Raw genomic sequence first — 45,988 nt, 5'->3', positions numbered from 1 at the left:
CGTCTTGGCCAAAACAACGGTATTCAGTTGACCCACAAGCAACAGCAGGTGATGCATTTTCTGGCCTCGGGTCTTTCCAACAAGGAAATTGCCCGCAAGCTTGACTTGTCACCAGAAACAATAAAAACGCACCTGCGCGAAATCTTCACGCGTACCGATGAATTATTTTTTTGAAGCGATACGCTGAAATAATTAATTTGACAAATTAATTCAGTTTTACTGTATACTTATACAGTAATTACTTCACTGAATTTACTTTGTGAAAGACCTTCCTTTTCTTCGCACTATTTCCCAGTTTGTCCCACAGCGCTTTTACATCAACGCAGTGGGCAAATTGCAGTCCGAACCACCTTCTATTAAAGGGTTCTACCCAGACTTCCCATTCCTCTATCTTTCTTCGGGCAAGCCTTGGAGTCTCGGAAACTCGTACTTGGTGAAATACGCAGAGGACAAAGTGGGGGTGTCTGCTTACAACTCAGAGACCATTTATTCCAACGCTCGAAGCTTGTTGGATTACGCAGCGTTCCTAGAAGAAGAGTCGCTTGACCCGCTGGAGATGCCTGTGGATAAGTTCGACAGGCCAACCTACCTTTATCGTGCAGACCTGATTCGACGTTGCAAAAATGGAGAAATTAAGGCTTCAACAGCACAGAAGCGAATGAGTTGCGTCATCAACTTTTACAGAGGGTTGAGCAACTGGGATTTGATAGACGATGTGATGTTTGAACGGACACACACGGCAAGAACTGCATTCATACAAATCACCAACAATGAAGGTTTTGCAAAGCAACTTGCATTAACAACCACGGATTTGGCTGTGCCTATCGCACCTAAAGTGGCTAGACCAGGGCAGGTAAATGATGGTGGATTGCTTACTCCTTTAACACCGAAGGAGCAGGAAATTTTATGGCAAGAAGTAGTCAAACTTGACCGTTGCTACCAACTGATGTTTAGGGTTGCAACCGAAACGGGAGCACGTTTACAAACAGTCTGCACACTGAGATGGTCGTCGTTGTTGGATGCACAAAGTGTTCACGGCACGTATTACATTGAAATCGGAAAGAATAGTTTGGTGGACTCAAAGTTTGAGAAGTCCTATGAATTGCAGATGTCTTCAGAGCTAAGGCAAGACCTTCTGACCTACATTGAATCGCCGTTGGCCAAAGAAAGAAGGCTGAGGTCGTTTTACGGTGACAGCGAAAACAACTATGTGTTTCTAAGTTCGCACGGAGCACCGTTTCTGACCAGTCGCCAAGAGAAATTAGACCGTAAGGGTGAGAACGACTACCCCATCACGCTTGACGACAAGTTCAAGTCTTCAAGCTTGGGCGACAAACCTGCCAAAACCAAGAAGGGCAACACTTTGCAAGTGGTCGTTCTTAATTTAAAAAAGGCGATTCGAGAAAAGTACCCTACCTTTCCTGACTTCAGTTTCCATGACCTGAGAGCCACTTTTGCGGTCAATCTACTCAACCTAGAGCTTGATTTTATGGCACAAGAAAACGCAAGGCTGAAGGCCGGAGGGGCGCAGGAAAGTATCACCATTACGGATTGCTTGCATGTAGTACGTAGAGCGATGGGGCACTCCAGTTTGACCACTACGGAGCAATATTTGCAGTTCCGCAGAAGTTCAGTGACGGCTGCCTTCAAAGACCAACTTTTACACAAGTACAGCCTGAGCATGTTGGCTCCAAAGGGTGTAGGCATTTAATCCTAGGAGTAAAAATGAACGCACCCGAAAAACATCTCACCGAAGTGCCTTGGCCTGACCCCATTGAAGTCACTATCGAGTTCAAACGAAAGCACGTCCTCCACCCCGAACGAGCGCTAATTGATTGTGGAATTGATGGAACTGGCAATCACTTTAAAACCCCACTGGGCGTGGTGTGCTTCGGGCAACGAAGAAGAGGAGCTGTGGGCAAGGGACACACATGGTCTGTAAATCCTGGAACCTTGATTCCAGAGCGACGTGTGGTGGTATCCAGGCTCATTGACTTCCTCTGCGAGAAATATTACTCAGCCTCAGCGCAGACTAAGCACCAGTCGGTGAACAACTTCAGATATGTCTTTGACTGGATGGATAAAGATTATCTCTCCAGTGGCAAGAATCTCATTGATTTCGAGAATATTGAAAGTCTCAAGGCAATGTACTGTGCGTACACCTTGCACCTCAAACACTTGGTGATGCTGAGTCAAACTGGCAGACAAGATTCACCCTTAAAGGGCATGAGTAACAAGGGGGCAAAACACTACCAATACTCTGCTCGACAACTCATCATGGCTTGCACGGGCTTAGACGAGGAGACAGTTAAAAGCTGGGCAGAATATCTCGGCTCAAAGAATAGTGCCTACGCTGTCAAAAAGTCTCAAGACAACGAAGCCATAGAGCGATTTCACGACCACTTGGTTGAGGTCATTGAGGCTCATTATCAAATTCATGTTCAGAAAAACAAGGCTGTAATTGATAGCGAACAATGGGGCTGGCTGACTGGCACACAGACAAAGTTTGATAAGACGGGCTATCACAATGTAACCGTGGAAAGCCATTACAGCGCCTTCGCTCTGATTAGTTTTTACTTCATGGTGTTGGCAACGGGCCAAAATGAATCTGTGCTGTTGGGCTTGAAAGCCAACGAACTCGAAATCAACCGTCTGAACAACACCACCTATCGGGTGGGCAAAAAAGCTCGCGCCAAAGGCAAGGAAATCATTGTGGAAATGGGCTCTGAACACAAGCCCACCTTCGAGAAATACTTGGCTGTTCGCAATGTGATTGCACCACCAAGCAACACCTTCCTCTTTCCTGATTGCCGACCTGAATCAAGCAAATCAGTTTATTCCGAAAAGCACTTATCAAAACTATGGATTCAAGCACTGGGTGGCCAGGTCTTTAAAGCCCAAGCCTTGCGTCGCTTCTACGCTCGAAAGATAGGTAAGGTAGCCCAGCAAATGGGAGTCCACTCAGGTGATGTCAACGGCATCATTTCGATGATGCTACAAAACGAGCCGCAAACCGCCACGCAATATTCGGTTGAAACCTTGGAACAAATGGCTGAGCCCTTGTCGAACTTTTTGGGTCAACTGCACGATGCTTGTATTGAGAAAAGCAGGACTGAACAAACGATTAAAGTTCACATGAAGGAGCATCGAGAAGCAGACCGTACCACTGCCTCTGGTGCGTGCGAAAGCGAGAGCGGATTGTGTGCTGAGTTAGCCGAAGGATTTACTGAACTTGTCTCCCAACCTGTGTGTGGACAATGGGAGTCATGTCTTTTTTGCAAGCACTACGGTGCCCATGCCGATGAAATCGATTTAAAGAAGCTCTTAAGCCTCAAGGCCGTGATTGAAACCTTGCACCTTGGAATGGACGAAGGTGACTTCGCTCATCGTTTTGCAGCCCTTTTACACCGCATCGAAGAGGTCATCCAAGCCATGCTTCATAAGAACCCGTCATTAACCAGCAAGGTCGAAGCCATCAAAGCAGCATGTGCAGTTGGAGACCTCGATGAATTCTGGGCAGGCTATATGCGAACCCTCAAAATCACTGGATACCAAGCAGGAGGTTCGCTGTGAGTGCATTTAATGACCTAATGGGTACTCCTGCCTTTGACTTGGGGGAAGAGGCCAAACCGCCCTCAACCTCAGACCAAAAGCTGGCGCCTGAAGACATCATTGTGGGCTACAAACCTAAAAGTGATGGAACGCTAGAACCTGTTTACTTCTCAGAGGATTTCTGGGACTTAAATTTGTACAAACCCTTGACGGCAAGACAAAACTATTACTTCTTCTTCGAGTCGTTTGAAAACCCACAACGACAGGAAATAAAAGAGCTGTGCTACCTCTGGCTGAACCGACACGCAAGCTCGGTGAGTTCTATTTTGTATTGCCAGCCATTGTATTTTAAGCCTTTCTACGATTTCGCTCGAAACCACGGCATTTCCATCAAAGAAGCGTTAAGTGATGAAAAGTGGATTGCCGATTTCGTCCACAGTGCCGTTTCCTTAACCCCAGCGACCCTTCAAAATTTAAAATGGAAAATCAAACTCATTCGACGCTTTCGACTTCAAGGCTTCATTGATTGGGGGCCTCCTTCTGAAAAGTTAACCAATGCGTTAAACAGCACCAATATTGCTTATAAGGTTGGCAACCAAACCTCGGTTATCCCTTCACGGATTTACTGCAACTTAATTACAGGACTTTCAGACCTGCTCAATGACTTCATAAAGCAAGACATCGCCAATAAACTCATTACGCTTTACGAAAAGATTGATGCTCTGCCCTATGCGGGAGGGCTCAAAGGAAAGTTGGCGGCGCTCAGCACGACAAAAAAAGGGGAGCGTAAATTAAGAAATACGCACACGATTGAGTCGCTTCTTGAAGACGTTGGACTTACCGAATGGCTTAAGAAATACAACCATGAACTAAACCTCAGAGAACTCGATAAGTTGGTGATAGTGGTCCAACTGGCCGCACGACTTTGGGTTCATTGCTTCACTGGCATGCGCGACATGGAAGTGCGTTCACTTCCCTACGTCTGCCTTGGAAAAATTGAATCCAAAGGCAAGCAAATCACAGTTATCAGGGGGCTTACCAGTAAGCTCACGGGGATGGGAGCAATCAACACAATGTGGGTGACTAACGACATTGTTCAAGTGGCCGTTGACGTTGCCCAGGACATTGGTCGCTACTTTGCGGCTTACCACGGCGTACAGATTGATGAAGGGCTGATGCCCCTCTTTCCACAGAAAGGCTCACCAGGCAAAATTAACTCGACCACTGATTTCAAGCCCAACACAGGCTCTTTAGATACGGTGTGGATGCGTCTACTCCAAATCATTTCTAATATCACGATTGAAGAGTCCGACCTTAAAGAGCTTGAACGATTCCAGTCCTTTACCCCCGACTTCAGAAAGAAGTTCAAAGTAGGTACAGTATGGCCACTACTTACACACCAACTCAGGCGGTCACTCGCCGTCTATACAGCGCGGTCTAACAAGGTCGAAATTGGTGCGATGACAGCTCAATTTAAGCACCTTGGACTTGTGATGCAGGAGTATTACCGCCGAGGCTCTGTGTGGGCCGTAAACCTTCTGGAAAGTCCAGTCCAAAACGAATATGTCTCAGGCATTCGTGGTCTGGTAGAACTCATAGAGATAAACGAAAGACTAAAGCAATTTGATGACTTCGAAGAACGAGTCATTAATGAGGCGGGCCCCCTTGCGGGTGGTGCAGGCAGTGTATTCAAACGCATCAAGCGAGATGGCGGGTCAATTATTTTGGAGGAAGACCGTGAATACACCAAACAGGCATTTGTGGATGGTCGCACTGCCTTCAAAGAATCTCCGATTGGTTGGTGTACCAAGCGAGAGGCTTGCGACAAAATCAAAATCACCAATGACACCCAGTGCATCGGGTGCGAAAACTCAGTGTTTACGCCCAAAGACGAGAGGAAACTACTGAACCACATTGAGTACCTAAAGACTGCCAAATCAGGCTACAGCACGGGCTCAATGTTTGAGAAACACTATGCCCTGCAAATAGACAAAACTGAGAAGACCTTAGCAAAAATTCGAGGAGTGAATCAATGAGCGAGCAAGCAGAAATCAAAGGTCAATTCTTCGTTGAAGCAGCCCAACGGCTGGAAAAGCAAGGTAAGAAGCTCACCATTAACTCCGTGTGTGTTGAAGCAGGAAAGACCGCAGGCTCATTTCGGGAAGACCGCTTCCCTGAAGCCTTTGCACAAGTCACTTATCTCATTGAGAAGCAGGGTAAACACAAAGTTGCTCTATCAAACCTGAAGGAAGAAAAGGAGAAGGTTGTTAGCGCAAAGCAGGAGCTTGAAACCCTGCTGACCAACGTGCAGAGCGAGAATCTGTCTCTGCAAGCTCACATCCTTACTCTGCTGTCTAATGAAAGGTACTCAAAGTCCAAGCTTCAAGAGGTTGAGGAATCCCGAGACCGATACAAGAGCGAAGCTGAAAAGCTGCGCCAGGAAGTAGTTCGCTTGAAATCACAACTGGACAAATGGGTGCCTCAAGGCGCTGTCGTTAAACTCTTTGATGATGCTTGAATTCTTCACTATCTGATTACGTCAAAAGTGCCTGTGGCTTATCCACGTTGCAGCGCATAGCCCCGAGCCGAAGGCGAGGTATAAGGCGGCCATGCGCGTCCCGAACAAGCCTGCTGTCGCTTGCCCCGAACCTGAGAGGGGCGAGGCGGTTAATCCCGCCGAGCGACAGGCTTGTGATGCTGTATCGCCTCAATTTCTCTGACAAGAAAAAGTCTCTTATTGTCAATCTTTGCCCGATTCTTTGACATTCTTGCAGTTCCCCGCAAGCCTTGTATTCATGCGGGTTGAGCAAAATGTCAAAGTTTGTTGGTCAAGGGTATGACAGCATGAATGTGAAAAACAGAACCCAGGCCGTCAGTCTTTATCGCAAAATTCCGCGACTTAACGCATCCGCCATGGCATAGAAACCCAAAGTCAGCGAAAAAGCTGGCCATCAATATAACTATAAAATGACAGACAGTTCACTATCAGGGCTAGCAGTACTGTTGGGCGTTGCCTTATACCCGTTTTTTGCAAACCACCTTCCCAATCAGCGGCAGAACGCAGCCGCTGTGATAGGTGTGGTGCTGCTGGGTTTCGTGATACTCGGTTACGACACACGGCAAGAACTTCATCACGGCACCCCGGTTCATGCAGCACTGCAAACCGCCTCGTTTCTGTTCTTCGGAAGCGCTTTTTTGGGTCGCAAAAGAGGTGTGGTTGCTGCCGAACGCTCTGCCCTGGTTCCATTCTTGATTGGCAGCGTTACCGCAATCGCCAATATGTTCACGACATCCGGTTTGGTATATGTCGCCTTTATTTGCATTCAAGCCCTTTGCCTGTTGGCGATCACCAAAACCTACAGCAACTTGCCCAAGATCAACCTGATCAAAGCAGTTTATTTCAGTCTTCTTTATTGCCTCGTGAACGGCCTGTTTCACGCGTCTACCTCGCCAGATCTTGCCTTGATTATCGACTTCAAGATCACAGAAGTTCTGTTTTATATGTTGCTCGGTACTTGTGTTTTTCACATGGTGTTTCAGGATTTTTCCAGAACACGTACGAAAAAAGGCCTCGATGAACACACCAAAATTGACCAGGACATCATGAAACTGGCCTTCCGGGGACGTCGAGTGTTAAAAGATTTCCGACATGATTTGCGTCAACCCTTAAGTACCTTGGGCATATTGGCCAGTGTAGGCAAGGCAATTTCCAAAGACCCGGAAGTCACTGCTAGATACCAACACATTCAAACTGCCCAAAAAGCGCTTAAGAATATGTTGGAAGATTTCTTTGATCAATTGGGCAATGCAATCCGGTATCCACAAGACGACAACGCCGCCCCGATGACCCTGGTGAGAGTTCACGATATTCTGGGCCCGTTGATTGAGGAGTACAGGATGCTGGCCAATGTCAAAGATCTTCAAATTCGCTACGTCCCAAGCGAAGTGACAGTCATGAGCAACAAAGAGGCATTGGCCAAGATCATCCGGAACGGCCTGGACAATGCGATCAAATACACCAACAAAGGGGGTGTAGTGGAGGGTCTGCGGAGGCGAAAAGGACGGGTATGTATTCAAATCGTAGATACTGGCTCGGGTGTTGAGAACAACAAAGTAGCCGCCCATAACAAAGGTTGGGGACATGGCTCCAGCATCGTTCGTGACCTGAGCGAACAGATTCTCGCAAAAACAGAATGCCGCAACCGCTACTACAACGGCAAATTGGCTGGCTCAGTTTTTGAAGTGATATTGCCGGAGGAAGCCGAAGTGAGTCACCGCAATAAGCTCCCCACTTTCGAAACCCAAGCTGTGTTTGAAGCACAGGTCATGGCCATGAACCACGATCAACTGCTGGAAATTCAGCGGCGACTCCCGATGCAGGGATTTGACAAAGTCGAATTCAGCCTGAACGGTGCGTATCGCGCCTACCTAAGCGCGCTGCGCAAGGGAATGTCACCTGTGTACATTCTTTATGCGGGCGACCCTGCTCAAAAAACACACGCGGTCGAGCAGCTTAAGCTATTAGGCTCTTTGCTCGACTATGAACCCTGCTGTATTTTGATTTACAACGCAAGTTTGGAAAACAATCCGCAAGTTGAATTCGCACGTGAAATGATTCGAATTCCAGTGATTCCAGGCCATACCGATGTCAGCTTGGGTGTAATTTCCGAGTTGTTTCCAGCCCGCGAAAAAAACCAGAATGCATACAATGGGCCAACAGAAAATGCGGGGAATAATACCAAGACCCTGGGCAGCAACTCACTACTGACCAGCTAATTCCCACTGAGTGGTCAGCTTACAACGCCGTGTGTAAGGCACCCAGAATGGCGGGGCGGCTCGCACCGGTCACCGAGGGGCAGTTACCCACCGACGACAATACATACTGCGCTCCGAGCCAGGCAAAAGCAGCTGCCTCAACGGCCTGGGCGGGCAAGCCCAAATTTTCAATCGGGAAAAAGTCAGCTGGGGCGCACTCACAGCGCAATTGATTGATCAAAGTGCTGTTTTTCGCACCACCGCCGCATACGTACACTTGCTCAACCAACACGGGCAAACAAGATTTTACAGCCCTCACAGCCAAGCTCAGCAGGGTCGCCATGATGTCCTCGGACGCGAGATCAGTCGAATCCGAAATACAACCGTCAAACCAGCGTGCACTAAAATCATCCCTACCCGTGCTTTTTGGCCAGGCCTGATGAAAAAAAGAATGTGTCCACAATTTCTCGAGCAAAGCGCTGTCCGGACTTCCCATGGCGGCAATCTCGCCGTCGTTGTCCATCGGTAATTCAAACGCACGCTGAGCCCATAGGTCCATCAGACAGTTGGCTGGGCCACAATCACCGCCGGTGAGCGTGTGCCCCTGACCGTTAAGCACAGTGAGGTTGGAGAATCCACCAAGGTTTAACACAGCAGTTCGGTCGTAAATGCCTTTGCCATTGAGCCAGGCTTGGTGAAAAGCAGGAACGAGCGGTGCACCTTGCCCGCCCAGTGCAACATCTTTTGAGCGCAGGTCATTGACCACATCAATACCTGTTCTACTGGCCAGCAGGGCGCCATCGAGCATCTGATAAGTGTATCCAAGATCGGGGCGATGCCGAAGGGTTTGACCATGCGCCCCCAATACCCGAACATCACCAGGCTCCAGTCCCAACAACAACAGCAGCTCATTGGTCGTGTTGGCATACAGCTCGGTCAACTCTTTTCGAGTCTGGAGGAAAATTGCGATTGAGTCAGATTCGGTCGGAAAACAAGGTGGGATGTGTTGCAGCAGTAAAAGGGTGTCCCTCAAATCTTGCGGAAACTCGGCACTGGTCGCGCCGAGAAATCGCATTTCCTGAGTTTTTGAGTCTATTTGGACCGCCGCAACATCAACACCATCTGTGCTGGTGCCAGACATGGCGCCCAAAGCGATCATGATTACTGGGCACGAGCCAAACGTTGAGCGGTGGCCAATTCCATCCTGCGATCCAGCGCCATTTGAACTCGCTTGAATTCACTGAAAGAATTACGATCCAGCGGCTCGGCTTGAGCAACAGTGATGCTCAAGGGGTTTTTGGGAACCCGGTTGACCCGGAATTCATAATGCAGGTGTGGTCCGGTTGCCCAGCCTGTGGCCCCTACGTAGCCGATCACGTCACCCTGCTCCACCTTTTGACCCACCTTAACGCCTTTTGCAAAACGGGAAAGATGCGCATAGGCAGTACTGTAGCCGCTGTGGTGTTGAATTTCCACGAAATTGCCGTAACCGTTTTGCCAGCCCGAAAACTTCACGGTGCCGCTGGCCGTAGCCATGATTGGCGTGCCGGTTGGCGCCGCATAATCCACGCCATTGTGGGCCTTCCAACGCTGCTGAATCGGGTGAAAACGACGCGGGGTGAAACCAGAAGAGATTCGGGAGAAAGCCAATGGAGACCGCAGAAAAGACTTTTTCAGACTGCGACCGTCTTCGTTGTAGTAACCGGCGTTCCGGTTGCCGCTTGGCGCAAACCAGTAGGCTTTGTGAGGTTTGTTGTTGTTGACAAACTCTACAGCCAATACACGTCCAGAACGGGCAGAGCGACCTTCGAGTGTGAGGTCCTCGTACACCACTTTGAACTCATCGCCTTTTTGCAATTCACGGTGAAAGTCGATGTCTGATCCAAAAATTTCCGTAAGCTGAATCGCAACAGAGTCAGGCATTCCAGCCTTGTCCGCGGCTGCGAATAGAGAGGATTCAATCCGTCCGGAGCGGAATACAATTTGTTTCTCAAAATTTACGGATTCAAGCTTTGCGACAAATTGACCATTGATTTTTTGAATCAGGATCGACTCCTGGCTGTCTTCATCAATGCCGCTTTTGTAACGGAGCCACTGTAAATCGCCATCCGCAGTTTGTTGAACTGTCAATACACGGCCGGCTCTCAGATTCACCAAATTACGTGCTGTTTTGTCCTGTCCCAGAAATGTAGCCAAACCTGCGGTGTTGACACCCATTCTCTCCAACAGGCCCACCAAGGTGTCACCCCGTCGAATCCGTTCCTCTGCAACCAGAGGGTCAAAGGTGTACACACCCTGATCAGCCAGATTGAGTTCAACCGCCTCAACCACCACATCAGGATTGATCAGAGCGGAATCCACAGGGGAATTTTGAACAGAGCCGGCGATTGCAACCACTGCACCAAGAACAGGGAATGAAAAAAACCCTACAATGACCCACTTTCTATGATTGTGAGATTGGGGAAGCGCGGAGTCGGCATATTGCCACCCCGACTGAATAAAGCGCTTGGTAAGAGAAAAGCCCTGTCCCCACGCGGCGATTGCTCGCTCTAATAAATTCTGAAGCATCATGTTTTAGTTTTAAAGGTGTGAAATTTCACGCGCCGATCGCCCACAATCAGCTTTATTTTCAAAAATACAACACTGAAGTTTGCCAGAGTGTAACAAAGGATTGCCAAATGAACCAGTCACCTGATAGAAGGTCCCCCAAAATTACGGAAATTACTGAGAATTTATCTGATTCCGTCCGGCACGCCCTAGAAGTGACCAAGCGTGGCTGCGAAGAACTGTTGATTGAGACCGAATGGATTCAAAAATTAGTTCACAGCGAGAAAACAGGCAAACCCCTGCGCATCAAATTGGGTTTGGACCCCACGGCACCCGACATTCATTTGGGTCACACAGTGGTGCTCAACAAGCTTCGTCAGTTGCAAGATCTGGGCCATCAAGTCATTTTTTTGATTGGTGACTTCACGTCGATGATCGGCGATCCTTCGGGTCGCAACAGCACCCGTCCACCATTGACCAAGGAGCAGGTGCAGGAAAACGCAAAAACCTATCATGAGCAGGCCGTTAAAATTCTGGATCCACAACGCACTGCAATTGAGTTCAACAGCAAATGGCTGATGCCACTGGGTGCAGACGGCATGATCCGCCTGGCCAGCAGCTACACCGTGGCGCGCATGCTTGAAAGGGACGATTTCACCAAACGATATCAATCAGGCACACCCATCGCTGTTCATGAGTTTTTATACCCACTGTTGCAGGGCTACGATTCGGTGGCATTGGAAAGCGATTTGGAGTTGGGTGGTACTGACCAGAAATTCAACCTGCTGATGGGCCGGGAGTTGCAAAAGCAAAACGGCCAGAGTGCGCAGTGCATCTTGACCATGCCACTGTTGGTGGGCACCGATGGTGTCGACAAAATGTCGAAGTCCAAGAACAACTACATCGGCGTGACCGAAACACCTTCCAATATGTTCGGCAAGGTGATGTCCATTTCGGATGAACTGATGTGGAACTGGTATACCCTGCTCAGCTTCAAATCCCTTGCTGAGATTGAAAACTTGAAACAGGCCTGCGCCGATGGAGAGAACCCGCGCAACGCCAAGGTTGCACTGGCCCAAGAGTTGGTTGCGCGCTTCCACAGCGCTCAGGCCGCAATCGATGCACTGGCTGAATTCGAAGCACGTTTCAAGCAAGGCGCGTTGCCCGAGGACATGCCCGAAGTGAGCCTGAATTTGCCTGAAGGCGATTCAGACGCCGGTTTGGCCTGGATTCTGAAAGCTGCAAACCTCTGCGAAAGCAGCAGCGACGCCAACCGCAACATTCAGCAAGGCGGGGTGAAAATTGACGGAGAGAAGATGTCGGACAAGGCCACACGCCTTGGCAAGGGCAGTTATGTCATTCAAGTAGGCAAACGCCGCTTTGCCAAGGTGCACCTGAATTGAACAGCCAAGCTCTTGATTTTGGTGCAATTGTCAGCAAAAAACCGGCAGGGTCGCGCTTCATCCTGGTGCGCCATGGTGAAACCGACTGGAACAAGGAGAAGCGGTTTCAGGGTCACACCGACATCGCCCTGAATGCGCACGGTGTGTTGCAAGCTCAATTGCTTCGGAATTACTTTGACTTGCTTCGAACACAGGGACTGTTGATCTACCATCGATGCGTCAGCAGCGACCTTAGCCGCGCGCGGGTCACCGCGAATACCATCCACGATGAGAAAATCTCCGGTATTGAATTGCATACAGGCCTTCGGGAACGTGATTATGGTCACTTGTCAGGTCTCACTGGCGATGAAATGCAGGCAAAAAGCCCTGAAGAATTTGCGGGCCTGAAGAACCGCGTGGCTGATGCACCTTTGAGCAACGGGGAGAGTCTGGCCCAGTTTTACAACCGGGTCGTGTCCACTTTCGAACAAATCAGCGCTACCAACCTGGGCAAAACCACTTTGCTGGTGGCCCATGGCGGTGTACTCGATTGTATCTATCGGCATTGCGTGGGCGAGCCCTTGGAAAAGCCGCGGGAATGGCAACTGCCCAACTGTGCGCTGAATGTGGTGGAGATTGATACCAAAGGCGAAAAACGGGTTCGCTTGTGGGCATGGCTCGGGCACTTAAACAACGACCAGCCGGGCCAAAACATGGACGAAGTCGATGGTCGAATCGCTTGAAATCATTTAGAATAATGGGCTTGTCTTGAACCCTCTCGTCTTCGGAAATCGTTATGTTTGACCGCCAAAAGGGCATCGCCCAAACCGACCCTGAATTGTGGACCGCCATTCAGCAGGAAACCACTCGTCAGGAAGACCACATTGAGCTGATCGCGTCTGAAAACTACGCCAGCCCAGCCGTGATGGAAGCTCAGGGTTCACAGCTCACCAACAAATATGCCGAAGGCTACCCAGGCAAGCGCTATTACGGCGGATGCGAATATGTGGATGTGGTTGAAGACCTGGCCATTGATCGCCTCAAAAAGCTGTTCGGCGCCGAAGCCGCCAACGTACAGCCCAATTCGGGCTCGCAGGCCAACCAGGCCGTGTTTTTCGCCTTGCTGCAACCCGGGGATACCATCATGGGCCTGTCATTGGCTGAAGGTGGTCACCTCACCCACGGCATGCCGCTGAACATGTCAGGCAAGTGGTTCAACGTGGTTTCCTATGGCTTGAACAAGGAAGAAGCCATTGACTACGATCAGGTTGAAGCTTTGGCCAGAGAACACAAACCCAAAATCATTATTGCTGGTGCATCCGCTTACGCGCTGCGTATCGACTTTGAGCGTTTCGCAAAAATTGCCAAGGAAGTAGGTGCCTACTTCATGGTGGACATGGCCCACTACGCCGGCCTGATTGCAGCAGGCGTGTACCCCAACCCCGTCCCACATGCGGATGTGTGTACATCAACCACACATAAATCATTGCGTGGCCCACGTGGCGGCATCATTTTGATGAAAGAAGAAATTGCCAAGAAAATCAACAGTGCAATTTTCCCTGGTATTCAGGGTGGCCCTTTGATGCACGTGATTGCCGCCAAAGCCGTGGCTTTCCATGAAGCACTGCAACCGTCATTCAAGGAGTACCAGCAACAAGTGGTGCTGAATGCCAAGGCACTGGCTGAAACCCTTGTTGAGCGTGGCTTGCGCATTGTGTCTGGTCGAACCGAAAGCCATGTGATGCTGGTTGACCTGCGTGCGAAAGGCATTACCGGCAAAGCGGCTGAAGCGGCCCTGGGCCATGCACACATCACTGTGAACAAGAATGCGATTCCAAATGACCCTGAAAAGCCGTTTGTAACCAGCGGTATTCGTTTGGGTAGCCCGGCGATGACCACTCGAGGCTTCAAGGAAGAGCAAGCGCGTGCTGTGGGCCACCTGATCGCTGACGTGCTTGAAAACCCTGAAGACGAGGCCACATTGGCCACAGTCCGTGCCAAGGTCAAGGAATTGACCAGCCAGTTCCCTGTTTACAAGTAAGCAAGGGGCCACGGCGTTATGAAATGCCCATTTTGTGGCAACGCCGACACCCAGGTAGTCGACTCGCGTACGTCTGAAGAAGGCGACGCGATTCGCCGCCGCCGCCAATGTAGTGGCTGCGGCAAACGTTTCACCACCTACGAACGGGCTGAACTGTTTCTGCCCGCCATCGTAAAAAAAGACGGTTCACGCGTCGAATTTTCCCGAGACAAACTTCGTGGCAGCTTGATGCTCGCATTGCGTAAACGCCCTGTCCGCGCCGAAGCGATCGATGACGCCATCTCCAGTATTGAAGAAAAACTACTGGTCAGTGCGGCTCGGGAGGTGGACACCAAGTTTTTAGGCGAGTTGGTGATGCAGCAACTCAAGCAACTCGATACGGTGGCCTATATTCGCTTTGCTTCGGTCTACAAAAGCTTTGAAGATCTACAAAGCTTCTCAGAGGAAATCGCACACCTTACTGCACCTGCAGAGGGCAACTCAAATTCCAGCAAACCCAAAGTCCGCACCCCTGCCAAAAAAGGTGCTTGAAAGTAACTAAGGCATGGCCACAATCATCCCAACCGACGAACACTGGATGCAGCATGCGCTGGCACTGGCCTGGAAAGGTCAGTACAGCACCTCGCCGAATCCGAGGGTCGGCTGTGTGTTTGTGCGCGACGGGTTCGCTATAGCCGAGGGCTTTCATGCCAAAGCCGGCGAAGGTCATGCAGAAGTCCAGGCGATTGCCGACGCGAAAGCGCGAGGCGTTTCCCTAGCGGGCAGCACCGCGTATGTCACTCTGGAGCCCTGTGCCCACTATGGCCGCACAGGCCCCTGCGCAGACGCACTGGTGGCCACTGGTGTTCGTCGGGTGGTGGCTGCGGTGCTCGACCCCAATCCATTGGTGGCCGGCAAAGGCATGGCCATTTTGCAAGCAGCCGGCATTGAAACTTCGCACGGTGTACTTGTTGAGCAGGCGCGGTGGATTAACCGGGGGTTTTTTAGTCGAATGGAACGCAAGCGTCCCTGGGTGAGGTTAAAAGTGGCCAGCAGTGCGGACGGTGTTAGCGCCTTGAATAATGGCGTTAGCCAGTGGATTACAGGCGAAGATGCACGACTGCACGGCCATCACTTGCGGGCTCAGGCCTGTGCAGTGCTCAGTGGTATTGGCACGGTTAAAGCGGACAACCCGCAGCTGAATGTCCGTGGAATTGACACTGAGCGCCAGCCACTGAAAGTGATCGTAGATAGCAAATTGGAAATTTCACCCGATGCTCGCCTCTTACAAACCGGGCGCGTCTTGATCGCGCACACGGAACCGGAAACCCCAAGCTGGCTGATTACACACCCTAACGCTTCAAACATTGAGGCCCTGAATGTGGCTCCAGTCGCGGCGGGTTTGCATTCAGGAAAAGTAAAAACAGACTTGCTGCGCTTGTTGCAGGAACTTGCGCTGCGAAACATCAACGAACTACACCTTGAAGCAGGCTTTGGGCTCAATGGTTCTTTCCTGCAAGCCGGACTGGTGGATGAAATCGTTCAGTACATTGCCCCACGGTTCTTGGGGCCGGGTCAGGGCCTGTTTCGCCTGCCCGAACTCGATACCCTACCCGCGTACGTCAGCTGGGCCATTCAGTCATTTGAACAAATCGGACAGGACCTGCGAATCACGTGGGTTCAAAATAATCAGGAGTAGTAGCACCCATGTTCACTGGAATCATTGAATCAATCGGTCAAATCAAGACAGTAGAACCCCTTCAAGACTCTGCCTATGCAGGTGTGCGCCTTGCCGTGCATGCCCCAACGCTCGACTTTTCCGATGTCAAGCTTGGCGACAGCATCGCCATTCAGGGCGCCTGCATGACCGTGGTGGCCATGGAAAAACAAACCTTTCACGTGGACGTGTCTCAAGAAAGTTTGTCGAAGACCGTGGGCTTGAGTCAGCCGGGTGAAGTGAATCTCGAAAAAGCCATGCGGCTTTCGGATCGTGTGGGTGGTCATTTGGTCAGCGGCCATGTCGATGGTTTGGGTAGTGTGGTTGATTTTTCACCGGTGGGTGAAAGCTGGCACCTGCAAATTCGTGCACCGAAAACCCTGTCGCCTTTTTTTGCGTACAAAGGTTCGGTCACCGTGAATGGTGTCAGCCTGACAGTCAACAAGGTGGATGACCATGTTTCAGGCGAATGCGACATTCACATCAACCTGATTCCGCACACGGTTCAAATGACGACCCTGAAACACCTGAAAACGGGTAGCCCCGTGAATCTGGAAATCGATCAAATCGCACGCTACTGCGAACGGATCGTGAAGACGATGAATTTGAATCAGGGTTAAATTGCGTCGATCAAGGCAAGGGGGCCAACGCCCCCTTTTAATTAGAAGGTGTAGTTCACCGTAATGGTATATCCATCGGCCTTGATGCTGTCTTTGTCATAAAAATTCTCGTAGCCGATTCGATATTCAAGCGGACCAACAACGTACGAAATGCCGAGACCGTAATTTACTGAATCCGTCGAATCACTCACTCTAAATCCTGGAACAGAACCAGTAAACTCGATGTCGTTGTAGCCCAGACTACCGTAGAGCCGGAAACTGTCATCACCTAGCGGATAAGTACCAACAAGATTCAATCCAACATAACGATCAATTTCGAACACTGCTCCCGCAAAGTTTCCTTTGCTTTGACCTTGACCTAGACGCCCTTCCAACGCGACGAAACGGTTAACCCGAAAACCTCCAACAACTGACAATGTAGAAAGATCAATGGAGACCCCATCCGACTGAATATCGATGTTCGAATAAGACCCCCCCATGTAGAGTCGGTTTTTGTCCAGAGTCATGGACATTGCTGAAATGGGCACAACAAGGGCCGAGACAAGGATTAGTTTTTTCATGCGGACATTCCTCCTTAGGACAAGTGCGCACTATAAATTAATTTACTTTTGTAAGTAATTTACTCATTTTGGGGGTTGTGCGATACGAGCAAATGAGCACCCATCTATACATTTGACCGCGTTATTGAACCTGCACACTGCCGAACAACGCTTCGGCCCTCGATTTGGTGTTGTCTGAATCAGCCCCCAAGGCAATGCCAGAGAACATGACAGGGCCTTCCGGCAGTTCTTTACCAAAGGCCTTGCGTGCATCGGCCTGTAAATCCCGATTCTCAGAAATCAACTCTGCAGCACTGGCGGCATCGCGAATCACAATGTTTTTCACACGATCGGTGTATGGATTATCAAACAACTGCCCCACTCTCTCCCCCGGTGAACCCCACACATAGCAAAGCGTCGCCGCAGGCAGACGCTCACCAGAAAGTGTGCGCGCTGCAGCCAAGGCAAGGCGGGTTCCCAAACCCAGTTTTCCCTCGTCGATTTGAATAAAGGCACATACCTTGGCACCCGCGTCGTCTCCGGCCTTGTTTTGCAAATTCGCCTTGGCGGGTTGCGTTAATATTTGCCACTGCCAGGTCAAAGTGCTCAAAACCGTTGGTTTGGCAAAGGCATGCACCAACGTGCCATAGGCCATTTCGGCCTCGGCCTTTAACACGGTTTGACTGCCAACTTTCACCAGTTTGAACTGGGTGTGCGCGGAAATATCCGGATGATATTGTGCTTTCCAAGGTGCCGGAATTCCGGCAGCAGGATCCTCTGGCCAAGGCTTCAACTTGCCCCCACTTTGCTGGGCCAGCGCAGCACTTGATACGCCCACAGAGGCTAGCAGCAACGCTGCTTTAAGAAAAACGGTCTTCATTGCAACACGACGCATACAAAACCCATCATCGCCAAATCAATCTGTTACTTGGTACCGTACATGCCAATCCACGGGAACACAACCGGATTCAATGGCTTTTTCCAGGTCAGCAGGCTCATCAATGTCCAGTTGAGGGGGTAACCACAGTGCATGCACACCTTGACCTTGAAGGGCTGCTCGGGTTTGATCAGCCACCCTCGCGCTGCCCCATTCAATGGACCCAGAGAAAATCTCAGATACACTGCGGTTGCAGGCCAAAGCCACATAACCGCCATCGTGTGCGGGCACAAAAGCCAGCCCCTGTCGGCGGGCTGCTTCCATCAGTTGACGCAAATGACTCAAAGTAAATTCGACCGCGTCGGGCCCAAGAAGCACCACGAGTTCACTGCTGCTAAGGTGCGTTGTAACCGCCATTTGCATGCGTACACCCAAATGTCCTTCTGGCTGAATGTAACGCTGAACTGCCCTGCCCCTCAGCAGGGCATCCCATTCCTCGGGGCTTCCACCATCGGTCCACAGTGCGACATTCACATCCTGTAATTTGTCCAGAGTGCTCAGCAGCAAGTATCGGGCAAACGAGGCGGACTGCTCGGCACCCAGCATGGGTATCAACCTTGTTTTCACTCTGTCCGCTCGGGGATACTTGGCAAATACAGCAACCGTCACGGGCCACTTTTGTCGTGTGTCTGCATAAAGTGTCGCCAACTGAGTGGCGGACACCCCGCGCCAATACAAGAACCGAAAGCGCCACATCAACACAATGGTTTCCCAAGTGCCGTTGACATCCCATCGACGCCCTGAGGTGTGCACAGGAACATCAACAGCCACAAATTTTCGCGGTGCGATTCGTTTCAGTCGCTTGCACAACTCAATGTCTTCCATCAAAGGCTGGTTTGGAAAACCTCCAATCTGGTGGAACAACTCACTGCTGACAAACAAGGCCTGATCACCAGTCCCAATTTTAGTCAGCCTTGACCGCTGGTTCATGAACCAGCCCACCACTGGCAGCCACGCACTTTTGCCATCAATGCGCACGTTGAATCGCCCCCAAAGACACTCATTTACCCTCAGCAAGAATGCGTGCCATGCTGCCTTGGTCAGCACAGTGTCTGCATGCAAAAAAAGCAGTACATCCCCACGGGCTTTTTCCGCACCCGCGTTCATTTGTTGCGCCCGCCCCTTGTTGCTTTGGATAGCAGTCACCTGCGGATGTTCAGCCAAAGTTTGTAAAACAGGCCAACTCAAATCGGTCGAACCGCCATCGACGAGCAACAACTCGTCGTTTTGCCTTAGCAATTGAAGCAACTCACGAACTCGGATCAAGAGGGAATCGTCGCCAGGTGCCGGCACCTCGTTGTACACCGGCATGACGATGGAGATGGAGAGCATCAGTTGCTGCCGCTCTAGAAGAACAGGGAGGCCAAACCCAGAAAAATGAAAAAGCCCATGCTGTCGGTGGTGAAAGTGAGAAGCACTGAAGACCCCATGGCAGGATCCCGACCGATCTTCTCAAGTCCGAGGGGCACGAGCACGCCAATGAGCGCAGCTACAAGCAAATTCAGCATCACTGCAAGTGTCATCAGCAAGCCCAACATCACGGCATTCGGAGATCCAAAATACAAACCCCATGCGGCAAGCCCCGCCACACTTCCCCACACCAAACCATTCAACCCGGCAATGGCCAGCTCTTTTTTCAGCAGCAGCTTGAAGTTGGCAGCAGTCACCTGACCCAATGCAAGGGAGCGAATCATCAATGTCATGGTTTGATTGCCAGAGTTACCAGCGATGCCCGCCACAATCGGCATGAGTGTAGCCAAGGCCACCACTTTGGCAATCGTGCCCTCAAAAGTGTCAATCACACGGCTCGCGAAAAATGCGGTACACAGGTTCAGCCCCAACCACAACCACCGGTTCTTTGCTGACTCCCATACAGAGGCGAACAGGTCTTCCTCTTCACGCAAACCAGCGCTGGACAGCAAATCGGCCTCGCTTTCTTCGCGAATCACATCTACCACTTCGTTCACGGTGAGGCGACCGATCAACTTGCCGGACGGATCAAGTACCGGCGCAGACACCAGGTCGTAACGTTCGAAAGCCTGCGCAGCCTCATAGGCATCATCCAGTGCTGACAGCATCAGCACCTCACGACTCATTACCTCGCTCACGAGCGTTTCCGGTTCATTGACCAACAACCGGTCCAAGGGCAAACTGCCCTTGAAGTGATCCACTCGATCGACCACAAAAACCTGGTCGGTCTGGTCAGGCAATTCATCAAACCGGCGCAGGTATCGCAACACTACTTCCAGTGTCACATCGTCACGAATGGTCACCATGTCGAAGTCCATGCGCGCGCCCACGGTGTCTTCGGGGTAGCTCATGGCGGCACGTAATTGCTCGCGCTCCTCAAGGCTCAAACTGCTGGCCAGTTTTTCAACCACATCCCGTGGCAAGTCGGGCGCCAGCTCCGCAATTTCATCGGCATCCAGCGATTCCGTGGCAGCGAACAATTCTTCGCTGTCCATGGATTTGATCAAACTCTCCCGAACCGCATCGCTCAGCTCGAGAAGAATATCCCCGTCACGATCGGAACGGACCAGGCCCCAGACCAACATTCGATCTTCCTGAGGCAAGCTTTCCAGCACGTAGGCCACATCGGCGGGGTGAAGAAGATAAAGCTTGTTGCCCAGTTCGGTGAGGTGCTGGCGGTGCACCAGTTCTTCAACGAGGCTTTGGCGCTCAGGATTGACCGTGGTTTGCTGATTGTGAACAACACTCTCGATTACTTTTTGTTTGCGCAACAGCGCCTGCACTTCGGCCAAAGCCCGTTGCGCATCATCGAGATCATGAGGCAGCTCAATGGCTGGCTCTTGATCCTGGTAATCGACGTTCTGTTCGCTCAAATCATTCGCCTGGTCTGCAAATTACAATAACTGGAATGCCAGTACGGCCACCAAGGTGGGCCCGAGTGCGGCCAAAAACAGTTTGCCCGCATTAATTGAGCCGTCGTTAAAATACTTTTGCAAGATGGCAAAACCGGCCGGGTTCGGTGCATTCGCAATCACGGTTAAACCACCGCCAGTGACTGCACCCGCCACCAGAGCATACTTGAACTGGTCATCCACACCTTCAACCAGCGAGCCAAGGTAAGTCAAGGCTGCATTGTCTGTAATTGCCGTTAATGCAGTGGCTCCGTAATACAACGCTGTAGGGCTCATGCCCTTCAGGGTGTCTTGCAACCACCAAGCCTGCATGCCACCCAAAACCACCAAGCCTGCGAGGAAGAACGCAACCATCAAACCTTCTTTCAAAATCAGGCGATCCTGATAACGGCTATACGCGGTGGTGTACCCCAGGAAAAACAGGAACAAACCCATGAACATGGCTGCATGATGGGCAAACACAACCACGCCCACTAGAAACAACAGATGGGTAGCAATCACCCACACAGGCATGTCCTCTTTGGGACCGTTTTCAGCGGGCTTTTTCATGGCCGTCAGTTCTTTGGCAAACAGGAAAGTAAGCGCTATCGCATTAACAAACACCGCAATTGCAGCTTTCCAGCCAAATGTACTCAACATGAATTGCATGTCAAAACCCCATTTGGCGGCAACCATCAAGACGGGCGGTGCGGCGAATGGGGTCAGGGTGCCACCAATCGAGATATTGACAAACAACACACCAAGTGTGCCGTACATCAATTTGTTACTAATGCCCTGCGTGTAAAAGCGGTCACGCAGCAGAAAGGCCGCCAGCGTCATTGCCGCAGGCTCGGTAATGAAAGAGCCCAGCAAAGGCACGATGGACAACGTGGTGAAAAAATACGCCACTTGCCTGTCGATTGGAATCACAGAAGCTACCACACGCACAATTCGACCTGCCAGCACGAGGATTGGCTTGCTGGCAGCAATCACCATAATCGCGAATACGAACAAAGGTTCGGTGTAATTGCGCGTGTCTACGTATTCAATTGCGCTGGTTTGACCAATGATGAAAAACATGAACACAACCAGCACCATGGCCCAAAAGCCGAACACGGCCTCCACTTCACCCAGCAAATGCCACAAGCCCGAGTGATTTGGCTGCGAGTGCGCCAGGCGCTCAAAGTATTTGGTTGAAAAGGTGTGAATGACAGCAATCGCAAAAAGAATCGCGCCAATCAGTTCAATGGTGGTCGGGTTCATCTCACTTCCCTTTTTGTTTATTGTTTGTTTTTAGTTGGCAGAAAAAAACACCTTGTCGTGTGCATCAACCACTTTCGCCACAGGCACCCAGCCTCGCAAACTATTGATCAGCCACACTTCTTCAGCGCGTTGCAAGTCTTGCACATTCAGCGTGGTTTGCCGAATCGTATTTTCCCTTAAAAGGCGTGTACGCAACACCCCGGGCAACAAATAAGTACCGGTGCTCTCGCATATTTGTGGTGTTAACCACTCGCCATCAATTTTCAGTACCACATTGCAACGGCAGGTTTCAGTCAAGAAACCGTGGGCGTTGAAAAGAAGAACATCAAAAGCCCCATTTGCCTGACTCTGAAAATACTCGTACTCGGGTCGGTATGTGGTTTTATGAATTACAAAGTCTGGCTTGGCCTGCATGGCGGAATCAGCCAAACGCAGCAACACGGGCGACTGGTCCAGTACCAGCTCATGGAGTTCAATTCGCGCTTCTCCGTTGGCGTCGAGCAAACAACGCCCACGGAACAATCCATCCGGATTTTGGTTCGCTACAGCTTCCAGACTCAGACGAACCCTTTGCTCATCAAATAAAAAAGAAAACCGGTTGGCAGAGTTCGCCATCCGATCGACATGATCATCCAGATGAAGCCATCGTCCATTTTCGAGGCGCAACGTCTCAAGTATCTGAAAGTCGCAAGTGGCCTGACGTAAAAATGCAGTTTTTTGCCACCACTCATTTTTCTCTTCATTTGCTGTGGAATACCAAGTGATCCCACTGCCCACACCATACTCCAGTTCACTGGCCTGCTCTATCACGGTGCGAATCGGAACATTGAACTGAACCCTGCCTCCCGGGCTAAGTACACCGAGCGCCCCGCAATACAATTTCCTCGGAGCTTGTTCCCATTGCGCAATTCGCAACATGGCTTGCGATTTGGGTGCACCGGTCACACTGCCACAAGGAAATAGAGCCTCAAACAAATCCACCAAAGTGATGCCCGGCAAAGTGCGTCCGCAAATACTGGAGGTCATTTGGTCCACAGTGGGCAGATGCATCACATCGAACAGTGAACGCACCTGGACTGACTTTGGTTGGCAGACCTTGGCCATGTCGTTTCGCAACAAGTCAACGATCATGACATTCTCTGCCCGGTCCTTTTCGCTGTCACTCAGTACATCCAAACCACCCAAGACGGGCCTTCGGGTTCCCTTCATGGGGGCGGTTTGCAGTTCATTGCCGTCCCACTTGAAAAACAACTCGGGCGACAGACTGATCGCATTGAACACACTGCCGCGCAGAAACACACTCTGGGGAGCAGGTTGGCTGGCGTAAAGATGCTGAAAAACATCCCACGCATCAAGTAGCGGGTTGCCTGTTAGAAGGCGCGTGGTCAAATTGATTTGATAAAACTCACCTGCTTCAATCGCTTGCCTCACCTGCAGATAGGTTTGCTGATATCGCTGACCTGTTTGCTGATCCACCCACGGCATAAACCGGGATGCGTCGGGCAATTGTTCCAGCTGCGATTGACCCAGCAGACTCAGTTGATTCGGTTCAAAAGCATGAAATTCAAGCAAAGGGAAATCACTGGACGTACAAACCGTCAAAGCGGAGTCAAAAACAGTCGCAGCCTCGTAACTAAGACCACCCACAACATACAAACCCTGTTTGGATAAAGCATGTGCCTGCTCGATCAGGACCCGCACTTCGCTTGCATCGAACGTGCTGAGCACCTGCACCGGTTTGCCATGCGCAACACAAAGCCCATCACCACCCTCGGCGTGGGTCATCCTGGCATGCCAAGCAGCGGAAACCAAAGATGGATGCATGGGAAGAAAATGCCTGAACTGCCTCGAAGCGCTAATTGTAACGCGGCTTGACGTCGAACTCAGCGGCCAGACTGACCCAGATGGAAGAACTCATACACCGCCTCTTTCTTGGCGATGGTATCGGCAATACCCATTCGAATTAATTCGCGAGTATAGTTTGCCTCAAACAGCAAATAACTGGCCAAAGACGAACCACTGGCCTCCGTGGCGCCCAATGCAGATAACAAGGTACGTACAGGCCGGGGTAGGTCTTGCGTGTGGCGAGCTGCAATTTCATCAATTCGTTCTGAGGGCGAAATCACCAACAACTCAACCGGTTTCAAAGTGGTTTTCGTGGCCATCTCGGGCGGCAACAAACCCAGGGTTTTGTTGACTCGGCTTAAGCGCTCAATGTCAATTGACAGACTGTCCAGAAAAATGGATGCCATGGCATGGCCCGCAATTTGGGCCAAACTGGGATATGCATTTTGAATTTCAATACGCTGTGTGTGGTCTTTGTCCGCTTGACTGGAACCGATCACCATCACCCTGTTTGCACCTAGGTGAATTGCCGGACTTATCGGGGCCAATTGGCGGATGGAGCCGTCGCCAAAATGTTCCATTCGCCCCTCAATATTCAGTTTGACCGCGGGAAATACAAAAGGAATTGCGGCAGAAGCCAACAAATGTTCGACTGTGATTCGATCGGGCAATGCAACCCTCTGTGTTCTCGCCCAGCTCTCAATCACTTTCTGGGTTTGGAAAAAAGTAACGCTGCGACCAGAACTGTAGCTGGATGCGGTGACGGCCAGGGCGTGAATGGTGCCGTTCTCGAGCGCTTCATCCAGCCTTCGGAAGTGCAACAGCTGATGCATCAAATGTGACAGCGGTGAATTGTCTAGCAGACACTTGGGGCGCTTTCGCAACATCCAGCCAATTGAAAGTGCAGACAACCAACGCGCCCCGGTGCGAATGATACCCAGTGAATCTGAGCGAAATACTTGATCAGAGCTGAAATTCTCCCAGACTTTCAGCATGCGATCTGTGGACTGATAAAAATTGCGACCGGCGCAGGCGAGAGCCGCGGCATTGATTGCACCCGCTGAGGTTCCACACAAGATCTTGAAGGGAAAATCAAACTCCCGTTTATTTTCTTGCTCAAACCACTTGGCCAGCTGATGCAGCACACCCACTTGATAGGCGGCACGCGCGCCACCACCGGACAACACCAATCCGGTGATGTCATCGTGGCCCTCAGTGTGAAATGTGTCGAGTTCGCTCATGAAACCATTGTGCGACACATTTTCGATAAGTTAAAACAAAAACAGGCGTGTGTTGCACGCCCATTTGTTGTTTTAAAACGCTACTTTTACAGCGAACTAACCCGCTCTGAATTCGCGTCGAGCACCGCCAATGCGGTCATGTTAACGATGCGGCGTACCGTCGCAGAGGCAGTCAAAATATGCACTGGCTTGTCTGAGCCCAACAAAATTGGGCCCACAGCAATTCCGTTACCCGCCGCCGATTTCAGCAAGTTGTAGGAAATATTGGCTGCATCGATGTTCGGGCAAACGAGCAAGTTGGCCTCGCCGGTCAATGTAGAACCCGAGAAAATGGTATTGCGAACCTGCTCATCGATAGCGCAATCACCGTGCATCTCGCCGTCTACCTCCAACCAAGGCGCAATATTGCGGAGAATTTGCAATGCCTCGCGCATTTTCACAGCAGACGGCTGGTTACTCGAACCAAAGTTGGAATGCGAAAGCAACGCGGCCTTGGGCTGCACACCCAAACGCAACATTTCTTCGGCAGCCATCAAAGTGATTTCAGCGATCTGTTCCGCCGTTGGATCGTAATTCACATGGGTGTCCACCAAAAACACCTGACGGTTGGTCAGCATGAGGCCGTTCATGGCGCCATAAGTATTGCAGCCTGCACGGCGGCCCAATACCTGGTCGACGTAATGCAAATGAAGTGAGTGGGTGCCAAAGGTACCGCAGATCATCCCGTCTGCATTGCCTTTGTGAATCATCATGGAGCCAATCAGCGTGTTGCGGCGACGCATTTCTATTTTGGCATACGCTTCAGTCACACCCTTGCGCTTGGTCAATTCATGGTACATGCGCCAGTAGTCTTTGTAGCGCTCGTCATACTCAGGGTTGATCAACTCAAAATCCACACCAGGCTTGATGCGCAGACCGAAACGTTCCAAACGGCGTTCAATCACGGCGGGGCGGCCAATCATGATGGGCTTGGCAATGGCCTCATCCACAACTACTTGCACTGCGCGCATGACACGCTCATCCTCGCCTTCGGCGAAAACAATGCGGGAAGTTTGCGGCGTCTCGGCTACACACCGCTTGGCCACCGCAAAAATCGGCTTCATAAACGTGCCAGAGTGATAAACGAACTGTTGCAGTTGATCTTTGTAAGCTTCCAGATCCGCAATCGGGCGCGTGGCTACCCCGCTTTCCATTGCGGCTTTGGCCACAGCAGGTGCAATGTGCACGATCAGGCGGGGATCAAAAGGCTTTGGAATCAGGTATTCAGGACCAAAGCTCAAATTTTGTGTGCGGTAGGCAGAGGCAACCACATCGGATTGCTCTTTTCGGGCCAGCTCCGCCACTGCACGAACTGCCGCAATTTCCATTTCCTTGGTAATGGTTGTGGCGCCCACATCAAGCGCACCCCTGAAAATAAAGGGGAAACACAGCACATTGTTCACTTGGTTCGGGTAGTCGGTACGCCCCGTACACATAATGGCGTCGTCGCGAACCTCCTTCACCTGCTCGGGCAAAATTTCCGGTGTGGGGTTGGCCAAGGCCAAAATCAGGGGTTTGGCCGCCATGGCTCGCACCATGTCCTGCTTCAAGACTCCGCCCGCTGACAACCCCAGAAATACATCCGCATCTTTAATTACGTCTGCCAGAGTACGTGCTGCCGTATCCTGAGCAAACAGGTCTTTGTCCGGATCCATGTTGGTGGTTCGGCCTTTATAAACCACACCGTCAATGTCGGTCACCCACACGTTTTTACGCGGAAGGCCCAACTCGACGAGCAACTCGAGACAAGCCAAAGCGGCAGCACCCGCCCCAGACACTACAAATTTGACCTCATCCAGTTTTTTACCGATCACTTCAAGGCCATTCAAAATGGCTGCACCCACTACAATGGCGGTGCCATGCTGATCGTCGTGAAACACTGGAATATTCATGCGCCCACGCAAGGCTCGCTCAACCTTGAAACAATCTGGTGCCTTGATGTCTTCCAGATTAATGCCGCCGAATGTTGGTTCCAGCGAAGCAATGATTTCAATCAGTTTGTCGGGGTCGTTCTCGTTGATTTCGATGTCAAAAACATCGATACCCGCAAACTTTTTGAACAGCACCGCCTTGCCTTCCATGACAGGCTTTGCAGCCAAAGGTCCAATATTGCCCAAACCAAGCACCGCAGTACCGTTCGTGACCACACCCACCAAATTGGCGCGTGCAGTGTAGCGCACCGCAGTTGACGGATCAGCCTCAATTTCCTCGCAAGCTGCTGCAACACCCGGAGAATACGCCAGGGCCAGGTCACGCTGGTTGACCAGGCTTTTTGTGGCCGAGATCTGCAATTTCCCAGGCTTCGGAAACTCGTGATATTCAAGGGCGGCCTGCCTGAAGCGTTGATCCATTGGTTGAGCCATATAATCTTCTCTTTGAGGTGAACAACAGAACCGAAAATTATAGGCTCAGCCAATGAAGCTGTCCCTAGGGGTTTCCACAAATCGCGCAACTTGTTCGCGCCACTCACTAACAATGGTGAAGAATTGAAGCAGTCTAGCCTTAGCAATCTCGTTCAACCCTTCCATGTCATGGAACTGGTCAAAGCAGCAGATGCCCTGCAGGCGCAGGGAAAGCCAGTGATTCATCTGTCGATCGGTGAACCCGATTTTCCGATGCCCGAGCCTGTGGAGCAGGCATTGATCCAGGCTGTTTCAGCACACAAAACCCGATACACAGCGGCGCTGGGCTTGCCTGAATTGCGCGAAGCGATTAGCCGCCACTACGAGCAGCAGTTTAAAGTGCGGGTGCCGGCCCATCAAATCGTAATCACATCGGGCGCATCCGCCGCACTGATGTTCGCCTGCCTGGCCCTGATCAACCGCACTGACAAGGTGCTGCTGACTGACCCCGGTTACCCCTGTAACAAAACCTTTGTGCAAATGGCGGGAGGCGTCCCTGATTTTGTGCAAACCCACGAGGCACAGAACTTTCAACCCAGTTGGGCCGATTTGCGCGAACAATGGACTCGCCACACGGCAGGAGTGCTGCTGGCCTCGCCTAACAATCCGACCGGCACCCAACTCAACGCTCAATCCATGAAAGACATTGTCCATGGCGTTAACACTCTGGGTGGTTTTGTAATTGTTGACGAAATTTACCAATCGCTTTGCTATGACCAGCCCGCCCAAAGTGTGCTTCAATTAACTGGGGCGCCCAGCGACCGAATGCCGGTGGTGGTGATCAACAGTTTCTCAAAATATTTTGGAATGACTGGTTTGCGACTTGGGTGGATGGTGGTACCTGACACGCTGTTACCAGCCATTGAACGGTTTGCCCAGAATCTGAGCATATGCCCCAATACGCCAGCCCAATGGGCGGCACTGGCTTGCTTTACACCGGAAACGCTGGCCATTTGCGAAGAGCGACGACAGATTTTCAAGGCCAGGCGCGACTTCATGGTGACGTCACTTCCCAAAGCAGGCATCGAGTTGCACTCGACGCCCGACTCGGCATTTTATATTTATGCCAAGTCTCCCTATGACAGCGAGCGATACTGCAAAGACTTACTCGAGCAGGCGTTGGTGTGCGCTGTGCCCGGCAAGGATTTTTCGGAATTTCGAGGCAGCGAGATGATGCGTTTGTCGTATGCCAATTCGATGGACAATCTGAAAACCGCCATCGAACGGATACGACTTTTCAACAAAGGCCAATTGCCCTGACGATTAGCCTTCTGAACCCGCCACTGACACAGCAGACACTTTTTGGTTGTTTTCTCGAGAGGCAACCAAGCTGCCCTGTTGATATGCTGAATCAATTCGGGATTTCAGCGCCAACACCTTGCCGGGATAGCCACCATCATTACCATGAATGGCTGCGCCGACATACCAACGAAGACCTGCATGAACGGAACCAGTGCGGCGGGTGTACTCGCGAATGATTTTCGCACCCACGCGCATGTTCATTTCAGGATTCAGTGGTGACCAGTCACCGGGAGACAAAGCCTCAAACTTGTCTTTGTGAATTTTGGGCATGACCTGCATCAAACCACGCGCACCCACAGGGCTAGCCGCAAATGGATTGTAAGAGGACTCAATACCCACAATCGCGAGGATCAGGGTGGGCTCTACTTTCTCTTCCTTGCCGACCTTGTAGGCCAAACGAACAATAGACTCCACGGCCTCGGGCGAAACGCTGTAGCGCTTGGCCAAATACGACGTAATTTGACGTTGGCCTGCCGTCAGCGGTTTGCTCGAATCAATCGAATTGAACTTCACGGGCATCAGGTTTTTGGAACCCGACGGGGTCGCGGAAGCCTTGCCTGTGTTGTTAACCACCTCAGTACCACCGGCTGCAAGGCCAGTACTGAGCAAGTCGATTTCAGTGGCGAAAATTGCCTGCACGGGGGCAGAGAAAAACACCTGACTGCGAAGTTCGGCATTGGACAGCAGAATTGCCACTGCACCAGCGACCAAAACTGACGTTGCCACACCAAGACCGGTGACAGCATGTTTCAAAGATTGAAGTAAATTCTGAGACTGGACCTGCTGGCCATTCACGCTCAGAACGGTTTCGTACTGCTTCATGCAACCTCCTCTGCTACGCAAACGCAGGCTTAACCCTGCATTGTTTGACTCAGCGGTGCATCTGCCTCCATTTTGTCCGTGAGGCAGAACGTTCTGCTTTAACCAACTACAACAAGTACTGCATGGTTAAAGCACTCTTAAGATGAAGTTAGGCTGACTTAAGTTCCCTCAAGTTTTGCCCTCCAACTGCGTTTGTGTGACTTAGGTGATACCTGTCACAAAGCTGACCGGATTCTAGGGTCAACCCGGGCAGGGGTCAATCCAAAATCTGGTAGAGTCTTTCTACTCGAAACAAGAACTTACCCCCATCGCTAGGCGTTATGCGCTTTTGGGGGGCTTGAAAAAGCCCTCTAGGTGTGGGTTGTAATTTCTTGTTAACTGTTCCTTTCGGACCACAAACAGGCAGTTTTTTTCACAATGCGATACAAGAACCTTCGAGACTTCATCGATTTACTCTACAAAGAAGGTGAACTTCAGCGAGTCCCCGAATCGGTCAGCCCAATTCTGGAGATGACCCATCTTTGCGACAAAGTTCTGCGCGCAGAAGGACCGGCGTTGTTGTTTGACGCGCCCCACGGCTATAAGCACCGCGTTCTGGGTAACCTGTTTGGAACACCAAAACGAGTAGCCATGGGCATGGGCGCCAGCAACACCGATGCACTACGGGAAATCGGTCGTACTTTGGCCTATCTGAAAGAACCCGAACCACCCAAGGGAATGCGAGACGCACTGGACAAGTTGCCTTTGGTGAAACAGGTGCTGTCGATGGCCCCCAAAGTGGTCAGTAAAGCACCGTGCCAAGAAAACGTGGTGGAAGGCCCCGACGTTGACCTGAGTCAGATACCCATCTGGACTTGCTGGCCTGACGATGCAGCCCCCCTCCTGACCTGGGGCCTTGTGGTCACCAAAGGCCCCAATCGCAAGCGCCAGAACCTGGGCATTTACCGTCAACAACAAATAGGCAAAAACCGGCTGATCATGCGCTGGCTAGCCCACCGGGGAGGCGCGCTCGATTTTCGCGACCATGCCCTGAAATATCCTGGTCAACCCTTCCCCATCTCAGTGGCCTTGGGCGCAGACCCAGCCACTATTTTGGGTGCCGTGACGCCCGTACCTGACACCCTGTCGGAATACCAGTTTGCGGGTTTGCTGCGCGGCAGCCGCACCGAGCTTGTAGCCTGCAAAGGCAATGAACTACAGGTGCCGGCTGAAGCTGAAATGGTGCTGGAAGGTCACATTTACCCCTATGAGCACCCAATTGCCGTGGCCGCCCGCAAAGGCAGAACCGACGGCGAAGTGCCCGAGATACGCGACGGTGTCACCGTGCTTCGAGAACCCCCACCTGTGCCCGAATACCTGAAGGGTTGGGACTGCGCACTGGAAGGCCCATATGGCGACCACACCGGTTACTACAACGAACAGGACTGGTTCCCCGTATTCACGGTGGACCGCATTACACTGCGCAACGATGCCATTTACCACAGCACTTATACTGGCAAACCACCCGATGAGCCTGCCGTATTGGGTGTGGCACTAAACGAGGTGTTCGTGCCGATACTGCAAAAGCAGTTCCCGGAAATTGTGGACTTTTACCTGCCTCCCGAGGGCTGCAGCTACCGCATGGCGGTAATTTCCATGAAAAAAGCGTATGCCGGACATGCCAAACGAGTGATGATGGGCGCCTGGAGCTTTTTGCGCCAATTCATGTACACCAAGTTTATTGTGGTCGTGGACGACGACGTGAACGCGCGCGACTGGAAGGAAGTTATTTGGGCGATCACCACCCGAATGGACCCCGTGCGGGACACCGTGTTGATACAAAACACCCCGATTGACTACCTCGACTTTGCAAGCCCAGTGAGTGGGCTGGGTGGCAAAATGGGACTGGACGCCACCAACAAATGGCCCGGAGAAACCACGCGTGAATGGGGCCGAAGCATTCAGCCAGACCCCAACCTGGACGAACGTGTGCGAGAACTTATGAGTCGCTTGGGTCTGTAGAAGGCTGCGTAGACGAACGGGAAGCCCAAGGGCCTCTCGTTTGAAACCAGAACATGCCTGCTGCAAGGGCTACAGCGCCCAAACCGGCGCGCAAAGCCACTTTGGAAATGGGCTGTCGAAAACGCAGCAGTGCCGTTGAGGCCAGCATGCCGAGCAGGGGATACTTTTTCAAGCCCTCTTGCCAAAATTGACCACCCAAGCTAGCCACCGGCCCCAGTGCACGCATGTTGCGCTGCCCCAGCCAGCCACCAAACTGCCTGAATACATTGACCCAGGCAAATTCCTTTTTCAAGGCATCTACCTGCCCGCCAAACTCCATGCGTTCCAGTTGGGCTTTCATCATCAACAATTCTTTGCGTGCTTCCAGGGCATCAAATTTTTTGCTCATGACTGCTCCCGGGGCTCACCGCCCAAACTGTCAAGCACCGCTTGCTTGTCGCGCCCCAGCTCCGCCAATGTTGCCTCAAACAATGGGGGCTGTGAGGCCAGGGTGTCTTTTAACTGGACATAAAAATACACACCCAGAACGACATAGAAAGCTGCGCAACCGGCGATTGCGAGAAAGCGGTGTGTGTCCCACGCCAGGGCAATCACCAAAATGCAAACAAACAAAGACGCAAATGCAGCTGCCAAAGCCGTAAGCAACGACCAAACCACTGTGCGCACGGTAGTTTGACGAACCTGAGCCAACTCGACACCCGCCAACTCGAGGCGTGTTTGGGTCATGCCCAGCAAGCTGGCCACAACCCGTTTCAGTGCTGCCCTTGCATTAGGATTTAGCACGGCCAGCCTTTAACGACGGTTAACAATCAAACCCAATACGAAACCCACCGCTGCAGCGATACCCACTGCTTTCCAGGGGTGGTCATGCACATAGTCATCCGTGGCACGCGCCGCGGCTTTGCCTTTCTCAAGTACTGCCGATTGGGCGTCTTGCATCACCTCTTTTGCGCGACGCAAACTGACCAGCGCCTTTTCACGCAATTCGACTGCGCGCTCGCCTGAGGACGACGCTGCGGCTTTCAACAGATCTTCGGCATCGCTCAACACAATTTTCATGTCACTAAAAAGTTTGTCTTTGCTGTTGTCCATATATTGGCCTCGTGCGGATGAGTGAATGTAATAAGTCAGTCTAACAAAGGAAAACCCAGATTAGGAAAGGCTTGCGGGCAAGCGCATCATTTTTGGCTCGATTTATTCCGCCCTGTATATAAACTCGAGCAGGCTTTCCATGGGGCCCCAGCTGTCATAAGCCCTAGGGCTTTTCACCAAAACACCCACTGCCCACAGTTGCCCCTCTCGGTCCCTGATATACCCACCCAATGAACGAACGCCGTTAAGGCTCCCTGTTTTCAGGTAGGCAAAACCATCCACATTGTTCACACGTCGATGCAGTGTGCCGTCTGTACCGGCACGCGGGAAACTGGCGAGAAAATCGGGGAAATCAGATCTGGATGCCATATTGCGCAGAAACTCGGTCAGGCCTTTTGCGTCAATTCTGGTGTTGCGGGACAGACCCGAGCCATTCTCAAAAAACCAGTCATTCGAAGAAATGCCTTGCAACCTCAACCAATCCTTGAGCTGGGCATTGAAAGCCTCGGGCGTGCCTGCCACCGCCAATTCAAGGTGGCGAGCCATCACATTGCTGGACCATTTATTGATCTGCTTGATCAGGTCGCTCAATGGTTTCCCATAATGCGTGTACAAAGCAATGGTGTTGGCTGGTGTTACCCCTTTGATCATTTGACCGCCTTGTGGACCGGCAAACTTGCCACCCAACTGCAACCAAATCTCTTTCACCCAGGATTCCCAAAGCCAATCTTGCGCAGGTACACGGATGGGCAAGCGCGACTGACCGCAACGACGCGGGTAATTGCCCTTCACGGTCACCACCACATTGCGTCCGGCTTTTGAAAAGTCAACCGACATGCCATTCTTCCATGCACCGCAAGCACCACCGGTCAAATTGATTTCCGATACGAACGCCCAGTCTTTGGGTGCCTCCTCAGGCACCACTACTACGGAGTTTTCGTTGATTTTCAGGTCGATCGACATGGCGCCAAAATTCAGCAGCAGTGCATCGGGTTGGGCATGGTAAGCACGGTGCGGGGCATCATCAAATGCATCTTCCTCTGCAAGACCAAGGCTCGGCATTTGTTCAGTAAAGGCAGAGTCGTCCAACACCACGGGGCCGTTTATCACATCCACACCCTTGGTTCGAAGTTGTCGAAGCGAAGCCCACAGGTCGGCACTCAAAAATGCAGGATCTCCGCTGCCCTTGATGTACAAGGGACCGTTCAACACACCATCCACAGGCTCGGCGTCGGCATGAAAACCGGTTTTGAAACGATAAGTAGATTCCAGCCTTTGCAAAGCCAGCGCGGTGGTAAACACCTTGGCTACAGACGCAGGATTGACCAACTGACTGGAGCCATGCGCATAAGCTTGCGGCTTTCGGTGAACGAAAGGTGAAATGGGCAATGCGTATGCTGTGAAATCGTCTGATGCGATGCCTTTTTTGACAAAGGCCTGAGTCACGCTGGAAGGAAAAGCCCGAACCTGAGGATCAACTGCGTTAGACCATGCGGCTTGCGGCCAAGCCATGCTAAAAAGGACGAGTACACCACCTAGTTTACGAACTGACACGCGTGAAATCCTGAAGTGCAATTGTGAACTTTTAGGATATCACTCGAGCCACCTTGTGACAGGCAGTCACTGTCCTCAGGTGTGTTTCTTCGGGTCCTTTTTGCGCTCCCATGGCCTCGACGGCGAATCTGCCGCAGGTGCCTCTTGAACGGGAGCCTCTTCCGCACTTACCGCGGGGGTAGCCACAGTGGCATCGGCCCTGCCCACAGGGGCGGGCGGAGCCACAGTGGCGTCTGCTGCAGCCGGATCATCAACGCCCTTGGGCAACCAGCGTTGCCGCCCCTGCGCCAGCGGCACTGCCTCGTCAGGCTTACCTACGGGCGCAGAACCAGGATCAGCCGGTGTGGCCAGCAGATCAGGCGAGCCAACTGAGGTATTTTCCTGCTTGAACGCTGAATTCCGAATCTCGGGTTTCACGACCTCGATTTCATTGGCCAACATGTAGTCATTCATGTCGCGCCAACCCTCGAATACGCCAGACTGATGTGTATTGGGGTTCAAGGTAAAGCAATCCTCCAGTGCGCGGCCCGAATGCCTGCATGCCGCGCCCACCGCCTTGCTGTCTTCCATGGACAATTTGCCTGTCAGGCCCGGGATCTGCGACAGATCGCATGAACTCAGCATGGTCGCAGCGCCTGCCACCATCAATATTTTCAGTTTTCTCATAATCCAGTCCTGATTGACTACCTCTACAGGTAATAACGTCCGGATCCCGGAAAAATTGATAGGCATTTGCGGGGATGTTGGTGTTTTTCTTCTAATTGTGGTTTTACCCACAATCTTTTCTTGTGCATTGCACCCAAACCCAGTAGACTTCGCTCCAGATTGCAAATCAACGGGTCGTTAACACGATTTTCACCATTGGACCGCGTTGGGTTGCCTTTGTTGGCACAAGCTTTAAAAGCTGTGCTTTGCCCATCGCCGCCAGTTCTCTTGCGACCATCCGGAACAATATAGTTCCCAGCCGCGTCGTCTTATTTCTGTTCGTCGATGAATTTTTAAGTCCACATCGAATTGGAACTTTTATTATGTCTATGTCATTTGATGACATGGGTCTTGCCGCGCCTTTGCTGCAAGCCCTGAATGCCCTGAATATCACCGCCCCTACTCCCGTACAAGCTGAAGTGGTACCACTCGGCAAAGAAGGCGGCGACCTGATGGTTTCCAGCCAAACCGGTAGCGGTAAAACTTTCGGTTTTCTGCTGCCCGTTATGCACCGCATGATGAGCGGTGAACAAAGCCCAATGGAAATGCTGGCAGGACCGGAATGCCTGGTGCTTTGCCCCACCCGCGAATTGGCCCAACAGGTTAGTCAAGACGCGATCAACCTCGTAAAATTCACCAAGGGCGTTCGTGTAGCCACCGTTGTGGGCGGCATGCCCTACGGCAAACAAATGGCCAGCCTGCGCGGTGCCCGTATCGTTGTGGGCACACCTGGTCGCTTGCTCGATTTGGCCCAGCAAGGCAAATTAAACCTGAGCACCGTGACCACCCTGATCGTCGACGAGGCAGACCGCATGCTTGACCTGGGCTTCTCCGAAGATCTGGAAGCCATCGACCAGCTGTGTGGCAACCGTATTCAAACACTGATGTTTTCCGCCACCTTTGCCAAACGCATCATCGGTTTGGCTGAAAACATCATGAACAACCCCAAGCGCATTGAAATGGCGGCTCAGAACGAAGCCAACACTGACATCGCCCAGAAACTGATGTGGGCTGACAACCGTGGCCACAAGCGCAAGTTGCTGAACCACTGGCTGGAGCACCCAGACATGGTTCAAGCCGTTGTATTTACAAGCACACAAATTGATGCTGAAAACCTGGCCCGCGATTTGGCTGACGAAGGCGTTCGTGCCTGCGCCCTGCACGGTGGCATGCCACAAGTCGTGCGCAACCGCCGTTTGGCCAGTGTTCGCAAAGGCGACATCAAGGTATTGGTTGCAACTGACGTTGCTGCCCGTGGCCTGGATGTACCTGCAATTTCTCACGTGATTAATTACGGCATGCCCATGAAGTCGGAAGATTACGTGCACCGAATTGGCCGTACCGGTCGTGCCGGACGCACTGGCGTGGCGGTTACTTTGGCTGAAGCCTGCGACATCATCAGTGTTCGCGGCATTGAGCGTTTCATCAATTCACGTATCCCGGAAGAACAGGTAGAGGGCTTGGAGCCTCGCGGCAACTTCACACAGGCACCACGCGGCGGCAAGCCAAGCGGTGGCCGTGGTCGCTCAGGCGGAGGCGGTTATGCTGGCAACGGCAGTGGTCGCTCTGAAGGTCGCAGCTTTGGCGGTGGCGAGCGCAAATCGTACGGTGACAAGCCCTCTTACGGTGACCGTAAGCCCTTCGAAGCACGCGAGGAACGCAGCTTCGGAGAGCGTAAATCATACGGCGACAAACCTGCCTTTGGTGAGCGCAAGTCGTTCGGTGATCGCAAGCCTTATGAGGCCCGCGAGGAGCGCAGCTTTGGCGATCGCAAGCCTTTTGTCCAAGGTGAAGAGCGTAGCTTCGGCGATCGCAAACCCTTCGGTGACCGCAAGCCCTACGGCGACAAGCCCTCATTTGGCGATCGCAAGCCTTTTGGCGAACGCAAATCCTTTGGTGACAAGCCTTCATTCGGCGATCGCAAGCCCTTCGGTGAGCGTAAGTCGTTTGGCGACAAACCTTCCTTTGGTGACCGCAAGCCTTCCGGCTTTTCCGGCAATTCCGATGCACCCAAAAAGTGGAATCGTGACGCAGAGCGCCCAAGCTTCCCACGCTCGGAAGAACGTGCTCGCCCCGCCTTCCGCGCAGAGGGTGCGCCTTCTGGCCCTAAGCGTGAACACGCCTCTGGCGCACGCAAGGAAAACGCGGCACGCAACATGGGTGACCGTGGTGGCTTCAGCCGTCGCCGCGCTGGCTAAACAAGCAGCGTAAAAGCAGCAAGGGGGAAACCCCAAGAAAAACCCTCAGCCGAAAGCCTGAGGGTTTTTTGTTTTTATGCGACAATTTGAAGCTTGTTGACCCACCAAGCAGGAAACCTCCCACCGTGCGGCCGAATTCCAAAAGCAACTGGCTGGCGCAAAGCGCTCGACTTTCTCGATTCATGGCAGACCGAGGCATGATTGTCTCCGTCATCTATGCCTTTTCATTACTGGTTGGCTTACTCGCGGTAGGTTTTGCGTGGATGTCTGACTTCGCGGGCGAGTGGAACAAAGAACTGTTTGCCGAGCACATGTGGATCGCACTGCTGCTGCCACCCATTGTGTTTCCGATAGCGCTGTGGCTGGTCAACACCATTTTCTGGGGTTCTGGTGGCAGTGGTATTCCGCAGGCCATCAAGGTGACCAAACACCCAAAGCCTCGCCTGATAGAGCGCCTGTTGGGACCAAGGGCCTTTTTGGGCAAACTGCTAATCACTCCGTTTGTGATTGCAGCAGGTGCAGCCGCCGGACGCGAAGGCCCCACCGTTCAGATTGGTGCTGCGCTCATGGCGTATGCCGGCCGTTTCCCCAACATCGCCAAACTCTTTGATACCCGCTCTCTGATTATTGCCGGCGGAGCAGCTGGGGTGGCCGCGGCTTTCAATACGCCCCTGGGTGGCCTTATGTTTGCGTTCGAAGAATTGGGGCGCCGAAAAACCATGCGACATACCTCGGCACTACTCATGGCAATTGTGCTGGCTGGTTTGGTTGCATTGATTCTGCAAGGGAACTACTCATACTTTGGCTATTCCAATGCCACGATTGACTGGGGGCAAGAATGGCTGATCATCTTTTCTCTGGCCATTCTCACCGGAATAGTGGGTGGTCTTTACGGAAGAAGCATGTTGATTCTGGTGTCCAGCACCAGTTTTCTGGGTGGTTTGCGTAGTCGTTATCCTTACAGGTTTGCAGCCGGATGTGGAGTTGTGCTGTCTTTGATGGCGCTTGTATTTGGTGCCGAGGTGTTTGGCGCAGGTTACGAAGAAACCAAAGCTGCGCTGCAAGACAGTGAGGAACTCTCCCCTATGTTTTGGCTCACAAAAATGGCTGCCACTGTGGTTTCCTTCGCCAGTGGCATTCCCGGTGGCGTATTTTCACCCACACTGTCTATTGGCGCCGGCTTTGGTCACTTTTTTGCAGGCCTGACCAACAGCGAAACTGCGCCATTGATGCTGCTGGCCATGGTGGGCGTGCTCTCTGCTGTCACCCACTGCCCGATTACCGCTTTCGTCATTGTGCTGGAAATGGTCGACAACCATGATTTGGTCATGCCGCTGATTTTTGTATCCGCCATTTCCACACAAGTCAGTAAACGAATTTTGCCAGCGTCCATTTATCATCTGCTTGCCAACCAAATCAAGGTCAGTTTTGCGCAGGCAGAAACAGTGCCCGTGCCTGCACAAGAGCCAAGCCCTGAGGTGAAATCGGCAGATGGCAGTAAGATTGAAGAAAAAAGATGAGCACCGATTAAATGAGTAAGTGCCGTTCTGGAAAGATTGCTGGCCTGTTTGCGGTTGCCGCGCTTTGTTTGATCAAACCCGCGCAGGCGATTGAAAGCGTGATTCAACGATTAAGCAATCCAGACATGCACTGCGGTTACCAACCTACATTCGACCTGTTCAATGGTGTGGTCAACGCGCTGTCGGAATCTCAGAGCACTGCGGCTTCCTTAACACTTCGCCGGGAGGACAGACGGCTTGAATTGTTGATTCATTTCAAGCCAGGGCAAAGCGAGATCCCATCAAACTGCCTACCCAAACTTGAAGTGTTGAATGAAGCTGCCAAGGCAGGAAAGTCTGGTCCGATTTTGATCCGGTCAAGCACCCAAACAGAAGGCAGCGCCGAGTTGGATCTCGCAGTGGCCAGCCAAAGGCTGGATGCGATACAACATTATTTCAGGGACAATCGGCTGGCACGCAAGGCCTTTGTGCTGGAGTTGCACCCGGACACCTCGAGTCCGCTGTTTGGTGATGCAGTTCGACTACCCAATATGGTGGAAATTTATTCCAGTCCCGCCAATTGATCAAAACCAAGTCGGTCGCTGAGGCGACTCAGCAAAGTGGCCAATTCAGCAGCTGAGCGCACCTTGAGTTTGTCAAAAACATTGGCGCGGTGCACTTCAACTGTACGCATGGAAATGTCCAGCTCAGAGGCAATCACCTTGTTCAGCTTACCCTTGGCCACCAGGAACATCACTTCTCTCTCACGTGGCGACAGGCGATCAATTCGCTCGGACCATTGTTTCAATACTTCCAGATTAACCAGATACTCGCCTGATTTTTGAAGTGCCTGTTTCACCCGTTCAATCAAACGCTGATCAGTAGTGGGTTTCTCGTAAAAATCGAATGCACCATTTTTAACAGCTTCAACAGCCGTGGATATATCGCCATGCCCGGTCAGAAAAATGACAGGCAAACGTTCCAGGCTGTAACCACCTCGTTTGAGCCATTCAAACACCTCAAGGCCCGACATGTCAGGCATGCGCAAGTCGAGCAACAGGCAAAGTTCGGCATCACTGCCGACATATTCATCTAACCTGGACTTGAAGCTTTCGAAATTTGCAAAACCCTCCATGGGAAGATCCACGGTCTCGAACATCCACTTCATGCCCTCGCGCAAATCGTCGTCATCATCGAGCAGCAACACCTGTACTTTTTTAGTTGGCTCCAACTGACTGCTCTCCTTCCATGGATTCTTTGACTGCCATCGGCAAGTCCATTGTAAAACACGTGCCACCAGTAGGCACAGCCTCGGCTTTCAATCGACCACCGTGCGATTCAGCCACAGAGCGGCATAGGCTTAACCCCAGCCCCAACCCATCGGGTTTGGTCGACACGAGGGCCTCAAACATTTTCTCAGTATTGTTCAAGCTCAAGCCGGGGCCATCATCGCGTACTGAAAATTCAAAGGAGTTCTCCAGCTGACGCGCGCGTATCCACACATTGCGAATTCGTTGCGAGGCCGTGAATGCCTCGGACGCATTTTTAACCAGGTTCACCAGGGCCTGCTCCACCATGATTCGGTCGATATACAACACAAAATCGGGTGTACCAATGTCAAAATGCAAACGAACCTGATGGAGCATGGCCGTTGAATTCACCATGAACTGAATAGAATCGATCAAGTCAGCCACGCGCACGTTTTCACGAGTCGGCTTGCGTTTGCGTACCAGGTTTTGAACGGACCCCACCACACGGCCGGCGCGCTGAGCCTGATCGCGCAATTTTTCAAACAGCTGACCATACATCTCGAGACTGGAACCGCGCTGGCTTAAGTTCATGCCGGCCTGCGCATAAGAGACCATCGTGGCGAGTGGCTGATTCAATTCATGTGCAATATTGGAGGCCACCTCACCCACCAGGGCAAATCGAGAGGCTGCTTGCAATTTTTCGCGTTGCTCGGCAATCAGGGATTCCGAACGTTTGCGATCGGTGATGTCGATGACCGAGCTCATCCATCCAGTGTGAACGCCCCGGCCATCTTTCAGTGGCGCTTCCACAATCAGTACGTCAATCAACTTGCCATTCTTGTGCTGATAAATTGTTTCGAACCCCTCGGGTGGGGCGTTGCCTGAAATGACATCTGCCACCAATCTTTTGTATTCCTCTGTGCTCTTACTGGGCCAATAAGGCAAAGGTTGTGGAATACCGATGAGTTCCTCGGGTTTGTAACCCACCATATTGCAAAATGCCGGGTTCACATAACGAATAAAACCCTGCAAGTCCCAAACGCGCAGGCCCACGGCCATCGAGTCTTGCATGGACTGACGAAACAACTTTTCCTCTTCCAGGCGCGCTTCAATCTCCAGACGACGGCGGGAGTCTCGCCACAACATAATGAAACTTAACAACAGCAACAGTAGCAAAAAAGCCAACGCGCCGGTAATGCCATAGTTAAACAATCGGGGGCCTTCTTGAATGCTGTTGACCCTGAGTTGAAATTGAAGCCCGCCGAGTTCCAGCGAGGTGGTGTGCATGTACACGCCAGCACCTGGGCTGGCTTTGACCAGACGCGACAATGTTGCGCCGCTGGCGTCAAGAAGTTCCACTTGATTGTCTTGAGCAAACCACCATGGCAGTTCTTTTTCAAGCATCAAATCAAGGTCGATCAAACCCGCGGTGACAGCCTCGCCTCGTTGGGCCACGCTGACATTCGCCACATAATTCCGTCCCTGAAACAGAAAAGGTCCAACCAAGCCGTCCAGGCGGGATTCGTAACGTTGATTGACCGGTGCCGAGATCAATTGACGAACCGCCTCAAGGTCATATTCATCGAAATTGTCTTCCAGGTTCACGATCGGGGTCAGTTCCGGTCCACGAAATACCGCTACCAGTTCTCCAGAACTACGGCTGAGCTGGTTCAAACTTGCGGCCAGCCGTGCCGATGGATAAATGAGTGAATCATTGGTCAGTGCCTGAAGCGAATTGATCAGACCGCCCACCTGAAACTGAATGTTCTGGCGAGCCCACAGCGCATCGGCAATCAGTTTTGCCTGATTTTGGTCACGTTCATCTTGCTGGGCGTAGTAAACTGCCGCCACCAGCAAGGCCATTAAAAGTGAAAATACAAGCACAGGCATGCCAAATCTCATGGCTTGGCGGCGCTTGATCTTTTTTAAATTGGGCTCATAAGAGGCGAACACTTGCATGGCTGGATAGTGCCATGAAATGGCAAAAAGATTTCAGAGGATGTGGAAACCCACAATGGTGGGGACGGTCCTACTCTGGAATTTTCAATGAACACCTACAAACAAGCCGCAACATGAAATATTTGTCAGCACTCGGACTTTTGCTTGGACTTCATAGCGCTGCCCTGGCACCAGCCAGTGCTGCGCCACCGATTCTGATCAAGTTCAGCCATGTCGTCGACGAAAACACGCCAAAAGGTATTGCAGCACTTGAATTCAAAAAACTGGTCGAGGAACGGACGCGTGGGCGTGTGAAAGTGGAGGTCTACCCCAACTCGACCTTGTACAAAGACCGGGAAGAACTCGAAGCGCTTCAATTGGGGGCCGTCCAAATGCTGGCCCCGTCACTGGCCAAGTTCGGCCAACTGGGTATGCGTGATTTCGAGGTGTTCGACCTCCCCTATATTTTTCCGAATCGCCAGGTGCTAAAAACCGTGACTCAAGGTGAAATCGGCAAGCAGCTTCTTGCACAACTTGAAGACCGTGGAATACTCGGACTGGCCTACTGGGACAATGGCTTCAAAGTGATGAGTGCCAACACGCCCCTTCGTCTGCCCGAGGACCTGAAAGGAAAGCGGATGCGAATTCAACCTTCACGTGTGCTAGAGGCTCAAATGGAAGCCTTGGGTGCCACTCCCATCCCTCTGGCATTCTCGGACGTGTACACCGCATTGGAGACCGGATTGGTTGATGGCACCGAGAACCCCCCTTCCAATTTATACTCCAAGAAGATGCATGAGGTTCAAAAGCACGTGGCAGTGACCAATCACGGTTATCTGGGCTATGCCGTTATCGTTAACCGGAAATTTTGGGGCAGTCTGCCAGCGGACATCCGCAGCACACTTGAAAAATGCATGGTTGATGCCACGCGCAAGAACGACGACGAGGCCGAAAAATTAAATGCACAGGCCTTGCAGAAAGTGAAGGCATCGAAGAATACGCAAGTAACGATGCTCAGCGCGAGCGAACTGGACGCGTGGCGCAAGGCGCTGGAACCGGTGCACAGGCGCATGGAAAGCCGCATCAGCAAGGAATTGATTGCAAGCATTCGAAAGGCTGCCGCTATTCAGGCCGCCACCGGCGTGGCACCCTGAGTTGATTCAATCAGCCTTCAGCACCGCCCAGTTTTTGGCGAGCCACTTCCAGAAACTGTTCCGGTTCCGGACGAACGCGGTAGTTTGAAGTTTGATCCGAATACACAATCCGCCCGTGTTTGTTGATGATCAACACCGTGGGCAGCACCGTGTCCTCTCCGTGTCCCATCCACTTCAGGCCAAACGGAACCCCGTGTTCATGAACCAATTTTAATTTTTTGCTGGCCCTGAAGTTGGTGTCTATGAAAAAATTCATGGGTACCTTGAACCGCGCAGCGAGTTCTTTGGTTTTGGTTTCCGGCTGCGGACTGATCAAAGCCACTTTGACGCCAAGGCGGTCAAGATCGATGTAGCGCGCCGCCACCTCTCCAATTTGTGTCATGCACAGAGGGCACCAATTGCCCCTATAAAAAATCAACAACCACGCAGCCCCTTTGAACTGCTCACTGGAAAACGATCCCCCATCCACGGTCGTGAGTTCGAAGACAGGCAATTTCTCACCTTCATTCAACATGGCATTGCTGCGTTCACCCAGATTGGAGTACCAAAAAATGTAGGCAATGCTGCCGAAAAAGATCAGATTGCCGATGATCAGGGGCAAGGGATCCGCTTCCATGCCTGGATCAGTCAGCACCAAGGCGATACCGGTCAGGTTGGCAGCCATCAGCAGGTGAAGATTGCGCGATGTTCGGGCACGTCTTCGCATGAACATCCACACGAACAGGTAAAAATTGGGAAGGGCCAAAACAAACACACCTATCCAGCCTGGTCCCAAAGGAGTGTGCCAACTGAGGGTGGCCACGTGCAACAGACTCAGGTTGATCAAGACTAAAAACAGGACAATAAAAACCGACTTTGCTTTGTTCATTCTGTGGGGTGCTGAATTGAATCGACCCCTAGTGTAAACAAAAGTGACTGACGCCCTGCTTGCAGAGAACTTTTTTTCACCCTGCCCCTTGAAATACCAGTCCCCCACCCCTATTATTAGCACTCGATGACGGCGAGTGCTAACAAAGCATCCGTCAGTTTCTCTAAGCGATTATTTTTAAAGATAAATTTAGGAGTGGTATCCATGAACATTCGTCCGTTGCATGATCGCGTGATCGTGAAGCGCCTCGACAGCGAGCGCACAACAGCCTCTGGCATCGTGATCCCAGAAGCCGCCGCTGAGAAGCCCGATCAAGGTGAAGTGATTGCAGTTGGCCCAGGCAAGCGCGATGACAGTGGCAAGCTGATCGCCATGGATGTGAAGGTGGGCCAGCGCGTGTTGTTCGGCAAGTACGCCGGTCAATCCATCAAGGTGGATGGCAAGGAAGTGCTGGTTATGCGTGAAGAAGACATCATGGGCGTCATTGAAGCTTAACTGCAAAGCCCGATTACATAGAATTCAAGAGGAAGATTAAATCATGGCAGCTAAAGAAGTATTTTTCGGCGATGACGCACGCAGCCGCATGGTGCGTGGCGTAAACATTCTGGCCAACGCAGTGAAAGTCACCTTGGGCCCCAAAGGCCGCAACGTGGTTTTGGAGCGCTCATTTGGCGCCCCCACAGTGACCAAAGACGGTGTATCCGTGGCCAAGGAAATCGAACTGAAAGACAAGTTCGAGAACATGGGCGCACAAATGGTGAAGGAAGTGGCCTCCAAAACTTCCGACAACGCCGGTGACGGCACTACCACCGCCACTGTGCTGGCACAAGCCATCGTCAAGGAAGGCATGAAGTTCGTAGCCGCCGGCATGAATCCCATGGACCTGAAGCGCGGCATCGACAAGGCAGTTACTGCCGCGATTAGCGAACTTCGCGAACTGTCCAAGCCCTGCTCTACCACCAAGGCGATTGCTCAAGTTGGCTCGATTTCCGCCAACAGCGACGAATCCATCGGCAACATCATCGCCGAAGCCATGGAAAAAGTAGGCAAGGAAGGTGTTATCACTGTTGAAGACGGCAAGAGCCTGGACAACGAGCTGGATGTGGTCGAGGGTATGCAGTTCGACCGTGGTTACCTGAGCCCCTACTTCATTAACAATCAGGAAAAACAGGTTGTTGCACTGGACAACCCATTCGTACTGTTGCACGACAAGAAAATCAGCAACATCCGTGACCTGCTGCCTACACTGGAACAAGTGGCCAAGGCAGGTCGCCCATTGTTGATTATTGCCGAAGACATCGAAGGCGAAGCCTTGGCGACTTTGGTTGTGAACAACATCCGTGGCATTTTGAAAACTTGTGCGGTGAAAGCCCCAGGCTTCGGCGACCGTCGCAAAGCCATGTTGGAAGACATCGCGATTTTGACTGGCGGCGTGGTGATTGCTGAAGAAACCGGCATGAGCCTGGAAAGTGTGACCCTCGAGCATTTGGGTCAGGCCAAGCGCATTGAAGTGGGCAAAGAGAACACAACCATCATCGACGGTGCAGGCGATGGCGCAAACATTGAAGCCCGCGTCAAGCAAATCCGCGGTCAGATTGAAGAGTCCACCTCCGACTACGACCGTGAAAAGTTGCAGGAACGCGTCGCCAAGTTGGCTGGCGGTGTTGCAGTGATCAAGGTTGGTGCTGCCACCGAAGTAGAAATGAAGGAAAAGAAAGCTCGCGTTGAAGACGCGCTGCACGCCACTCGCGCTGCTGTGGAAGAAGGCATTGTGCCCGGCGGCGGCGTTGCGCTGCTTCGTGCTCGCGCCAAGATCGCCGGCTTGAAGGGCTCAAACCCCGATCAAGATGCAGGCATCAAGATTGTTCTGCGTGCCATGGAAGAA

39 protein-coding genes are annotated in these 45,988 nt (G+C 51.9%); 20 read left to right on the top strand and 19 right to left on the bottom strand.

Annotated elements, in window-relative coordinates; all coding sequences use genetic code 11:
- Positions 1–27: 27 nt before the first annotated feature.
- The 6 genes from A0129_RS15815 (at position 28) to A0129_RS08940 (ending at position 8,328) form a co-directional block, all read left to right on the top strand.
- The gene (locus A0129_RS15815; RefSeq protein ID WP_367189868.1) at positions 28–174 is read left to right on the top strand and encodes a response regulator transcription factor; all 147 of its coding nucleotides are present in this window, start codon (positions 28–30) and stop codon (positions 172–174) included.
- Positions 175–259: 85 nt separating this feature from the next.
- Positions 260–1,711, top strand: a complete 1,452-nt coding sequence (locus tag A0129_RS08960; RefSeq protein WP_291714335.1) for a site-specific integrase — start codon at positions 260–262, stop codon at positions 1,709–1,711.
- 14 nt (positions 1,712–1,725) lie between these two features.
- Positions 1,726–3,573 (top strand): hypothetical protein, encoded by a 1,848-nt coding sequence (locus A0129_RS08955; RefSeq protein ID WP_291714333.1) that lies wholly within the window; start codon positions 1,726–1,728, stop codon positions 3,571–3,573.
- Positions 3,570–5,588: a hypothetical protein gene (locus A0129_RS08950; protein WP_291714331.1), complete on the top strand. Its 2,019-nt coding sequence runs from the start codon at positions 3,570–3,572 to the stop codon at positions 5,586–5,588. The genes A0129_RS08955 and A0129_RS08950 overlap by 4 nt, the downstream gene beginning before the upstream one ends.
- Positions 5,585–6,070, top strand: a complete 486-nt coding sequence (locus A0129_RS08945; protein WP_291714329.1) for a hypothetical protein — start codon at positions 5,585–5,587, stop codon at positions 6,068–6,070. The genes A0129_RS08950 and A0129_RS08945 overlap by 4 nt, the downstream gene beginning before the upstream one ends.
- A 485-nt stretch (positions 6,071–6,555) precedes the next feature.
- Positions 6,556–8,328 (top strand): HAMP domain-containing sensor histidine kinase, encoded by a 1,773-nt coding sequence (locus tag A0129_RS08940; protein WP_291714327.1) that lies wholly within the window; start codon positions 6,556–6,558, stop codon positions 8,326–8,328.
- A 19-nt stretch (positions 8,329–8,347) separates the two neighbouring features.
- On the opposite strand, the gene A0129_RS08935 is transcribed toward A0129_RS08940, so the two are convergent.
- Both A0129_RS08935 and A0129_RS08930 read right to left on the bottom strand, forming a co-directional pair.
- On the bottom strand, positions 8,348–9,466 hold the full coding sequence (locus A0129_RS08935) for an anhydro-N-acetylmuramic acid kinase (RefSeq protein ID WP_291714326.1): 1,119 nt from the start codon (positions 9,464–9,466) through the stop codon (positions 8,348–8,350).
- A 2-nt stretch (positions 9,467–9,468) separates the two neighbouring features.
- Positions 9,469–10,704 carry a peptidoglycan DD-metalloendopeptidase family protein gene (locus tag A0129_RS08930; RefSeq protein WP_291714324.1) on the bottom strand — a complete coding sequence of 412 codons (1,236 nt, stop codon included), beginning with the start codon at positions 10,702–10,704 and terminating at the stop codon, positions 9,469–9,471.
- 281 nt (positions 10,705–10,985) lie between these two features.
- On the opposite strand from A0129_RS08930, the gene tyrS reads away from it, so the two are divergent.
- Genes tyrS through A0129_RS08900 form a run of 6 tightly spaced genes read left to right on the top strand, consistent with a single transcriptional unit; the run spans position 10,986 to position 16,593 of the window.
- Positions 10,986–12,257, top strand: a complete 1,272-nt coding sequence (gene tyrS / locus A0129_RS08925) for a tyrosine--tRNA ligase (RefSeq protein ID WP_291714322.1) — start codon at positions 10,986–10,988, stop codon at positions 12,255–12,257.
- Positions 12,254–12,979 carry a histidine phosphatase family protein gene (locus tag A0129_RS08920; protein ID WP_291714320.1) on the top strand — a complete coding sequence of 242 codons (726 nt, stop codon included), beginning with the start codon at positions 12,254–12,256 and terminating at the stop codon, positions 12,977–12,979. Before tyrS ends, A0129_RS08920 begins: the two co-directional genes overlap by 4 nt.
- A gap of 53 nt (positions 12,980–13,032) precedes the next feature.
- Positions 13,033–14,277 carry a serine hydroxymethyltransferase gene (gene glyA / locus A0129_RS08915; RefSeq protein WP_291714319.1) on the top strand — a complete coding sequence of 415 codons (1,245 nt, stop codon included), beginning with the start codon at positions 13,033–13,035 and terminating at the stop codon, positions 14,275–14,277.
- Between the two features lie 18 nt (positions 14,278–14,295).
- Entirely contained in the window at positions 14,296–14,808 is a 513-nt protein-coding gene (nrdR, locus tag A0129_RS08910) for a transcriptional regulator NrdR (protein ID WP_291714317.1), read from the top strand.
- Between the two features lie 13 nt (positions 14,809–14,821).
- Positions 14,822–15,955 carry a bifunctional diaminohydroxyphosphoribosylaminopyrimidine deaminase/5-amino-6-(5-phosphoribosylamino)uracil reductase RibD gene (gene ribD, locus A0129_RS08905; RefSeq protein ID WP_291714315.1) on the top strand — a complete coding sequence of 378 codons (1,134 nt, stop codon included), beginning with the start codon at positions 14,822–14,824 and terminating at the stop codon, positions 15,953–15,955.
- An 8-nt stretch (positions 15,956–15,963) separates the two neighbouring features.
- On the top strand, positions 15,964–16,593 hold the full coding sequence (locus A0129_RS08900) for a riboflavin synthase (protein WP_291714314.1): 630 nt from the start codon (positions 15,964–15,966) through the stop codon (positions 16,591–16,593).
- Positions 16,594–16,634: 41 nt separating this feature from the next.
- Here the strand turns inward: A0129_RS08900 and A0129_RS08895 are convergent, their stop codons facing one another.
- From A0129_RS08895 to A0129_RS08860, 8 genes are all read right to left on the bottom strand, one after another.
- Positions 16,635–17,153 (bottom strand): porin family protein, encoded by a 519-nt coding sequence (locus A0129_RS08895; RefSeq protein ID WP_291714311.1) that lies wholly within the window; start codon positions 17,151–17,153, stop codon positions 16,635–16,637.
- 121 nt (positions 17,154–17,274) lie between these two features.
- Positions 17,275–18,012: a DUF3047 domain-containing protein gene (locus tag A0129_RS08890; protein WP_291714309.1), complete on the bottom strand. Its 738-nt coding sequence runs from the start codon at positions 18,010–18,012 to the stop codon at positions 17,275–17,277.
- Positions 18,013–18,048: 36 nt separating this feature from the next.
- Entirely contained in the window at positions 18,049–19,401 is a 1,353-nt protein-coding gene (locus A0129_RS08885) for a TIGR04283 family arsenosugar biosynthesis glycosyltransferase (RefSeq protein ID WP_291714308.1), read from the bottom strand.
- Positions 19,402–19,415: 14 nt separating this feature from the next.
- The gene (gene mgtE / locus A0129_RS08880) at positions 19,416–20,912 is read right to left on the bottom strand and encodes a magnesium transporter (RefSeq protein ID WP_291714305.1); all 1,497 of its coding nucleotides are present in this window, start codon (positions 20,910–20,912) and stop codon (positions 19,416–19,418) included.
- A 21-nt stretch (positions 20,913–20,933) separates the two neighbouring features.
- Positions 20,934–22,193, bottom strand: a complete 1,260-nt coding sequence (locus tag A0129_RS08875; RefSeq protein ID WP_291714303.1) for a putative Na+/H+ antiporter — start codon at positions 22,191–22,193, stop codon at positions 20,934–20,936.
- Positions 22,194–22,223: 30 nt separating this feature from the next.
- Complete coding sequence (locus A0129_RS08870) at positions 22,224–24,017, bottom strand: chorismate-binding protein (protein ID WP_291714302.1); 1,794 nt, start codon at positions 24,015–24,017, stop codon at positions 22,224–22,226.
- A 59-nt stretch (positions 24,018–24,076) separates the two neighbouring features.
- Positions 24,077–25,279, bottom strand: a complete 1,203-nt coding sequence (locus A0129_RS08865) for a patatin-like phospholipase family protein (protein WP_291714300.1) — start codon at positions 25,277–25,279, stop codon at positions 24,077–24,079.
- A gap of 86 nt (positions 25,280–25,365) precedes the next feature.
- Positions 25,366–27,681: an NADP-dependent malic enzyme gene (locus A0129_RS08860; RefSeq protein ID WP_291714298.1), complete on the bottom strand. Its 2,316-nt coding sequence runs from the start codon at positions 27,679–27,681 to the stop codon at positions 25,366–25,368.
- Positions 27,682–27,804: 123 nt separating this feature from the next.
- Here A0129_RS08860 and A0129_RS08855 point away from each other — a divergent pair, with 123 nt between their 5' ends.
- A complete protein-coding gene (locus tag A0129_RS08855) occupies positions 27,805–28,980 on the top strand; it encodes an aminotransferase class I/II-fold pyridoxal phosphate-dependent enzyme (RefSeq protein ID WP_291714296.1) in 1,176 nt (391 codons plus the stop codon).
- 3 nt (positions 28,981–28,983) lie between these two features.
- Here the strand turns inward: A0129_RS08855 and A0129_RS08850 are convergent, their stop codons facing one another.
- On the bottom strand, positions 28,984–29,844 hold the full coding sequence (locus A0129_RS08850; RefSeq protein ID WP_291714294.1) for a lytic transglycosylase domain-containing protein: 861 nt from the start codon (positions 29,842–29,844) through the stop codon (positions 28,984–28,986).
- Positions 29,845–30,261: 417 nt separating this feature from the next.
- Between A0129_RS08850 and A0129_RS08845 the strand changes: the two genes are divergently transcribed.
- Positions 30,262–31,845 (top strand): UbiD family decarboxylase, encoded by a 1,584-nt coding sequence (locus A0129_RS08845; protein WP_291714292.1) that lies wholly within the window; start codon positions 30,262–30,264, stop codon positions 31,843–31,845.
- Here the strand turns inward: A0129_RS08845 and A0129_RS08840 are convergent.
- The 5 genes from A0129_RS08840 to A0129_RS08820 form a co-directional block, all read right to left on the bottom strand.
- Entirely contained in the window at positions 31,823–32,233 is a 411-nt protein-coding gene (locus A0129_RS08840; protein WP_275271437.1) for a hypothetical protein, read from the bottom strand. The two genes, A0129_RS08845 and A0129_RS08840, sit on opposite strands and share 23 nt — an antisense overlap.
- On the bottom strand, positions 32,230–32,628 hold the full coding sequence (locus tag A0129_RS08835; protein ID WP_255411411.1) for a phage holin family protein: 399 nt from the start codon (positions 32,626–32,628) through the stop codon (positions 32,230–32,232). Before A0129_RS08835 ends, A0129_RS08840 begins: the two co-directional genes overlap by 4 nt.
- Positions 32,629–32,637: 9 nt before the next feature.
- Complete coding sequence (locus tag A0129_RS08830) at positions 32,638–32,937, bottom strand: YqjD family protein (protein ID WP_105027111.1); 300 nt, start codon at positions 32,935–32,937, stop codon at positions 32,638–32,640.
- Between the two features lie 102 nt (positions 32,938–33,039).
- Positions 33,040–34,491 (bottom strand): D-alanyl-D-alanine carboxypeptidase/D-alanyl-D-alanine-endopeptidase, encoded by a 1,452-nt coding sequence (dacB, locus tag A0129_RS08825; RefSeq protein WP_291714290.1) that lies wholly within the window; start codon positions 34,489–34,491, stop codon positions 33,040–33,042.
- Positions 34,492–34,566: 75 nt separating this feature from the next.
- Complete coding sequence (locus A0129_RS08820; RefSeq protein ID WP_291714288.1) at positions 34,567–35,157, bottom strand: hypothetical protein; 591 nt, start codon at positions 35,155–35,157, stop codon at positions 34,567–34,569.
- 362 nt (positions 35,158–35,519) lie between these two features.
- Between A0129_RS08820 and A0129_RS08815 the strand changes: the two genes are divergently transcribed.
- The 3 genes from A0129_RS08815 (at position 35,520) to A0129_RS08805 (ending at position 39,477) form a co-directional block, all read left to right on the top strand.
- The gene (locus tag A0129_RS08815) at positions 35,520–37,394 is read left to right on the top strand and encodes a DEAD/DEAH box helicase (RefSeq protein ID WP_291714286.1); all 1,875 of its coding nucleotides are present in this window, start codon (positions 35,520–35,522) and stop codon (positions 37,392–37,394) included.
- 125 nt (positions 37,395–37,519) lie between these two features.
- Positions 37,520–38,914 carry a chloride channel protein gene (locus A0129_RS08810; protein ID WP_291714283.1) on the top strand — a complete coding sequence of 465 codons (1,395 nt, stop codon included), beginning with the start codon at positions 37,520–37,522 and terminating at the stop codon, positions 38,912–38,914.
- A gap of 11 nt (positions 38,915–38,925) precedes the next feature.
- Positions 38,926–39,477: a hypothetical protein gene (locus A0129_RS08805; RefSeq protein ID WP_291714281.1), complete on the top strand. Its 552-nt coding sequence runs from the start codon at positions 38,926–38,928 to the stop codon at positions 39,475–39,477.
- Here A0129_RS08805 and A0129_RS08800 read toward each other — a convergent pair.
- A complete protein-coding gene (locus tag A0129_RS08800) occupies positions 39,456–40,124 on the bottom strand; it encodes a response regulator (RefSeq protein WP_291714279.1) in 669 nt (222 codons plus the stop codon). The genes A0129_RS08805 and A0129_RS08800 overlap by 22 nt on opposite strands.
- Positions 40,111–42,102 (bottom strand): PAS domain-containing sensor histidine kinase, encoded by a 1,992-nt coding sequence (locus A0129_RS08795; RefSeq protein ID WP_291714277.1) that lies wholly within the window; start codon positions 42,100–42,102, stop codon positions 40,111–40,113. Before A0129_RS08795 ends, A0129_RS08800 begins: the two co-directional genes overlap by 14 nt.
- A gap of 113 nt (positions 42,103–42,215) precedes the next feature.
- Here A0129_RS08795 and A0129_RS08790 point away from each other — a divergent pair, with 113 nt between their 5' ends.
- Positions 42,216–43,235, top strand: a complete 1,020-nt coding sequence (locus A0129_RS08790; protein ID WP_291714274.1) for a TRAP transporter substrate-binding protein — start codon at positions 42,216–42,218, stop codon at positions 43,233–43,235.
- Between the two features lie 10 nt (positions 43,236–43,245).
- Here A0129_RS08790 and A0129_RS08785 read toward each other — a convergent pair whose 3' ends face one another.
- Positions 43,246–44,103, bottom strand: coding sequence for a peroxiredoxin (locus A0129_RS08785; protein ID WP_291714273.1), 858 nt, complete (start codon positions 44,101–44,103; stop codon positions 43,246–43,248).
- 204 nt (positions 44,104–44,307) lie between these two features.
- On the opposite strand from A0129_RS08785, the gene A0129_RS08780 reads away from it, so the two are divergent.
- Together A0129_RS08780 and groL are read left to right on the top strand one after the other, a co-directional pair.
- Complete coding sequence (locus tag A0129_RS08780; protein WP_291714271.1) at positions 44,308–44,598, top strand: co-chaperone GroES; 291 nt, start codon at positions 44,308–44,310, stop codon at positions 44,596–44,598.
- A gap of 43 nt (positions 44,599–44,641) precedes the next feature.
- Positions 44,642–45,988, top strand: a 1,347-nt coding sequence (groL, locus tag A0129_RS08775; protein ID WP_291714269.1) for a chaperonin GroEL, incomplete at its 3' end; no start/stop codon positions are given.

The organism is Limnobacter sp. CACIAM 66H1 (assembly GCF_001601825.1).
Taxonomy (GTDB): Bacteria; Pseudomonadota; Gammaproteobacteria; order Burkholderiales; family Burkholderiaceae_B; genus Limnobacter.
The sequence above is the reverse complement of the archived record's forward strand: the minus strand, read 5'-3'. Positions and strand labels throughout refer to the sequence as shown.

Bases quoted from the DNA above. Each gene is read 5' to 3' on its own strand.
- A0129_RS08895 (WP_291714311.1), bottom strand. From the start codon at position 17,153: ATGAAAAAACTAATCCTTGTCTCGGCCCTTGTTGTGCCCATTTCAGCA.
- ribD (WP_291714315.1), top strand. From the start codon at position 14,822: ATGGCCACAATCATCCCAACCGACGAACACTGGATGCAGCATGCGCTG.
- A0129_RS08955 (WP_291714333.1), top strand. From the start codon at position 1,726: ATGAACGCACCCGAAAAACATCTCACCGAAGTGCCTTGGCCTGACCCC.
- A0129_RS08860 (WP_291714298.1), bottom strand. From the start codon at position 27,681: ATGGCTCAACCAATGGATCAACGCTTCAGGCAGGCCGCCCTTGAATAT.
- A0129_RS08780 (WP_291714271.1), top strand. From the start codon at position 44,308: ATGAACATTCGTCCGTTGCATGATCGCGTGATCGTGAAGCGCCTCGAC.
- A0129_RS08845 (WP_291714292.1), top strand. From the start codon at position 30,262: ATGCGATACAAGAACCTTCGAGACTTCATCGATTTACTCTACAAAGAA.
- A0129_RS08850 (WP_291714294.1), bottom strand. From the start codon at position 29,844: ATGAAGCAGTACGAAACCGTTCTGAGCGTGAATGGCCAGCAGGTCCAG.
- A0129_RS08805 (WP_291714281.1), top strand. From the start codon at position 38,926: ATGAGTAAGTGCCGTTCTGGAAAGATTGCTGGCCTGTTTGCGGTTGCC.
- A0129_RS08870 (WP_291714302.1), bottom strand. From the start codon at position 24,017: ATGCATCCATCTTTGGTTTCCGCTGCTTGGCATGCCAGGATGACCCAC.
- A0129_RS08815 (WP_291714286.1), top strand. From the start codon at position 35,520: ATGTCTATGTCATTTGATGACATGGGTCTTGCCGCGCCTTTGCTGCAA.
- tyrS (WP_291714322.1), top strand. From the start codon at position 10,986: ATGAACCAGTCACCTGATAGAAGGTCCCCCAAAATTACGGAAATTACT.
- A0129_RS08875 (WP_291714303.1), bottom strand. From the start codon at position 22,193: ATGAACCCGACCACCATTGAACTGATTGGCGCGATTCTTTTTGCGATT.
- A0129_RS08885 (WP_291714308.1), bottom strand. From the start codon at position 19,401: ATGCTCTCCATCTCCATCGTCATGCCGGTGTACAACGAGGTGCCGGCA.
- A0129_RS08830 (WP_105027111.1), bottom strand. From the start codon at position 32,937: ATGGACAACAGCAAAGACAAACTTTTTAGTGACATGAAAATTGTGTTG.
- A0129_RS08900 (WP_291714314.1), top strand. From the start codon at position 15,964: ATGTTCACTGGAATCATTGAATCAATCGGTCAAATCAAGACAGTAGAA.
- A0129_RS08945 (WP_291714329.1), top strand. From the start codon at position 5,585: ATGAGCGAGCAAGCAGAAATCAAAGGTCAATTCTTCGTTGAAGCAGCC.
- A0129_RS08935 (WP_291714326.1), bottom strand. From the start codon at position 9,466: ATGATCGCTTTGGGCGCCATGTCTGGCACCAGCACAGATGGTGTTGAT.
- A0129_RS08785 (WP_291714273.1), bottom strand. From the start codon at position 44,103: ATGAACAAAGCAAAGTCGGTTTTTATTGTCCTGTTTTTAGTCTTGATC.
- A0129_RS08790 (WP_291714274.1), top strand. From the start codon at position 42,216: ATGAAATATTTGTCAGCACTCGGACTTTTGCTTGGACTTCATAGCGCT.
- A0129_RS08820 (WP_291714288.1), bottom strand. From the start codon at position 35,157: ATGAGAAAACTGAAAATATTGATGGTGGCAGGCGCTGCGACCATGCTG.
- A0129_RS08865 (WP_291714300.1), bottom strand. From the start codon at position 25,279: ATGAGCGAACTCGACACATTTCACACTGAGGGCCACGATGACATCACC.
- nrdR (WP_291714317.1), top strand. From the start codon at position 14,296: ATGAAATGCCCATTTTGTGGCAACGCCGACACCCAGGTAGTCGACTCG.
- A0129_RS08795 (WP_291714277.1), bottom strand. From the start codon at position 42,102: ATGCAAGTGTTCGCCTCTTATGAGCCCAATTTAAAAAAGATCAAGCGC.
- glyA (WP_291714319.1), top strand. From the start codon at position 13,033: ATGTTTGACCGCCAAAAGGGCATCGCCCAAACCGACCCTGAATTGTGG.
- A0129_RS08890 (WP_291714309.1), bottom strand. From the start codon at position 18,012: ATGAAGACCGTTTTTCTTAAAGCAGCGTTGCTGCTAGCCTCTGTGGGC.
- A0129_RS08840 (WP_275271437.1), bottom strand. From the start codon at position 32,233: ATGAGCAAAAAATTTGATGCCCTGGAAGCACGCAAAGAATTGTTGATG.